The organism is Streptomyces sp. NPDC052687, assembly GCF_040678395.1.
Classification (GTDB): Bacteria; Actinomycetota; Actinomycetes; order Streptomycetales; family Streptomycetaceae; genus Streptomyces.
The window spans coordinates 1-47,606 of the sequence record NZ_JBFATR010000050.1; the positions used below are offsets into that span (position 1 = coordinate 1).

At 72.0% G+C, this 47,606-nt stretch carries 42 protein-coding genes; 25 read left to right on the top strand and 17 right to left on the bottom strand.

The genetic code is table 11. The features are described 5' to 3' along the window. Nucleotides 1-158: 158 nt before the first annotated feature. Entirely contained in the window at nucleotides 159-1,103 is a 945-nt protein-coding gene (locus AB0K92_RS28175; RefSeq protein WP_365927405.1) for an RNA polymerase sigma-70 factor, read from the top strand. Between the two features lie 97 nt (nucleotides 1,104-1,200). After that, the gene (locus AB0K92_RS28180; protein ID WP_365927407.1) at nucleotides 1,201-2,403 is read left to right on the top strand and encodes an FAD-dependent oxidoreductase; all 1,203 of its coding nucleotides are present in this window, start codon (nucleotides 1,201-1,203) and stop codon (nucleotides 2,401-2,403) included. A gap of 515 nt (nucleotides 2,404-2,918) precedes the next feature. Here AB0K92_RS28180 and AB0K92_RS28185 read toward each other — a convergent pair. Next, nucleotides 2,919-4,334: a cation:dicarboxylase symporter family transporter gene (locus AB0K92_RS28185; RefSeq protein WP_166002368.1), complete on the bottom strand. Its 1,416-nt coding sequence runs from the start codon at nucleotides 4,332-4,334 to the stop codon at nucleotides 2,919-2,921. A gap of 189 nt (nucleotides 4,335-4,523) precedes the next feature. Between AB0K92_RS28185 and AB0K92_RS28190 the strand changes: the two genes are divergently transcribed. Beyond that, nucleotides 4,524-6,158 (top strand): sensor histidine kinase, encoded by a 1,635-nt coding sequence (locus AB0K92_RS28190; protein ID WP_365927409.1) that lies wholly within the window; start codon nucleotides 4,524-4,526, stop codon nucleotides 6,156-6,158. Next, complete coding sequence (locus AB0K92_RS28195) at nucleotides 6,155-6,850, top strand: response regulator (RefSeq protein WP_365927411.1); 696 nt, start codon at nucleotides 6,155-6,157, stop codon at nucleotides 6,848-6,850. Before AB0K92_RS28190 ends, AB0K92_RS28195 begins: the two co-directional genes overlap by 4 nt. On the opposite strand, the gene AB0K92_RS28200 is transcribed toward AB0K92_RS28195, so the two are convergent. Together AB0K92_RS28200 and AB0K92_RS28205 are read right to left on the bottom strand one after the other, a co-directional pair. After that, complete coding sequence (locus AB0K92_RS28200; protein ID WP_365927413.1) at nucleotides 6,732-8,915, bottom strand: tetratricopeptide repeat protein; 2,184 nt, start codon at nucleotides 8,913-8,915, stop codon at nucleotides 6,732-6,734. The genes AB0K92_RS28195 and AB0K92_RS28200 overlap by 119 nt on opposite strands. Next, on the bottom strand, nucleotides 8,912-9,463 hold the full coding sequence (locus AB0K92_RS28205) for a hypothetical protein (RefSeq protein ID WP_365927415.1): 552 nt from the start codon (nucleotides 9,461-9,463) through the stop codon (nucleotides 8,912-8,914). Before AB0K92_RS28205 ends, AB0K92_RS28200 begins: the two co-directional genes overlap by 4 nt. Before the next feature lie 68 nt (nucleotides 9,464-9,531). On the opposite strand from AB0K92_RS28205, the gene AB0K92_RS28210 reads away from it, so the two are divergent. From AB0K92_RS28210 to AB0K92_RS28220, 3 genes are all read left to right on the top strand, one after another. Then, a complete protein-coding gene (locus AB0K92_RS28210) occupies nucleotides 9,532-10,365 on the top strand; it encodes a 5'-methylthioadenosine/S-adenosylhomocysteine nucleosidase (protein ID WP_365927417.1) in 834 nt (277 codons plus the stop codon). Between the two features lie 115 nt (nucleotides 10,366-10,480). Further along, on the top strand, nucleotides 10,481-12,469 hold the full coding sequence (locus AB0K92_RS28215) for a tetratricopeptide repeat protein (protein ID WP_365927478.1): 1,989 nt from the start codon (nucleotides 10,481-10,483) through the stop codon (nucleotides 12,467-12,469). 97 nt (nucleotides 12,470-12,566) lie between these two features. Continuing rightward, nucleotides 12,567-13,274: an XRE family transcriptional regulator gene (locus AB0K92_RS28220; protein ID WP_365927419.1), complete on the top strand. Its 708-nt coding sequence runs from the start codon at nucleotides 12,567-12,569 to the stop codon at nucleotides 13,272-13,274. Nucleotides 13,275-13,303: 29 nt separating this feature from the next. On the opposite strand, the gene AB0K92_RS28225 is transcribed toward AB0K92_RS28220, so the two are convergent. Next, nucleotides 13,304-14,329, bottom strand: coding sequence for an ATP-dependent 6-phosphofructokinase (locus tag AB0K92_RS28225; RefSeq protein WP_166002361.1), 1,026 nt, complete (start codon nucleotides 14,327-14,329; stop codon nucleotides 13,304-13,306). 203 nt (nucleotides 14,330-14,532) lie between these two features. Between AB0K92_RS28225 and pta the strand changes: the two genes are divergently transcribed. The 3 genes from pta to pyk all read left to right on the top strand — a co-directional run bounded on the left by pta (nucleotide 14,533) and on the right by pyk (nucleotide 19,344). Further along, a complete protein-coding gene (gene pta / locus AB0K92_RS28230) occupies nucleotides 14,533-16,623 on the top strand; it encodes a phosphate acetyltransferase (RefSeq protein ID WP_365927421.1) in 2,091 nt (696 codons plus the stop codon). Beyond that, nucleotides 16,620-17,840 (top strand): acetate kinase, encoded by a 1,221-nt coding sequence (locus AB0K92_RS28235; protein ID WP_365927423.1) that lies wholly within the window; start codon nucleotides 16,620-16,622, stop codon nucleotides 17,838-17,840. Before pta ends, AB0K92_RS28235 begins: the two co-directional genes overlap by 4 nt. A 73-nt stretch (nucleotides 17,841-17,913) precedes the next feature. Further along, nucleotides 17,914-19,344, top strand: coding sequence for a pyruvate kinase (gene pyk / locus AB0K92_RS28240; protein WP_365927425.1), 1,431 nt, complete (start codon nucleotides 17,914-17,916; stop codon nucleotides 19,342-19,344). Nucleotides 19,345-19,511: 167 nt separating this feature from the next. On the opposite strand, the gene AB0K92_RS28245 is transcribed toward pyk, so the two are convergent. The 4 genes from AB0K92_RS28245 to AB0K92_RS28260 form a co-directional block, all read right to left on the bottom strand. Further along, a complete protein-coding gene (locus AB0K92_RS28245) occupies nucleotides 19,512-20,894 on the bottom strand; it encodes a hypothetical protein (RefSeq protein ID WP_365927427.1) in 1,383 nt (460 codons plus the stop codon). Next, a complete protein-coding gene (locus tag AB0K92_RS28250) occupies nucleotides 20,884-21,450 on the bottom strand; it encodes a DUF6114 domain-containing protein (protein ID WP_365927429.1) in 567 nt (188 codons plus the stop codon). The genes AB0K92_RS28245 and AB0K92_RS28250 overlap by 11 nt, the downstream gene beginning before the upstream one ends. A gap of 111 nt (nucleotides 21,451-21,561) precedes the next feature. Further along, nucleotides 21,562-22,197: a DUF6230 family protein gene (locus AB0K92_RS28255; RefSeq protein WP_166002355.1), complete on the bottom strand. Its 636-nt coding sequence runs from the start codon at nucleotides 22,195-22,197 to the stop codon at nucleotides 21,562-21,564. Between the two features lie 623 nt (nucleotides 22,198-22,820). After that, on the bottom strand, nucleotides 22,821-23,792 hold the full coding sequence (locus tag AB0K92_RS28260) for a tetratricopeptide repeat protein (protein WP_365927433.1): 972 nt from the start codon (nucleotides 23,790-23,792) through the stop codon (nucleotides 22,821-22,823). Between the two features lie 240 nt (nucleotides 23,793-24,032). Between AB0K92_RS28260 and AB0K92_RS28265 the strand changes: the two genes are divergently transcribed. Then, complete coding sequence (locus AB0K92_RS28265) at nucleotides 24,033-24,644, top strand: TetR/AcrR family transcriptional regulator (RefSeq protein ID WP_365927435.1); 612 nt, start codon at nucleotides 24,033-24,035, stop codon at nucleotides 24,642-24,644. 111 nt (nucleotides 24,645-24,755) lie between these two features. On the opposite strand, the gene AB0K92_RS28270 is transcribed toward AB0K92_RS28265, so the two are convergent. From AB0K92_RS28270 to AB0K92_RS28280, 3 genes are all read right to left on the bottom strand, one after another. Beyond that, on the bottom strand, nucleotides 24,756-26,456 hold the full coding sequence (locus tag AB0K92_RS28270) for a methylmalonyl-CoA mutase family protein (RefSeq protein WP_365927437.1): 1,701 nt from the start codon (nucleotides 26,454-26,456) through the stop codon (nucleotides 24,756-24,758). Nucleotides 26,457-26,529: 73 nt separating this feature from the next. Beyond that, entirely contained in the window at nucleotides 26,530-26,868 is a 339-nt protein-coding gene (locus AB0K92_RS28275; protein ID WP_365927439.1) for a DUF3817 domain-containing protein, read from the bottom strand. 43 nt (nucleotides 26,869-26,911) lie between these two features. Continuing rightward, complete coding sequence (locus AB0K92_RS28280; protein ID WP_166002350.1) at nucleotides 26,912-27,421, bottom strand: MarR family transcriptional regulator; 510 nt, start codon at nucleotides 27,419-27,421, stop codon at nucleotides 26,912-26,914. Nucleotides 27,422-27,587: 166 nt separating this feature from the next. On the opposite strand from AB0K92_RS28280, the gene AB0K92_RS28285 reads away from it, so the two are divergent. Genes AB0K92_RS28285 through AB0K92_RS28295 form a run of 3 tightly spaced genes read left to right on the top strand, consistent with a single transcriptional unit; the run spans nucleotide 27,588 to nucleotide 29,664 of the window. Then, nucleotides 27,588-28,340, top strand: a complete 753-nt coding sequence (locus AB0K92_RS28285) for a hypothetical protein (protein ID WP_365927441.1) — start codon at nucleotides 27,588-27,590, stop codon at nucleotides 28,338-28,340. Beyond that, nucleotides 28,337-29,017, top strand: coding sequence for a DUF4166 domain-containing protein (locus tag AB0K92_RS28290; protein ID WP_365927443.1), 681 nt, complete (start codon nucleotides 28,337-28,339; stop codon nucleotides 29,015-29,017). The genes AB0K92_RS28285 and AB0K92_RS28290 overlap by 4 nt, the downstream gene beginning before the upstream one ends. Continuing rightward, nucleotides 29,014-29,664, top strand: coding sequence for a TetR/AcrR family transcriptional regulator (locus AB0K92_RS28295; protein ID WP_365927445.1), 651 nt, complete (start codon nucleotides 29,014-29,016; stop codon nucleotides 29,662-29,664). Before AB0K92_RS28290 ends, AB0K92_RS28295 begins: the two co-directional genes overlap by 4 nt. Before the next feature lie 81 nt (nucleotides 29,665-29,745). On the opposite strand, the gene AB0K92_RS28300 is transcribed toward AB0K92_RS28295, so the two are convergent. Both AB0K92_RS28300 and AB0K92_RS28305 read right to left on the bottom strand, forming a co-directional pair. Next, entirely contained in the window at nucleotides 29,746-30,042 is a 297-nt protein-coding gene (locus AB0K92_RS28300; protein ID WP_365927447.1) for an MTH1187 family thiamine-binding protein, read from the bottom strand. Next, complete coding sequence (locus tag AB0K92_RS28305; RefSeq protein WP_365927449.1) at nucleotides 30,039-30,383, bottom strand: DUF3817 domain-containing protein; 345 nt, start codon at nucleotides 30,381-30,383, stop codon at nucleotides 30,039-30,041. The genes AB0K92_RS28300 and AB0K92_RS28305 overlap by 4 nt, the downstream gene beginning before the upstream one ends. Before the next feature lie 241 nt (nucleotides 30,384-30,624). On the opposite strand from AB0K92_RS28305, the gene AB0K92_RS28310 reads away from it, so the two are divergent. From AB0K92_RS28310 to AB0K92_RS28325, 4 genes are all read left to right on the top strand, one after another. Beyond that, nucleotides 30,625-31,257 (top strand): AIM24 family protein, encoded by a 633-nt coding sequence (locus AB0K92_RS28310; protein ID WP_365927451.1) that lies wholly within the window; start codon nucleotides 30,625-30,627, stop codon nucleotides 31,255-31,257. Between the two features lies 1 nt (nucleotide 31,258). Beyond that, entirely contained in the window at nucleotides 31,259-31,909 is a 651-nt protein-coding gene (locus tag AB0K92_RS28315; protein WP_365927453.1) for an AIM24 family protein, read from the top strand. Then, nucleotides 31,906-32,706 (top strand): AIM24 family protein, encoded by an 801-nt coding sequence (locus AB0K92_RS28320; RefSeq protein ID WP_365927455.1) that lies wholly within the window; start codon nucleotides 31,906-31,908, stop codon nucleotides 32,704-32,706. The genes AB0K92_RS28315 and AB0K92_RS28320 overlap by 4 nt, the downstream gene beginning before the upstream one ends. 92 nt (nucleotides 32,707-32,798) lie before the next feature. After that, the gene (locus AB0K92_RS28325; protein WP_166002341.1) at nucleotides 32,799-33,275 is read left to right on the top strand and encodes a MarR family transcriptional regulator; all 477 of its coding nucleotides are present in this window, start codon (nucleotides 32,799-32,801) and stop codon (nucleotides 33,273-33,275) included. 18 nt (nucleotides 33,276-33,293) lie between these two features. Here the strand turns inward: AB0K92_RS28325 and AB0K92_RS28330 are convergent, their stop codons facing one another. Together AB0K92_RS28330 and AB0K92_RS28335 are read right to left on the bottom strand one after the other, a co-directional pair. Continuing rightward, a complete protein-coding gene (locus AB0K92_RS28330) occupies nucleotides 33,294-34,703 on the bottom strand; it encodes an ATP-binding protein (RefSeq protein ID WP_365927458.1) in 1,410 nt (469 codons plus the stop codon). Further along, entirely contained in the window at nucleotides 34,700-35,365 is a 666-nt protein-coding gene (locus AB0K92_RS28335; RefSeq protein WP_365927460.1) for a response regulator transcription factor, read from the bottom strand. Before AB0K92_RS28335 ends, AB0K92_RS28330 begins: the two co-directional genes overlap by 4 nt. A gap of 118 nt (nucleotides 35,366-35,483) precedes the next feature. Here AB0K92_RS28335 and AB0K92_RS28340 point away from each other — a divergent pair, with 118 nt between their 5' ends. Then, a complete protein-coding gene (locus AB0K92_RS28340) occupies nucleotides 35,484-36,083 on the top strand; it encodes a PepSY domain-containing protein (RefSeq protein ID WP_365927462.1) in 600 nt (199 codons plus the stop codon). 198 nt (nucleotides 36,084-36,281) lie between these two features. On the opposite strand, the gene meaB is transcribed toward AB0K92_RS28340, so the two are convergent. Continuing rightward, nucleotides 36,282-37,238, bottom strand: a complete 957-nt coding sequence (gene meaB / locus AB0K92_RS28345; RefSeq protein WP_365927464.1) for a methylmalonyl Co-A mutase-associated GTPase MeaB — start codon at nucleotides 37,236-37,238, stop codon at nucleotides 36,282-36,284. A gap of 41 nt (nucleotides 37,239-37,279) precedes the next feature. Further along, the gene (locus tag AB0K92_RS28350) at nucleotides 37,280-38,494 is read right to left on the bottom strand and encodes an acetyl-CoA C-acetyltransferase (protein ID WP_365758154.1); all 1,215 of its coding nucleotides are present in this window, start codon (nucleotides 38,492-38,494) and stop codon (nucleotides 37,280-37,282) included. Nucleotides 38,495-38,640: 146 nt separating this feature from the next. Here AB0K92_RS28350 and mce point away from each other — a divergent pair, with 146 nt between their 5' ends. The 6 genes from mce to AB0K92_RS28380 all read left to right on the top strand — a co-directional run. Beyond that, nucleotides 38,641-39,081, top strand: a complete 441-nt coding sequence (gene mce / locus AB0K92_RS28355; RefSeq protein WP_365927466.1) for a methylmalonyl-CoA epimerase — start codon at nucleotides 38,641-38,643, stop codon at nucleotides 39,079-39,081. Between the two features lie 211 nt (nucleotides 39,082-39,292). Then, nucleotides 39,293-43,339: a polarized growth protein Scy gene (gene scy / locus AB0K92_RS28360; RefSeq protein ID WP_365927468.1), complete on the top strand. Its 4,047-nt coding sequence runs from the start codon at nucleotides 39,293-39,295 to the stop codon at nucleotides 43,337-43,339. A gap of 219 nt (nucleotides 43,340-43,558) precedes the next feature. Then, entirely contained in the window at nucleotides 43,559-44,497 is a 939-nt protein-coding gene (locus AB0K92_RS28365; RefSeq protein WP_365927470.1) for a cellulose-binding protein, read from the top strand. Nucleotides 44,498-44,643: 146 nt separating this feature from the next. After that, nucleotides 44,644-45,603, top strand: coding sequence for an ABC transporter ATP-binding protein (locus AB0K92_RS28370; protein ID WP_365927472.1), 960 nt, complete (start codon nucleotides 44,644-44,646; stop codon nucleotides 45,601-45,603). Between the two features lie 5 nt (nucleotides 45,604-45,608). Beyond that, nucleotides 45,609-46,379 (top strand): ABC transporter permease, encoded by a 771-nt coding sequence (locus AB0K92_RS28375; protein ID WP_365927474.1) that lies wholly within the window; start codon nucleotides 45,609-45,611, stop codon nucleotides 46,377-46,379. Between the two features lie 113 nt (nucleotides 46,380-46,492). Further along, the coding region (locus AB0K92_RS28380; RefSeq protein WP_365927476.1) for an ABC transporter ATP-binding protein at nucleotides 46,493-47,606 on the top strand (1,114 nt) is incomplete at its 3' end.

A 47,606-nucleotide genomic window follows, 5' to 3' on the forward strand; every position in this document is an offset into this window, starting at 1 on the left:
AGGCCGGACGCGGGGCCGCAGGCCGGACGCGGGGCCGCAGGCCGGACGCGGGGCCGCAGGCCGGACGCGGGGCCGCAGGCCGGACGCGGGGCCGCAGGCCGGACGCGGGGCCGCGTGACTCGCCTGCCGCTGACCCCCTCGGCGGCTAGGATCGCGGCATGGCCCTGCTCACCAGTGACGTCGATCGCTTCGAGGCCGCGAGGCCCCGGCTGGAGGCCATCGCCTACCGGCTGCTCGGCTCGGCGAGCGAAGCGGAGGACGCGGTGCAGGAAACGTTCCTGCGCTGGCAGGCCGCAGACGTCCGGCAGATCGAGGTGCCCGAGGCCTGGCTGACGAAGGTCCTCACCAACCTCTGCCTCAACCTCCTCACGTCCGCCCGGGCCCGCCGGGAGACGTACGTGGGCCAGTGGCTCCCCGAGCCGCTGCTCGCCGGGGACCCGATGCTCGGCCCGGCCGACACCGCCGAGCAGCGCGAGTCGGTGTCGTACGCCGTCCTCGTCCTGCTGGAGCGCCTGTCCCCGAGCGAGCGCGCCGTCTACGTGCTGCGCGAGGCCTTCGACTACCCGCACCGGGAGATCGCCGAGATCCTGGACATCACCGAGGCGGCCAGCCAGCAGATCTTCCACCGGGCCAAGAAGCACGTGGCGGCCGGCAAGGCGCGCGCCCGGATCGACGAGGCCGCCGCCCGCGCGATCGTCGCGGAGTTCCTGGCCGCCGCGACCAGCGGCCGTACCGAACCCCTGGTCCGCCTGCTCACCCAGGACGCCGTCTCCGTCGGCGACGGCGGCGGCAAGGTCCCCGCCCGCACGAAGGCGTTCGAGGGCGCGCTCGCGGTCGCCAGGTTCCTGCGCGGCCTGTTCAAGCCCAGCGACGCCAAGCGGGCGCTCGTCGGCGGCGCGCTCGAGATCTACGCCACCATCGCTAACGGCGAGCCCGCGTTCGTGGCGGTCGTGGACGGCCGGGTCGTCGGGATCACCTGTCTGGAGGTCACCGAGGAGGGCATCGCCGCGGTCCGCAGCCAGGTCAACCCGGACAAGCTCGTCCGCGCGAGCGAGCGGTGGGCCGCCGGGCGCCTCGGCGGCACCCCGCTCCACACCCTCTGACATCATGTGACGTGCTTCACATCCTGATCCCGTCAGGAATCGCGGGGCTGCCCGGTTCAAGGGGCACCACGCAGTTCCCGCAGACAGGAGCAGGCACATGCAGCACCGCATCGTCGTCCTCGGAGCCGGCTACACCGGAGCCATCGCCGCCGGCCGCCTCGCCAGGCGGCTGCACCGCGCGGACGTCGCCATCACCCTCGTCAACCCCGAGCCCGACTTCGTCGAGCGCGTCCGGCTGCACCAGCTCGCGGCCGGCCAGCCCCTGCGGTACCGGCCGCTGCACGAGATGTTCGCCGGCACGGGCGTCGCGCTGAAGCTCGCGAAGGTCACCGCCGTGGACGCGGACCGCAAGACGGTGTCGGTCACCGCCGTCGACGGCTCCGGGCACGAGGAAGTGGAGTACGACACGCTGGTCTACGCCCTCGGCAGCGGCTGGAACGACGGAGGCGTCCCCGGTGTCGCCGCCCACGCCCACGACATCGCGAGCCGCCCCGGCGCCCTGCGCCTCCGGGACCGCCTGGCCGCCCTGGAGGCCGGCCGGCCCGTGGTGGTGGTCGGCGGCGGCCTGACCGGTCTGGAGGCCGCGACCGAGATCGCCGAGGCCCGCCCGGACCTCGACGTCTCCCTGGCCGTCCGCGGCACCCTCGGCGACTGGCTCTCGAAGAAGGGCCGCGCCCACCTGCGGACGGTGGTGGACCGGCTCGGCATCACGGTCCACGAGGAAACCGAGGTCGCCGCCGTGGCGGCGGACAGCGTGACGACGGCCGACGGCCGGACCCTCCCCGCCGAGGTGACCGTGTGGACCACCGGCTTCGCCGTCCACCCGATCGCCCGGGCCACCACCCTGGAGGTCACCGACCGGGGCCAGATCGTGGTCGACGGCACGATGCGTTCGGTCACGCACCCGGACGTGTACGCCGTGGGTGACGCGGCGATGGCCATCGGCCCGAGCGACAAGCCGCTGCGGATGTCCTGCGCCTCGGGCGTCCCGATGGCCTGGCAGGCCGCGGACGCCATCGCCGCGCGTCTCGCCGGGACCAAGGTCCCGCACCTCTCGATCCGCTACTACCAGCAGTGCGTCTCCCTGGGCCGCAAGGACGGCCTGATCCAGTTCGTCACCGCCGACGACCGCGCGAAGGACGGCGCCATGACGGGCCGCGTGGCCGCCCTCTACAAGGAACTGATCTGCAAGGGCGCGGCCTGGGGCGTCGCCAACCCCACCACGGGCCTGCCGAGCCGGCGCCGCCACGTCACCCGGCAGGAGGCCGGGAGCCACGGTCGGGCGGAGGCGGCGGCGTGACGGAGACTCCGGCCGGAGGACCGGCCGGAGGAGGCCACCCGGCCCGAGGGGCCTGACAGGGGAAAAGGGGGCGGCTGACCTCACCCGCCCCCGGCCGGACCGCCGGCGCCGGCCGACGTACCCACGACGTCGGCCGACGCCGGCGGTCCGGCCCCCGGACGCCCCGGGCACCTGCCCCGACGTCCGGCCCTCACCGGCCTACGGCGTCCCTTACCGGGTGGCTCACGGGCCTCGCCCACCGACCGACAGCCGTACGGTCACTGATTGACGGCGCCAGGCCTCCACCCCGCAGGCTTCCGGCTACCGGCTACCAGCCGACGGGCGCCCCAGCCCCCGGCTCACGGGCCTCCGCCCACCGACCCACAGCCGCACCGGTCACCGCCCGACGGCGCCCGGACCACCGACCCACAGCAGTACCGGTCACCGCCCGACGGCGCCCGGACCACCGGCCCGCAGGCGCCCCGGCCGCGATCGGCCAGCCTCACCACCGCCGGGCGCCGGCCGGCCTGGGTGGTCTACGCCTTCGCCAGTTCCACCCGCTGTTCCCGTTCCGGCAGCTCCGTGCCGGCCTCGGTGTCCGCCGGGGCGGAGCCGTGGTCGTCGAGGAGGGTCTTCTCGTCGAACGGGGCCCGGCCCGCGAGGACCTCGGCGACCCGCTCCTTGTCGATCTCCTTGGTCCAGGTGCCGATCAGGACGGTGGCGACCGCGTTGCCCGCGAAGTTCGTCAGGGCGCGCGCCTCGCTCATGAAGCGGTCGATGCCGACGATGAGTCCGATGCCGTCGACCAGGGCCGGCTTGTGCGACTGGAGGCCGCCCGCGAGGGTGGCGAGCCCGGCGCCGGTCACACCCGCCGCGCCCTTGGAGGCGACCAGCAGGAACAGCAGCAGCGGGATCTGCTCGCCGACCGACATCGGCGTACCCATGGCGTCGGCGATGAACAGGGACGCCATGGTCATGTAGATCATGGTGCCGTCGAGGTTGAAGGAGTAGCCGGTCGGGACGGTGATGCCGACGACCGGCTTGCTGACGCCCAGGTGCTCCATCTTGGCGATGAGCCGCGGCAGCGCGGACTCCGAGGAGGACGTGGACAGGATCAGCAGGAACTCACGGCCCAGGTACTTGAAGAACGTGAGGATGTTCAGCCCGGACACGATCCGCAGCAGCGCGCCGAGGACGAGGAAGACGAACAGGAAACAGGTGACGTAGAAGCCGAGCATCAGCACGGCGAGGCTCTTGAGCGCGTCCAGGCCCGCGGACCCGGTGACGGCGGCGATGGCACCGAAGGCGCCGATGGGCGCGGCCCACATCACCATGGCGAGGATGCGGAAGACCAGCCGCTGGATGTGTTCGACCCCGCGCAGGATCGGCTGGCCGGCGGAGCCCATGGCCTGGAGGGCGAACCCGGCGAGCAGCGCGATGAGCAGGGTCTGGAGCACCTCGCCCTGGGTGAAGGCGGAGACGATCGTGGTGGGGATGATGCCGAGCAGGAACTCGGTGGTGTCCTTGGCCTCCCCGTCGACCTGGGCGTGCCCGGCGTCCTTCACCGCGTCGGTGACGGCGAGCCCGGTGCCCGGCTCCAGGATGTTGCCGACGACGAGACCGATGGCGAGGGCGACCAGCGACATCGCGAGGAAGTAGACCAGGGCGATGCCGCCCACGGCACCTACCTTCGCGGCCTTCCGCACCGAACCGATACCGAGCACGATCGTGCAGAAGATGATCGGCGAGATCATCATCTTGATCAGGTTCACGAAGCCGGTACCGATGGGCTTCAGCTCCACCGCGAAGTCCGGAGCGGCCAGACCCACGGCGATGCCGAGGGCCACCGCGATGATCACCGCGATGTAGAGATAGTGGGTGCGGTCCCGCTTGTCCCGCTTGCCCGAAGGAGCGGGGGCTGCGGCAGGTGCCGTTTCGGGTGTGCTGGTCACGGCTGCCCTCCTTGACGACGTCGTCGGCATCACCGGCGTGCGGCTCACGTCCGGGGGAAGATGCGGGGATTCTCCGGGGGAAGAACCGGCGAATCTCCGGGGAATGCACGTGACTATCTCCCGGCCTGTGAGGGCGGTCACCCTTCCGTTCATTTAGTTCACACTTCGGCGGAGAGGCAGACTGAGCCCATGCGCATCCCGTCCGTCCCCCGCCCCCGCAGCCTGGCCGGCCAGCTCTTCGCCATGCAGGCCGTGCTCATCGCGGTGGTCGTCGCCGGGTACGCGCTCTTCACCTACGTCAGCGACCGCCGCCAGGCCGAGGAGGCGGCCGGCCGCCAGGCCACGGCGGTGGCCCGCTCGGTCGCCGACTCCCCCTCCGTACGGGAGGCGATCCGCACCCCCGACCCGACGGCCGCGCTCCAGCCGTACGCGCTGCGGGTCATGCGGGACACCGACGTCGACTTCGTCACGATCATGAATCCGCGGGGCATCCGCTGGACGCATCCCCGGCGGAGCGAGATAGGCCAGCGCTTCCTGGGCCACACCGAGCGCGCCCTGCGGGGCGAGACCTTCACCGAGACGTACACCGGGACCCTCGGCCCGTCCGTCCGTGCGGTCACCCCCGTGGTGGAGGCGGACGGGAGGATCGTCGGCCTGGTCAGCGCGGGCATACGGGTCGAGGCGATCACCGAGCGGGTTCGCGGCCAGCTGACCGCGCTGCTGGGCGTGGCGGCGGGCGCCCTGGCCCTGGGCGCGATCGGCACGTATGTGATCAACGCCCGGCTGCGCCGCCACACCCACGGCATGAACGCGACCGAGCTGAGCCGCATGCACGACTACCACCAGGCCGCGCTGCACGCCGTACGCGAGGGACTGCTGATGCTCGACGGGCAGTACCGGGTGGCGCTGATCAACGACGGCGGCCGGGAACTGCTCGGCGTGTCCGGCGAGGTGATCGGCCGCTCGGTGGCGGAGCTGGGCCTGCCCGCGCCGCTGACGGGCGCGCTGCTGGGCTCCGGGCCGCGCGTCGACGAGGTGCACCTGACCACCGACCGGGTCCTGGTGGTGAACACCTCGCCGGTGTCGGGCGGGGAACGCCGCGGCACGGTCGTCACCCTGCGCGACGTGACGGAACTCCAGTCCCTGATGGGCGAACTCGACTCGGAGCGCGGCTTCACCCAGGCCCTGCGCTCCCAGGCGCACGAGGCCGCCAACCGCCTGCACACGGTCGTCTCGCTGATCGAGCTGGGCCGCGAGCAGGAGGCGGTCGCCTTCGCCACCGCCGAACTGGAACTGGCCCAGGCACTGACGGACCAGGTGGTGGCGGCGGTCGGCGAACCGGTCCTGGCGGCCCTGCTGCTGGGCAAGACGGCCCAGGCCAACGAGCGGGGCGTGGAACTGGAGGTGTCGGCGGACAGCCGTCTCGACGACGGGGTGCTGCCGGAGGACTTGCCCTCCCGCGACCTGGTCACCATCCTCGGCAACCTCATCGACAACGCGGTCGACGCGGCCCAGGGCAGTGTGCGGGCACGGGTCACGGTCGCGGCGTACACGGAGGACGGCGAACTGGTGCTGCGGGTGTCGGACACCGGCGCGGGCGTGGACCCGTCGCAGGCGGACCTGGTCTTCCAGCGCGGCTTCTCCACCAAGCCGGCGCCGGCCGGCCCCGGCGGCCTGGCCCGCGGCCTGGGCCTGGCCCTGGTCCGGCAGGCGGTACACCGCCACGGCGGCGCCCTGTCGGTGGCCGCGGCCGAGGGCGGGGGCGCCCGGTTCGAGGCACGGCTGCCCCTGCGCACGGCCCCGGTCGCCGGAGGTACGTCATGACGACGCCGCCCGCCGAACCGATCCGCGTCCTCATCGTCGAGGACGACCCCGTCGCCGCCGACGCGCACGTGATGTACGTCGGCCGGGTCCCGGGCTTCGTCGCCGTCGGCACGGCGCACACGGGCGCGGAGGCGCGCCGCGCGCTGGACCGCACCCCGGTGGACCTGCTGCTGCTGGACCTGCACCTCCCGGACGTCCACGGCCTGCAACTGGCCCGCTCCCTGCGGGCGGCCGGCCACCACGCGGACGTCATCGCGGTCACGTCGGCGCGCGACCTGACGGTCGTCCGGGAGGGAGTGTCGCTCGGCGTCGTGCAGTACGTCCTGAAGCCCTTCACCTTCGCGACCCTCCGGGACCGGCTGGTCCGCTACGCCGAGTTCCGCGGCGCGGCGGGCGAGGCGAGCGGCCAGGACGAGGTGGACCGCGCCCTGGCCACCCTGCGCGCCCCCGGCCCCGCGGCCCTCCCGAAGGGCCTCAGCGCACCGACCCTGGAACGGGTGACGGCCGCCCTGCGGGAGGCGGAGGAAGGACTCACCGCGGCGGGCGTGGCCGAGGCGGTGGGCATCTCCCGCATCACGGCCCGCCGCTATCTGGAGCATCTGGTGGACGCGGGGAGGGCGGGGCGGAGTCCGCTGTACGGGCAGGTGGGGCGGCCGGAGCTGGTGTACCGGTGGGTGCGGGGTCCTCGGTGAGGGCGTCGGCCCAGGCGCGGGCCCGGGCGGCTTCCTCCGCGGCGTCGGCCCGGGCATAGGCGTCGGCGGCCCGGAGAAAGCAGGTGCGGGCTTCGGCGCGACGGTGGACGATCACGTGGGTGGCGGCCAGGTTGCGGAGGGACGTGCCCGCCCTGTACCAGTCCTCGAACTCCCGGTAGATCTCCAGGGCCTTGCCGTACGCCTCGATCGCCTCGTCCGGCCGGCCCGCCGCCAACAGGGCGACACCGAGGTTGTTCCACACGCCCGCCTCGCGGGGCCGGTTCCCGATGGCCCGGCACAGGTCGCGCGCGCGGGTGTGAGCGTCGATCGCCTCCTCGGCCCGGCCCGCCTTCCACAGGTCGGTGCCGAGGTTGCTCCACGCCCTGGCCTCGCCGTGGCGGTCCCCGGCGGCCCGGCACAGGTCCCGGGCCCGGGTGTCGGCGTCGATCGCCTCCTCCACCCGGCCCGCCTGCCGCAAGGCGGTGCCGAGGTTGCTCCACACACCCGCCTCGCCGTGGCGGTCCCCGGCGGCCCGGCACAGGTCCCGGGCCCGGGAGTGGGCGTCGATCGCCTCCTCCGCCCGGCCCGCCTGCCGCAGGGCGAGGCCGAGGTTGTTCAACGCCGCGGCCTCGCGGCGGCGGTTCCCGGCGCGGTGAGCCGCCTCCTGGGCGGCACGGGAGACGGTGATCCAGTCGTCGAAGTACCGCCGCCAGTCCAGATATGCCCCCAGGCACAGGGCCAGCCCCACCGCCGTGCCGGCGAGCCGCTCCTCCCGCGCCCACGACGCCGCCGCCACCAGCCCCGCCCGTTCGCCGTCCACCCACGTCAGCGCCTGCTCACGGTGCGCGAACCGCTGCGGCTCCGGTTCGCCCTGCAGCCACCGCACCCGCTCGTTCGCCGCGTCCACCCACCGGTGGTAGCACTCCAGCACCCGCTGCCGCGCGGCCACGCCCTCCTCCGGGGCCACCACACCCGCCCCGAACACCCGCACCAGGTCGTGCAACCGCCACCACCCGCGCCCGCTCGCCCGCTCGACGAGATGGGCCCGCGCCAGGGCCTTCAGCTCCCGGGCCGGCGGCGCGTCCGTACCGGCCAGCGCGGCGGCGACCTCGTCGCTGATCTCCGGGCCGGGCGCGATGGCGAGCAGCCGCAGCACACGCGCCTGCTCGGGCGGCAGCCGCCGGTAGGAGAGATCGAACGCCGCACGCACACTCCGCTCGCCGTCATCGAGATACGACAACCGATCACGCGACTCGGCGAGCTCCCCGACGAGTTCCCCCACCGGCATCTCGCGGTCCTCCGCCAGCAGCGCGGCCGCGATCTGCAAGGCCAGCGGCAGATGGCCGCAGAGCCCGGCGAGCCGCCCGGCGGCCTCCGGGTCGTCGCGCACCCGGCGGTCCCGCGGATCCGCGATCCGCAGCGCGAGGTCCAGGACCTCGTACGCCGCCTCGGGGGTGAGCTGGTCCAACGGCACGAGCCGCGCCCCCAGTTGCGGCAGCCGGTCCCGGGACGTCACGAGCACCCGGTGCCGTGCGCTCCCCGGCACCAAGGGCCGGACCTGATCCGGCGACGACGCGTTGTCGGCGAGGAGCAACACCGCACCGCGCTCACGCGCGCGCCGGGCCAGCACCGACCGGTACAGCACCGCCTGTTCGTCCACCGTCGCCGGGATGTGCTCGGGCTCGACGCCGAGGGCGCGCAGCAGGGCCTGCAGGGCCGGACCGGCGGTCACGGGCGCGTCGTCGTATCCATGCAGGTCGACGAAGAGCACCCCGCCCGGGAACCACCCCCGCTCCCGCGCCGCGTGCGCCGCCTCCACCGCCAGCGCCGTCTTCCCGATCCCGCCCAGCCCGGACACGGCGGTGACGAGCACGGCCTGCTGCGGATCGCCGGGCGCGGCCGGGTCGAGCGCGTCGAGGAGCCGGGCCAGCTCCGCGTCCCGTCCCGTGAAGCCGGCGGCCTTGGCGGGCAGGGAGTCCAGCGCGGTGGGCGCGGGGGCCTGGGCGACCCCGGTGACCGGCCCGTAGAAGGTGCCGCCCCGGAAGTCGACGTGATCAGCGCTCATGCCACGTCGTCACCCCCGCCGAACGGCAGCGCGTACACCACGATGTGCACCGCGAGCCCGACCACGACGCACGCCTCGACCACGGAGATGATCAACAGTCCACGGCTGACATCACCGGCCCAGTACACGGCGAGCGCGCTCAGCGGTACGACACAGAAGGCGAGCAGGTCGACGACGAGTTGCGTGACCTTCCGGGCCACCCGCCGCGCGTCCCCGCGGTGAAAGCTCTCCCACCGGAAGACGGACTCCTCACCGGCGAGCCGCGCGAGCCGGGGCCCCAGGTCACCGCGGACGTACGCCCCGATGGCGGAGATCTTCTGGTCGTTGACGAGATACGTCCACCCCAGCACCACACACACCGGCGGCAGCGCGAGCAGCATCGACGCCTGCCCGGCCTGTGCCGCGGCCGCGATGACGGCGGCGACGACGGCGAGGGTGACGTAGAGCAGGTTGTCCCGGAAACCGATCCGCGCCTTCTGCTCGTCCTTGACGCTCTGGTACTCGGCGAGCAGCAACTGCCCGGCGGTGACGTCACGCTCGTCCGGCACGTCGTCGCCCTTCTCCCCCGCTGTCCAACAGCCCGCCCTTTACGACCACTTGGCAGTACTTTAGGGGTGTGCCGCAGACACATCCCAGGGTTCCCACCGTTGTCGTCCTCACCGCGCTCGCACTGGAGTACGCCGCCGTGCGCGGGCACATCGAGGACCGGGAGGAGTTCGTGCACCGCGACGGCACCCGTATCGAGCAAGGACGCCTCGCGGGCACCGACTGGTACGTCGCGCTCGCCGAACTCGGCGAGGGAGAGAGAACGGCGGCGTCCCTCACGACCCAGCTCATCGAGTGGCTGCGGCCGGAGGCGGTGCTGTTCGTCGGGGTCGCGGGGAGCCTCAAGGACGACATCGCGATCGGGGACGTCGTCGTGGGCACGAAGGTGTACGGCATCCACGGCGGCAAGTGGGCCCCTGGCGGTTTCCTGTCCCGCCCGGAGTCCTGGCCGGGCTCCAACGCTCTGGTGCAGGCGGCGCGTTCGGCGGCGCGGGACATGTCCGCCGTACGGACCCACTTTAAGCCGATCGCCTCCGGGGACGTGGTCCTCGCCGACGCCGAGTCGGAGATCGCGAAGCACTTGCGCGAGCAGTACAACGACGCGGCGGCCATCGAGATGGAGGGCTCCGGCGCGGCCCACGCGGCGCATCTCAGCGGGCAGGTGCACGCCCTGGTGATCCGCGGGATCAGCGACCGCGCGGACGCGCGCAAGGACACGGCGGACGCGGCCGGCTCCCAGGAGCGGGCCGCCGCGCAGGCGGCGTCGGTGGCCGTGGAGGTGCTGCGCAAGCACCACCCGCGCGGCCGGTCCTCCGACTCCCGGGAGGGCCCCCATACCGGCGGAGACCACATCGACTTCCGGGGCGGCACCTTCTACGGCCCGGTCATCGGCAAGCAGCAGTAGCCCCGCCGCCAAGGCCCCGGTCCACGGCCCGGTCCCGGTCGCGACGACCACCCTCCCACCCCGCCCTCCCGGTTTCACGGGCCGCACGGAGGAACTGGACCGCCTGCTGCCCCGCCTGGCCCCCGCCTCAAAGGAGGGCACACCGCTCCTCATCTCGGCCGTCACGGGCATGGGCGGCATCGGCAAGACGGCCCTGGCGGTGGAGGCGGCGCACCGGGCCCGCGCGAAGGGCTGGTTCCCGGGCGGGTTCCTGTTCGTGGACCTGCGCGGCTACGACGACAACCCGGTGACGGCGGACCAGGCGGTCCTGGCCTTGCTGGACGCGATGGGCGTACAGGGCACGGACCTCCCACCCACGACGCCCCGCCAGTACGACGCGTACCGCACCCTGCTGGCCGAGCGGCGCGACCGGACGCTGCTGATCCTGGACAACGCCTCGGACCCGTCACAGTACGTCCCGCTGCTGCCCGGCACGGACCACCACCGCGTGCTGATCACATCACGAGACCGCCCGGACGCCCTCCCGGTACGCATCATCGACCTGGAGATCCTGGATCCGCAGGAGTCCGCGGCACTCGTCACCCGTGCCCTCCAGGACGCGGACGAGAGGGACGACCGCCCTTCCCGCGAATCGGGAGCGCTCCATGAACTCACCGACTTGTGCGGCCACTTGCCCTTGGCCCTCCACATCGCCGCCGCGATGCTGCGCAGGCGGCGGCACCGGGACATCGCCTCACTGGTGACCGAGATCAAGGAGATGGGGGACCCGACCGTCGTCCTGGACGAGGGCAGTCCCGGCACGGACCTGTACGGCCGCTCGCTCGTACTGCGCCCCGTACTGGAGACGTCATACCGCCGACTGCCACCCGACCAGGCCCGGCTGCTGCGGCTGCTGTCCCTCGCGCCCGGAGCCGAGACCGGGACGGAGGCGGTGGCCGCGCTGGCCGGCCTCTCCCCGGACTCGGCGTTGCCCCTGCTGGAGGAGCTGACGGCGACACATCTGGTGACACCGAGGGGAACGTCGGGTGCGGGACTTCGCTGGCGGATGCACGACCTGGTGCGGGCGTTCGGAGCCGGTGCCGTGGACGAGGAGGAAGGGGACGCGGCGCGGGAGCGGGTGTTGAGGTTCTACGTCCGGTGGGCGGATGCGGCCAACAGCCGGCTGCGGTGGCTGCCGGGCATGCCGGAGCCGGAGCGGTTCGCGGACCGGGGGCAGGCGTTGGCGTGGCTGGACGGCGAACGGGCAGGGCTGGTGGCAGCGGCGCTGTGGGCGCGGGAGGACCGGTTCGCGGACACGGCGGTGCGACTGGCCTCATGCCTGGCGCGTTACCTCAGCTGGCGGCGGTACTTCGACGACGGGATCACCGTGAGCAGGGCGGCCCAGGAGGCCGCCCACCGCGCCGGTGACCGGCTGAGTGAAGCGATGGCGTGGACCGACCTCGGCAACGCCCTGCTGGAAGCGGGCCGGGTGGAGGAGGCGATCGAGGCCATGATCCGCGACCGTGAGCTGTGCCATGCCCTCGGTGACCGCCACGGCGAGGCGGTGGCGTGGAACAACTTCGGCAACGCCCTGCTGGTAGCGGGCCGCCCGGATGAGGCGATCGACGCCCACACCCGCGCTCGCGTCCTGTATCAGGACACCGGGGACCAGCACGGCGAAGCCATGGCGTGGAACAACCTCGGCAGCGCCCTTCGGCAGGCGGGCCGACCGGGCGACGCGATCGACGCCCACACCCGCGCTCGTGACCTGTTCCAGGACACCGGGGACCGCCACCTCGCCGGCACGGCGTGGAACAACCTCGGCAACGCCCTGATGGTGAGCGGCCGGGTGGAGGACGCGATCGAGGCGTACGGCAGGTGCCTGGAAATCTGCCGGGAGTTCGAGGACTGGTACGGGGCCGGTCAGGCGCTCCACAACCTGGGTACGGCTCACGTGGACACCCACCGCGCCGCCGCAGCACGCGCCCACTACCTCCAGGCCGCCGAGGCCCTGGCCCGCGCCAACGCCCCCACGGAAGCCGCGGAATCCCGCACCGCCGCCGATGCTCTGTGGGAGCCGCCCAAAGAGATCACCCCCAGCCGTCAAGAGGTGACCGACAAGTAATGGCCACCCCTGGCCAAAACCGTACGTTCCTACGATCTGTGATTGTGGCCGAACCGACCGTAGTCACCGATCACACGCCCCCGTACCTTGATGCATCGTGCGCCGACCCCCAGCTCAGCCGAACCAGCCCGCCCCGCCCTTCAACGCCCTCGCCGCCCGCCGGCTCCGGGCGGCACTGGGCATGGGGCCCGAGCATGTCGCCTACGGCATGCGCGCCTCGTACGGGCTGCCGTACGTGACGCCGGACCTCGTGATCGCCTGGGAGCGCGGGGTGGCGAACCCCAGCAGTCCGGAGCTGACCGCGCTCGCGGGGGTGCTGTGGTGCTCCCCGGGTGAGCTGATAGGCAGCCCGCGGACACTGAAGGAGCACCGCATCGCCCGCGGACTCGCACCGGAGGACGTCGCACGGGCGACCGGGCTGGAGCTGCTGGCGTACCAGCGGATGGAGGAGCACGACGAGTGGCGGGGCAACGACCGGCAGTCCGCCGCCCTCGCCGACCTGCTGGACCTGGACCTGCCCGCGTTCGTCTCGGTCACCGGCCGGGAGGCCAAGCTGGCCGAGCTGCTGCGCAGCGCGGTGAGCACGCGCTGGCAGGCGTACGTCCGCCCGGTGAGCAAGATCGTGCCCCTGGACAGGCAGACCCTGGAGGGCACCCTTCAGGAGTTGCACCAGGACTACCAGGGGCACATGGCCGCCACCCTCAGCTGGGGCGGGGGCGGCCGGGACTCGGACGCGTCGGGGCAGGAGTTCCTGGACCGGATCGTGGAGTACTTCTGGACGACGGCCCAGCGCCATACGGCCTGAACCACCCGGCCACAACGAGAGGCGGCGCTCTAGAAGACCGACTCCGCCTCGTCCATGCGGTCCTTCGGGACCGTCTTCAGCTCCGTGACCGCCTCCGCCAGCGGCACCATCACGATGTCGTTGCCGCGCAGCGCGGTCATCTTGCCGAACTCGCCCTGGTGCGCGGCTTCCACCGCGTGCCAGCCGAAGCGGGTGGCGAGGACCCGGTCGTACGCGGTCGGCGTGCCGCCGCGCTGGACGTGGCCGAGGATGACCGGCTTGGCCTCCTTGCCGAGGCGGCGCTCGAGTTCGTGGGCGAGGGCGGTGCCGATGCCCTGGAAGCGCTCGTGGCCGTACTGGTCGATCGCGCCCTTGCCGTAGTCCATGGTGCCCTCGGCGGGGTGGGCGCCCTCGGCGACGCAGATGACGGCGAACTTCTTGCCGCGCGCGAAGCGTTCCTCGACCATCTTGACCAGGTCGGCGGGGTCGAAGGGACGCTCGGGCAGGCAGATGCCGTGCGCGCCGGCGGCCATGCCGGACTCCAGGGCGATCCAGCCGGCGTGGCGGCCCATGACCTCGACCACCATCACGCGCTGGTGGGACTCGGCGGTGGTCTTGAGGCGGTCCATGGCCTCGGTGGCCACGCCCACGGCCGTGTCGAAGCCGAAGGTGCGGTCGGTGGAGGAGATGTCGTTGTCGATGGTCTTGGGGACGCCGACCACCGGCAGGCCCGCGTCGCTCAGCATCCGGGCCGCCGTGAGCGTGCCCTCGCCGCCGATCGGGATCAGCGCGTCGATCCCGAAGTCCTCGACCATGTCACCGGCGCGGGAGCAGGCCTCGCGCAGCCGGTCCCGCTCCAGCCGCGACGAGCCGAGGATCGTGCCGCCGCGCGCGAGGATGCCGCTGACCGCGTTGAGGTCGAGGCTGCGGTAGCGGCGCTCCAGCAGGCCCGCGTATCCGTCCTCGAAGCCGATGACCTCGTCGCCGTAGTTGTCGACCGCTCGGTGCACGACCGACCGGATCACTGCGTTCAGGCCGGGGCAGTCGCCGCCTGCGGTGAGGACTCCGATACGCATCGTGCTGTGTCTCCTGCTCGCTGTTGATACCGGTGAGCCACTTCCGATTGTTCCACGTCCCGCACCCCGGTGCCGCTCACCGTTCTTGACGGGCGCCTTATCCATCGCCGGAGGTATTGTCAAGAGGGTTCTGCTCACCTCGGTGGGCGATTTTTGTACCCCATCCGAGACGAGACCCACTCGAGAAGGAACGGAGAGCACGCGTGACGCGCAGCGTGTACGTGACCGGTATCGACCGCGGCGACGGCCGCCAGGTCGTCGAGCTGGGGGTCATGGAACTCCTGACCCGGCAGATCGACCGGGTGGGTGTCTTCCGTCCCCTCGTGCACGACGGGCCCGACCGCCTGTTCGACTTGCTGCGCGCCCGCTACCGGCTGTCGCAGGACCCGGCGACCGTCTACGGCATGGACTACCAGGAGGCCTCCGCGCTGCAGGCCGAGCGCGGCACGGACGAGCTGGTCGCCACCCTCGTCGACCGCTTCCACCTGGTCGCCCGCGACTACGACGTCGTGCTGGTCCTCGGCACCGACTACGCCGACACGCAGTTCCCCGACGAGCTGTCCCTGAACGCGCGCCTCGCCAACGAGTTCGGCGCCTCCGTGATCCCGGTCGTGGGCGGCCGCAAGCAGACCGCCGAGGCGGTCGTCGCCGAGACCGTCAACGCCTACCGCGCCTACGACGGCCTGGGCTGCGACGTGCTCGCCATGGTCGGCAACCGGGTGGCCCGCGTGGACCGCGATCACATCGCCGAGCGGCTGGCGGACCGGCTGCCCGTGCCCTGCTACGTCCTGCCCGACGAGCCGGCCCTGTCCGCGCCGACCGTCTCGCAGATCGCCCACGCGCTCGGCGCCAGGGTGCTGCTCGGCGACGACTCGGGGCTCGCCCGCGACGCGCTGAACTTCGTGTTCGGCGGCGCGATGCTGCCGAACTTCCTGGGCGCCCTGACGCCGGGCTGCCTGGTGGTGACCCCCGGCGACCGCGCGGACCTGGTGGTCGGCTCGCTGGCCGCGCACAGCGCCGGCACCCCGCCGATCGCTGGCGTGCTGCTCACCCTGAACGAGGTGCCGAGCGACGACGTGCTCACCCTCGCCGCCCGGCTCGCCCCCGGCACCCCGGTGCTGTCGGTGTCCGGCAACAGCTTCCCCACCGCCGAACAGCTGTTCTCCCTGGAGGGCAAGCTGAACGCGGCCACCCCGCGCAAGGCGGAGACCGCGCTCGGCCTGTTCGAGCGGTACGTCGACACCGCCGGTCTGACCAAGCGGGTCTCCGCGCCGAGCAGTGACCGCGTCACGCCGATGATGTTCGAGCACAAGCTGCTGGAGCAGGCCCGCGCGGACAAGCGCCGGGTGGTCCTCCCGGAGGGCACCGAGGAGCGGGTGCTGCACGCGGCCGAGGTGCTGCTGCGGCGGGGTGTCTGCGACCTCACCCTGCTCGGGCCGGTGGACCAGATCCGCAAGAAGGCCGCCGACCTCGGCATCGACCTCGGCGACTCCCAGCTGATCGACCCGGCCAGGTCCGAGCTGCGGGACTCCTTCGCCGAGCTGTACGCGGGCCTGCGCGCCCACAAGGGCGTGACCGCGGAGCTGGCGTACGACGTCGTCTCGGACGTGAACTACTTCGGCACCCTGATGGTCGAGGAAGGTCTCGCCGACGGCATGGTGTCGGGGTCCGTGCACTCCACCGCCGCGACCATCCGGCCCGCCTTCGAGATCATCAAGACCAAGCCGGACGCGTCGATCGTCTCGTCCGTCTTCTTCATGTGCCTCGCCGACAAGGTGCTGGTCTACGGCGACTGCGCGGTCAACCCGGACCCGGACGCCGAGCAGCTCGCCGACATCGCCATCCAGTCGGCGACGACGGCCGCCCGGTTCGGTGTGGAGCCGCGGATCGCGATGCTGTCGTACTCCACGGGCACGTCCGGCTCCGGCGCCGACGTCGACAAGGTGCGCGAGGCGACCGAGCTGGTGCGCTCGCGCCGGCCGGACCTGAAGATCGAGGGCCCCATCCAGTACGACGCGGCCGTCGAGCCGTCGGTCGCCGCGACCAAGCTGCCCGGATCCGAGGTCGCCGGGCAGGCAACGGTTCTGATCTTCCCGGACCTCAATACAGGCAACAACACCTACAAGGCCGTGCAGCGCTCGGCCGGGGCGATCGCCGTCGGCCCGGTGCTCCAGGGCCTGCGCAAGCCCGTCAACGACCTGTCCCGGGGCGCCCTCGTCCAGGACATCGTCAACACCGTCGCCATCACGGCCATCCAGGCCCAGTCCCCGATCGAGAAGGCAACCCAGCAGTGAGCTCCTCCCGTGTCCTCGTTCTCAACTCCGGCTCCTCGTCGGTGAAGTACCAGCTGCTCGACATGCGCGACAGCAGCCGGCTGGCGGTGGGCCTCGTCGAGCGCATAGGTGAGGAGACCTCGCGCCTGAAGCACACCCCGCTGCACACCGGCGGCGCCGGCCGGGAGTGGACGGGCGCGATCGCCGACCACGACGCCGCCCTCAAGGCCGTCGCCGAGCAGCTCGCGCAGGACGGCCTCGGTCTGGACTCCCCCGAGCTGGCCGCGATAGGCCACCGGGTGGTGCACGGCGGCAAGCACTTCACCGAGCCGACGGTCATCGACGACACCGTCCTCGCCGAGATCGAGCGGCTGATCCCGGTCGCCCCGCTGCACAACCCGGCCAACCTGACCGGTATCCGCACGGCGATGGCACTGCGGCCGGACCTGCCGCAGGTCGCCGTCTTCGACACCGCGTTCCACACGACGATGCCGGAGTCGGCCGCCCGCTACGCGATCGACGTGCAAACCGCCGACGAGCACCGCATCCGCCGCTACGGCTTCCACGGCACCTCGCACGCCTACGTCTCCCGGACGACCGCGAAGCTGCTGGGCAAGGCGCCCGAGGAGGTGAACGTCATCGTGCTGCACCTGGGCAACGGGGCGTCCGCCTCCGCCGTCCGGGGCGGCCGTTGCGTGGACACCTCCATGGGACTGACGCCTTTGGAGGGGCTCGTGATGGGTACCCGCTCCGGCGACCTGGATCCGGCTGTCATCTTCCATTTGATGCGAGTTGGCGGAATGTCCACGGACGAGATCGACACTCTTCTCAACAAGAAGAGCGGCCTGATCGGCCTGTGCGGTGACAACGACATGCGCGAGATCCGCCGTCGGGTGGACGAAGGCGACGAACAGGCGCGGCTCGCCTTCGACATCTACATTCACCGGTTGAAGAAGTACATCGGCGCCTATTACGCCGTGCTCGGCAAGGTGGACGCGGTCGCCTTCACCGCCGGGGTCGGCGAGAACGCGGCAGCGGTGCGGGAGGCGGCCGTGGCGGGCCTGGAGGAGCTGGGCCTGGCGGTCGACGGGGAGCTGAACGCCGTACGCGGCGACCAGCCGCGGCTGATTTCCCCGGCGGGCGCCCGGGTCGCGGTCGCCGTGGTCCCGACCGACGAGGAACTGGAGATCGCCACGCAGACGTACGCGCTGGTTAATGGCTCATCGAATCTCACCTGAGCGGCATCCCGCCCTTTTGTATTTTCCGCCAGCCGGAATATTCCGCAGCGAAACAAACCGATAGGATCGCCCCATGCGCCGTTCGAAAATCGTCTGTACTCTCGGCCCCGCGGTCGACTCCCATGAGCAGCTGGTCGCGCTGATCGAAGCCGGCATGAATGTGGCCCGCTTCAACTTCAGCCACGGCACCCACGCCGAGCACCAGGGGCGGTACGACCGACTCCGGGCCGCGGCCAAGGAGACCGGCCGGGCCATCGGTGTCCTCGCCGACCTCCAGGGCCCGAAGATCCGGCTCGCGACCTTCGCCGAGGGCCCGGTCGAGCTGGTGCGTGGTGACGAGTTCACCATCACCACCGAGGACGTCCCGGGCGACAAGACGATCTGCGGCACGACCTACAAGGGCCTGCCCGGTGACGTGTCCAAGGGCGACCCGATCCTGATCAACGACGGCAACGTCGAGCTGAAGGTCACCGAGGTCGACGGCTCCCGGGTGAAGACGATCGTCATCGAGGGCGGCGTCATCTCCGATCACAAGGGCATCAACCTGCCCGGCGCGGCCGTCAACGTGCCCGCGCTGTCCGAGAAGGACGTCGAGGACCTGCGGTTCGCGCTGCGCATGGGCTGCGACCTGGTCGCCCTGTCCTTCGTCCGGGACGCCAAGGACGTCGCCGACGTCCACCGGGTCATGGACGAGGAGGGCCGCCGCGTCCCCGTCATCGCCAAGGTGGAGAAGCCGCAGGCGGTGGACAACATGGAGGACGTCGTCATGGCGTTCGACGGTGTGATGGTCGCGCGCGGCGACCTGGCCGTCGAGTACCCCCTCGAAAAGGTCCCGATGGTGCAGAAGCGGCTCATCGAGCTGTGCCGCCGCAACGCCAAGCCGGTGATCGTGGCGACCCAGATGATGGAGTCGATGATCACCAACTCCCGTCCGACCCGCGCCGAGGCCTCCGACGTGGCCAACGCGATCCTGGACGGCGCCGACGCGGTCATGCTGTCCGCCGAGTCGAGCGTGGGCGCGTACCCGATCGAGACGGTCAAGACGATGTCGAAGATCGTCCAGGCGGCCGAGGAGGAGCTGCTCTCCAAGGGCCTGCAGCCGCTGGTGCCGGGCAAGAAGCCGCGCACGCAGGGTGGTTCGGTGGCCCGCGCCGCCTGCGAGATCGCCGACTTCCTCGGCGGCAAGGGCCTGGTGGCGTTCACCAAGTCCGGTGACACCGCCCGCCGGCTGTGCCGCTACCGCGCGTCCCAGCCGATCCTGGCCTTCACCACCGACGAGTCCACCCGCAACCAGCTGGCGCTCAGCTGGGGCGTGGACTCCTACGTCGTGCCGTTCGTGAACAGCACCGACGAGATGGTCGACCTGGTCGACCAGGAGGTCCTGAAGCTCAACCGCTTCAACCCGGGCGACATCATGGTCATCACCGCCGGCTCCCCGCCCGGCGTCCCCGGCACCACCAACATGGTCCGGGTGCACCACCTGGGCGAGGGCGACCGCGCCTGACGCCAGGCGGTCCTGACGCCACGTCGTCCCGGACACACGTCGTCCTGGACTCACGCCGTCCTTCTCGCGTACGACACCGAGGGCGCCCCCTGCGACAGGGGGCGCCCTCGGGTGCTGTGCGGCTCCCGGACGGGTCGGCGGGGCGGTCAGCGGTCGACGGTCGACGGTCAGTCGGTGACGTACTGACGCAGCCCGGGGACGTGCAGGGTGCCGCCGAACTGGCCGGCCTGCTGCACCTTCACCTTCGTGAAGTAGATGAGCGGGATGTTCAGCGGCGGCGGGTGCTCCGGGTCGAACGTCACCGGGATCAGCCCCAGCAGATTGCCGGAGATGCGCTCGGTGTACATGATCGTCTCGCCGTCGCGGATGGTGGACGTCGAGCCCTTGGCCGCCTGCACGTGGTAGGTCTTGCCGCTCAGGTCGTCCTTCACCGTCTGGTGCAGGTCGCCGATGTCGGTGCCGTCGGATATGACGTACTTCAGCACCTTCTTGACCGTGCCGTTGGCCGTGCGGACCTCGACGATGCCCTTGTAGTCGGCGCCCTTCAGCGTCAGCGAGCTGGCGTCCAGGAACCACGGGTCGTCGGGCAGCGGCACGGCGTTGTCGACGCCGCCCTGCGCGTCGGTGGCGACCGGGCAGTCGTCGGCGTCCGTGCTCGGGCTCGCCGACGGCGACGGGGTGGCCGTCGCCTCGCCGGCGGACTCGGTGGCCTCCGGTACGGCCCCGGGCGCCTCGGACGCCGTGTCCCCGGCACCGTCGGCGGTGTCCTGCCCGCCGTCGGTGTCCTGGTCGGCGCCGTCCCCGGCCGGGTCCTCGGCGCCGCTGCCGGAGTCCCCTCCCTGGCCCGCGCCCGTGCTCGGCTCCGGGCTCGCCGGGGCGGACGGGGACGGGGCGGGGCTCGCGGACTCCTCGGCGCCGCCGCCGGTGACACCGTCGACCACGCCGTCCACGACCCCGGTGACGGTGTCGCCGATGGTCTCCAGCACGCCCTTCTGCGTCTCGGTGGGCGAGGGCGTGGGGGCGTTCTGCGGCTCCTTGGTGGCCGGCGCCCCGGCGGAGGCGGAGGCGGTCGGCGCGGGGCCCGGCTCGTCGGCGGAACCTGAATCCGCCGAATCGCCGTCACCCGGACCGGAGTTGCCCGAGCCCGAGCCCGAGTCGCCGGAGCCGGAGCCGGACGTCGCCGACGGGCTCGGCTCGGCGCCGCCGGCCGACGGGCTCTCGCTCGCGCCGGCCGAGGCGGACGGCGACGGCGTGGGCGTGGGCGTGGCGGTCTCGCCCTTCCCGGCGTCCTCGAGGGCCGCCACGCACTCCTTGTACTCGTCGGCCGTCAGGCTGCGCGACGCCGGCTGCTGGTCCTCGGCGAGGGCGAGCTTCGGTGTGAACCCCATCCCCATCAGGACCGCGGTGGGCATCGCCGCGAGGGCTATCGCCTTGCCGGCCGGCATGTGGAACCTGGTGAACAACGGCTTCTTGGGTGCCGCGTGGCGCGGCCCGGTTCTCACACGGGACGTGTCCACCTCAGTCCCGTGGGTCCCCTCGTCAGCCGGCACTGTGCCTCCCGTTCGCCTCGTTGCCGGGGCTCGATCCCGACAGGTCGTCGGTTGCACCCACCGTGCCCGTGTCCGTGACCGGGGCCTGCGTGGCCGTGCCCATCGGGGCGATGGCCGCTCCCTTGGCGTCCGCCGGCTGCTGCGCGGGCGGCGCGTCCTCGGCCCAGGACACCGCCATCGCGCCGCCGATGAGGGCGAACAGGAAGCCGATGAGGAAGCCGCCGAGGTTGGAGACGGGGATGGACACCAGCGCCAGCAGGATCGCGGCGACGCCCGCGAAGACCCGGACGTGCTTCTGGAACCAGAGGCTGATGCCCAGGACGACGAGCAGCACGCCGATGATCAGGGATCCGGCACCCGCCGTGGTGGCCATCGCGAGCGTGAGATGGCCGAGCCGGAGGTTTGCGTACGGGAAGTAGGCGATGGGGAGTCCGCCGAGCATGACGAACAGGCCGGCCCAGAACGGCCGGGTGCCCCGCCAGGCGCGGAAGTTCCGCCGAAAGACCCGGAGGTAGTGCTCGTCGGTGCCGGGCGCGGCAGGAGTCTCGGCGCTCATGGAAAAACAGCTCCCTGGAACGGCGTTGCCGTGGTGAGTGGTACTGCGAATGCAGAGTCGGAGAGTTGACGGGCGGGGAGGCCACCGGCTCCCCCGCCCGTCAGCGAGTGCTTAGTAGCACTCCTTGACACCCGTCGACAGCGACATCTTCAGGCCGCTGAGCTTGAAGGTTCCGGCGGTGGTCGCCCACGCCGTCTGCTTCACGTCGGTGAGGGTGACCGAATCGGCCTGCTGCGAGAAGCCGTACGGGTTCGACTGCTCCTTGCCGCCCTTCATGCCCGGACCCTTGGAGGCGTCCTTGGCGGCGACACCGATGTCGATGCCCCGGAAGACGGCGTCGCCTTCCAGCTCGGCGACGTCGATGTACAGGTTCTCGGCCTGGACCGGGGTGTCACCCTGGCCGGCCCGCAGAATCAGGCTGACGTTGCCGAGCACCGGGATGTTCGGCGTGACGACCGACTGGCACAGGCTCTTGATGGTCGCGGACTTGAACGCCGAGACGGCGACGGGGTGAACCGTCTTCTTGCCGTCGAGCGTGTAGCCCTCGTCGAGAGCGCCGTACTGCACGAAGCCCGTGCCGTCGAGACGCTCGGTCGTGACCTTGAAAGACTGTCCGGAAACGCTGAACGACGCGGCGAGAGCACCCTGAGCGAGGGCGACGCCTATCGCCGCCGTGGCGGCCACGCTGGGCACCATGACCACGGCGAACCGCTTCCATCTGGTCCCACCACGCACCTGGGACTCCATATTTCCTCCTTCTCGGACGTACATCTCCTGACCCGGACTGGCCCCCAATGGCGGCTCAGCGGGGCAGGGATGGGAGAAGTGCTACGTCCTCGGGAAGGAGAGCGCCCGCACTCGGCGGCGCGTACCGCGCCCGAATCACCGGCGATCACCCCCGAGCGACAACCACTGGTCGCGCCTGACACGCATCACGCACAACCCTGCCGGACAGGCTTCGCCCGCTGGCGAAGACCCCCCTGTCCAAGAGCCGGCGCCGTCGGGCGTCGGCTCTGCTCGGTGGGGACCCAGGAAATCCCGTGACCCGACCGGCTGTCGGGGTCCGGGCAATGGACCGAGCGTGGCCGATCGTGGTGCATTCTCGCCGCCCGCACAAGGGGGTTCGTTACTCGCTAGTAACGGCGGGATAACCGAACAACGACCTGCCGGTCTCGCTTGGCGACGCTGGGTGCACCCGGCGGGGAGGACAAAGAAGGAATGTCGGGATGGAATCCGACAGAAACCCGCCCCCGACTTACTGGCAGTAACAGCGGCCGCGTTTGCCAAGTTTTGGCAAAGCGCGGCCGCATCGGTGCCACGAGGGCAGCCGTGTCCCGTGCGGAACACGGCTGGAAAGGGCCGTAAAAGGGCTAGAACAGAGCCCGTGCCAGCGCCCTGCGGGCCGCGGTCACCCGCGGGTCGTCTGCCCCGACGACCTCGAAGAGCTCCAGCAGTCGCACCCGGGCCGCGTCCCGGTCGTCACCGGCGGTGCGCCCGACGGTCTCGATGAGCCGCCCGAACGCGTCCTCGACATGCCCGCCGACCAGATCGAGGTCGGCCGCGGCGATCTGCGCCTGGACGTCGGCCGGCTTGTCGGCGGCGTCCTTGCGCACCTGCTGCGGGTCCATGCCCTGCACCCGCTGGAGCAACTCGGCCTGCGCGAGGCCGAGCTTGGCCTCCGGGTTGGCCGGGTCGTCGGCGAGCACGTTCTTGTACGCCTGGACGGCCCCGCCCAGGTCGCCCGCGTCCAGCGCCTGCGCGGCCGCGTTCAGCGCGCTCTCGTGCGGGCCGGCCGGCTGCGCGGGCGGCTCGGCGGCGCCCGGCTGCGCCTCCGGGTCGACGGTGAGACCGGTCAGGCCGAAGCGCTGCTCGGCGACGGTGACCAGCTGGTCGAGGACCTGCCGGATCTGCGGCTCGGGAGAGGCCCCCTGGAAGAGCGGCAGCGCCTGTCCCGCGACGACCGCGAAGACGGCCGGGATGCCCTGGATCCCGAACTGCTGCATCAGCATCTGGTTGGCGTCGACGTCGATCTTGGCGAGGACGAAACGCCCGTTGTACTCGACGGCCAGCCGCTCCAGCACCGGGCTCAGCTGCTTGCAGGGCTGGCACCACTCGGCCCAGAAGTCGATGACGACCGGGACTTCGGTGGAGCGCTGGAGGACGTCGCGTTCGAAGGTGGCCTCGTCGACGTCGATGACGAGATCGGCCGGGGAGACGGCCCCGCCCCCGCCCTGGCGGGCCGCTTGGGCGCGCGCCTGCTCCGCCTTCGCCTTGGCCTCCTGGGCCGCCTTGACCGCGGCGAGGTCGACGACGCCGCTCATGGACATGTTCCGTGGCTGCATGCGTCTATCCTCCCCCGTTCCCGCGCGTGTGTGAAAAGCGGTGTCAAAAGCCGGCGCCGGGTCCCCACCCCACGCCATGTGGTCATCGCTCAGGTGTGCCGTGACCGATCACTCGGACGCACACGCTTTCGCTACGAGTCGTAGCGTAATGCCAGGCGGGCGCCGAGGGACACCCCGCACCGGTGATCTGGCTCACTGCGCGCATGAAGCGCTGGTGAACGGCCGGATATGGTCGACGCCATGCAGAGCCGCACCCCCGCCGGCCGCGCCGGACGTCCGCGCAGCGCCGCCGCCGACGCCGCCATCCTGGCCGCGACCCGGGCGGCCCTGGTGGAACTCGGCTGGTCGAAACTCACCCTGGGAGACGTCGCGACACGCGCCGGGGTTGCGAAGACGACGCTGTATCGCCGCTGGGCGGGCAAGAACGAGCTGGTCGTCGACGCGGTGGCGGAACTGTTCGACGAGCTGCGCCTGCCCGACCGGGGCACGCTCGCCGCCGACATCGAGGGCGTGGTCCTCCAGTTCGCCGCGATCCTGGCGCGGCCGGAGGCGAAGAGCGGCCTGATGGCGGTACTGGCCGAATCCACGCGTGACGCCGCGCTGCGGGAACGGATCCGCACCTCGATCGTGGAGCGCCAGAAGCGGCTGGTCCTGGAGGGCCGCGCCCGCGCGCAGCGCCGCGGCGAGCTGCCACCCGAGACGGACCCCGAGGAGGCGGCCCGCACCGCCGACCTGATCTTCGACGTGGTGGCGGGCGCGGTGGTGCACCGCGAACTGGTCAGCGCGGAGCCGGTGGACGAAGCCTGGGTCCGCAGCTTCACCCGGCTGCTGCTCCAGGGGCTGTCGGCCTGAGGCCCGTCGGCCTGGCTGACCTCTCGCGGGTGTCCCGCGGAGGACGCGCCAGGGGACGGGCGCGGCGGCGCCCGCCCCCTGGTCCGCCGGGTCCCGAAGGCCCGGTCCGGCTCAGAACCCGGCGGGCTCGGTGTACACGCCCCACTCGTCCCTGAGGACCCCGCAGATCTCCCCGAGCGTCGCCTCGGCGCGCACCGCCTCCAGCATCGGCTCGATCATGTTGGAGCCGTCGCGGGCGGCGGCGAGCATGCCGTCGAGCGCGGCGCGCACCCGGGTCTCGTCGCGTTCGGCACGGCGTGCGCCGAGGACGCGCACCTGCTCGCGCTCCACCTCGTGGCTGACCCGCAGGATCTCCAGGTCGCCGGTGACCGAGCCGGTGTGGGCGTTGACGCCCACGACCTTTTTGTCGCCCTTCTCCAGGGCCTGCTGGTAGCGGAAGGCGGATTCGGCGATCTCGCCGGTGAACCAGCCGTCCTCGATGCCGCGCAGGATGCCGGAGGTCATGGGCCCGATCGGGTGCTTGCCGTCGGGGTGGGCCCGCAGACCGCGCTCCTTGATCTGCTCGAAGATCTTCTCGGCGTCGGCCTCGATGCGGTCGGTGAGCTGCTCGACGTACCAGGAGCCGCCCAGCGGGTCGGCGACGTTGGCGACGCCGGTCTCCTCCATCAGCACCTGCTGGGTGCGCAGCGCGATCTCCGCGGCCTGCTCGCTCGGCAGGGCGAGGGTCTCGTCGAGGGCGTTGGTGTGCAGCGAGTTGGTCCCGCCGAGCACCGCGGCCAGGGCCTCGACGGCCGTACGGACCACGTTGTTGTACGGCTGCTGCGCGGTCAGCGAGACGCCGGCGGTCTGGGTGTGGAAGCGCAGCCACTGCGCCTTCTCGCTCTTCGCGCCGTAGACGTCGCGCATCCAGCGCGCCCAGATGCGGCGCGCGGCGCGGAACTTGGCGATCTCCTCGAAGAAGTCGACGTGCGCGTCGAAGAAGAAGGACAGTCCGGGCGCGAAGACGTCGACGTCGAGCCCGCGCGAGAGCCCCAGCTCCACGTACCCGAATCCGTCGGCCAGGGTGTACGCCAGCTCCTGCGCGGCCGTCGCGCCCGCCTCACGGATGTGGTAGCCGGAGACGGAGAGCGGCTTGTAGGCGGGGATCTTGGCGCTCGTGTACTCCATCAGGTCGCCGATGAGGCGCAGATGGGGCTCGGGCTGGAAGAGCCACTCCTTCTGGGCGATGTACTCCTTGAAGATGTCCGTCTGGAGCGTGCCGTTGAGGCGGGAGATGTCCACGCCCTGCCGCTCGGCGGCCACCAGGTACATGCAGAAGACGGGCACGGCGGGCCCGCTGATGGTCATCGAGGTGGTGACGTCCCCGAGCGGGATGTCCCGGAACAGCACGTCCATGTCGGCGGCCGAGTCGATGGCCACCCCGCAGTGCCCGACCTCGCCGAGCGAGCGCGGGTCGTCGGAGTCGCGGCCCATCAGCGTCGGCATGTCGAAGGCCACGGACAGCCCGCCGCCGCCGGCGGCGAGGATCATCTTGTAGCGCTCGTTGGTCTGCTCGGCATTCCCGAACCCGGCGAACTGCCGGATGGTCCACGTCCGCCCCCGGTACCCGGTCGGATACAGGCCGCGCGTGAAGGGGAACTCCCCGGGCCAGCCGATCCGCTCGAAGCCCTGGTAGACGTCCCCCGGCCGGGGACCGTACACCGGCTCCACGGGGTCTCCGGAGAGCGTGGTGAAATCCGCGTCGCGCTTGCGCGCGGCGTCGTACCGGGCCTGCCAGCGTCGGCGACCCTCCTCGATGGCGTCAGCGTCCATACCCTCGAATTTACTAGGACGTCCTAGTAAATGTCGATGGCTGACAGCCGTACGCGTCCGTACGGCTGTGTGCCTACGCCTTGGCGGCCGCCGGCGATTCCTCGGCGACCTTGGCCTCCAGCTCGCGGCTGATCTTCCGCTCGACGAAGAAGGCGGCGGTGGGAATGGTCCCGGCCAGCAGCACCCACGCCTGCTTGCCGAACGGCCACTTGGCCTTGGAGCCCAGATCGAAGGCGAAGATCAGGTAGACCACGTACAGCCAGCCGTGGGCGATGCTGACGACCTGGGTGAAGTCCGCCGCGCCGTCGCTCTTGAGCGCGTACTTGCCGATCATGCCGAAGGTCAGCAGGACGAGCAGCACACCGGTGACGTAGGCCATGACGCGGTAGCGCGTCAGCACGCTCTTTTTCATGCGTACGAGCGTAACCAGGCGTTCCGGGGGATCTTGGCCGGGGTCAGCCCTCGTCGAAGTCGTGGGCGGCCACCCGCAGCGGGCGCAGCATCGCGAAGATCTCCGCGCACTCCTCGGCGTCGTAGACACCCAGGCCGAAGTCCATGGCCATGAGGTCGCGGGTGGCGGACTCGACGACCTCGCGGCCCTTGTCGGTGATGGAGGCGAGGGTGCCGCGGCCGTCGTTGGGGTTGGGGCGCTTGGCGACGAGGCCGGACTTCACCAGGCGGTCCACGGTGTTCGTCACGGACGTCGGGTGGACCATGAGGCGTTCGCCGATCTTGGACATCGGCAGTTCGCCGGCCTTGGAGAAGGTGAGCAGCACCAGCGCCTCGTACCGCGCGAAGGTCAGCCCGTACGGCTTGACCACCGCGTCGACCTCGGCGAGCAGGATCTGGTGCGCCCGCATGATCGAGGTGATCGCGGCCATGGACGGCACGTTGCCCCAGCGCTGCTTCCACAGTTCGTCGGCGCGGGCGATGGGGTCGAAAGGAAGGCTGAGGGGCTTCGGCACGTCATCAGAGCCTACCGGCCGGTCATATGCCGGTCAGCTCTGTCTCGCCTTTCGGTCGCCGGCCGGTCTGCGGACATCTCTTTGAGCACTCGCTCAAGACAGTGCTACCGTCCTGCCCTGGCGTTTGAGCGAACGCTCAACACGCACACGGACTGGGGGAACCGGGATGGGGCTCTACATAGAGGCACGGATCAGAACCGACCTCGACGACCTGTGGGCCCGCACCCAGGAGCCCTCCCAGCACCAGCGCTGGGACCTGCGCTTCACCGAGATCGACCACCTCCCGCGCGCGGAGGGCGAACCGCAGCGCTTCCGGTACGCCACGCGCGTGCTGCCGTTCCTGACGATCGCCGGCACCGGCGTCTCGGCCGGCGAGCGGGAGCGCCCCGACGGCACCCGCACCTCCGCGCTGCGCTTCGCCTCCCCTCACCCGCTCTCGCTGCTCGCCGAGGGCAGCGGTTACTGGCGGTACGTGCCGGACGGTGACGGCATCCGCTTCCTCACCGGCTACGACTACCGGACCCGCTGGGGCGCGTTCGGCGCGCTCGCCGACCGCTGTGTCCTGCGCCCCCTCATGGGCTGGGCCACGGCCTGGTCCTTCGACCGGCTCCGCCTCTGGCTGGAGCGGGGCGTCACCCCCGAGCGGGCGCTGTGGAACTGGCTGGCGGAACTGACCGTCCGCGCGGTGGTCGTCACCGTCGCCGTGACCGGCCTCGGCCTCGGCTCGGCGGCGCGCCTGCTGGGCCCGTTCGCGGCGTCGACCGCCTACCTGTGCCCGCTCCTGCTGGCGGTCGCGATCTGCCTCGCCCTGTTCAAGGAGCCCCTGTCCTGCACCCCGGCCGCCCGCCGCTGCCTGCGCACCCCGCCCACCCGCGCGCGTGCGCCCCGCCTGCTGAGCACCCTGGAGACCCCGCGATGACCTCGATCTTCCGTACGGTCATGGGCGCCGACTTCGACCGTCTGCACCCGCGGCTGCAGCGCCGCTTCTCCGTCGGCCTCACCAGCGGCGAGGCCTGCACCGGCCGGGGCGTCATGAGCCGGATCTGGCACGGCGGGGCGTTCGTCAGACCGTTCCTGGCCCTCGGCGCCACCCGCAACATCCTCGTCCCGCGCACCGGCCGGAACGTGCCCTTCACCATCGAGAACGTGCCGTACACCGACACCTTCGGCCGGGAGACGGTCAGCTTCGTGCGCACGTTCCGGCTGCCCGGCCGCCCCCGCCGCTTCGACGCCCAGATGGTGCTCGGCCCCAAGGGCGACCGCGTCCTCGACTACCTGGGCACCCACCAGCACCTCGCCAGCGAACTGCACCCGAGCGCCGAACCCGACGGCTCCCTGCTGATCCGCTCCGGCGAGCACCGCTTCCGCGAGGGCCCGGTGGACGTCCGCGTGCCCGCCCTGGTCGGCGCGACGGCCGAGGTCCGCGAGTCCTACGACGACGCGGCCGGCGTGTTCCGCGTCCGGGTCCGCGTGGTCAACGACCGCTTCGGCCCGCTCTTCGGCTACGAGGGCGCCTTCACGGTGACGTACAGCGACATCCGCGCCTGCGGTGTACGCCCCGGGCTGCGCCCCGTCCGCGAGGAGTCCCGCGCGTGAGCCCCGACACCGCCAAGGCGCAGGAGACGAAGACCAAGCTGCTGGAGGGCGCTCTGCGCACCCTCACCGAGCAGGGCATCGCCAAGACGTCGGCGCGCACGGTGGCGGCGGCCGCGGGGGTGAACCAGGCGCTCGTCTTCTACCACTTCGGCTCGGTCGACGAACTGCTCGCGGCGGCCTGCCGCTACGGAGCCGAGCAGGCCGTCGCCCGCTACCGCGACCGGCTCGCCCAGGTCACGTCCCTGTCGGGGCTGCTGGCGCTGGGCCGCGCGATCCACGAGGAGGAGCGGGCCGGCGGCCATGTCGCGCTCCTCGGCCAGCTCCTCGCCGGCGCGCAGACCCACGCCGCCCTGGGCCCCGCCACGGCGGGCGGCCTCCAGCTGTGGATCGACGAGATAGAGCGGGTCCTGACCCGGGTGCTGGCCGGGACGCCGTTCGGCGAGTTCGCCGACCCGGCGGGCCTGGCCCGCGCGGTGGCGGCGTCGTTCGTCGGGATCGAGCTGTACGAAGGGGTGGACGCGGCGGGCGCGGCGTCGGCACTGGACGCGCTGGAGCAGCTCGGCGTGCTGGTGGCGGCGCTGGAGGAACTGGGTCCGGTCGCGCAGCGGGCCGTACGGCACCATCTGCGCCGCACGGCCCGCCGCTGAGGCGGTTTTCTCCCCGCCTCTTGTTGCTCTTCCTCGCTCTTCCTCGCTCTTCCTGGCGCGTCGCCTCGCGTCTTCGTGCCGCTACTCGCCGGACAGGTGCCGCTCGACGGTCGCCACCTTCGAGGTGAGGCCGTCGGTGACGCCGGGCCGGATGTCCGCCTTGAGCACCAGGGACACGCGGGGCGCGCGTGCCTCCACGGCGGCCACGGCCCGCCTGACGACGTCCATGACCTCGTCCCACTCGCCCTCGACCGAGGTGAACATCGCGTCGGTGCGGTTCGGGAGACCGGACTCGCGGACCACGCGCACGGCGTCGGCGACGTACTCCCCCACGTCCTCGCCGACGCCGAGCGGAGTCACGGAGAAGGCGACGATCATGCGTTTACGACCCCTTCCTTGCGGGCGCGCGAGGCGATCACCGCGTCCTCGGCCTCACGCCGCAGCCTGCGCTCGGCGAAGAAGCCGCCGGCCGGCAGGACCGAGAGGACGAAGTAGAGGGCGGCGGTCCCGAAGGACCACTTGGCGCGGTTCCAGGCGTCCGCCCAGAAGATCACGTACAGGATGAACAGCACGCCGTGCACCGCACCCATGACGGGCACCGCGTTGAAGTCCGTCGTCCGCTTCAGCACGGAGCAGACGAGCAGGATCAGGAACGAGATGGCCTCGGGAGCCGAAACCAGGCGGAGGCGGCGCAGGGCACTGGCGGTCTTGATGTCCACGGGTCACCTTCGGTGGGAGAGTCGTCACGGGACGCGGTCGCTTTGTGAACGGATGCACAAACGCCGTTCCATTGTGGCAAACGGTCACCCGGGGGCTTGCCCCAGGGTCGGGCGAACGGCGGCCCCGAGGTGCGCCCGGGCGTCGGCTCCGGGTTCCCCTCCGGGTCCCGCTCCGGGTCCGCTCCGGGTCCGCGCCCCTGTCGGCGGGCCGCCCCCGGCGGCTACCTTCGCAGGTGTGGCGATGTTCCGACTTCAGGGCGGCAGGGTGCTCGCCGTCGACATGACCGGGGACGCCGTGCGCGCGAAGAACGGGTCGATGGTCGCGTACGACGGACAGATGGCGTTCAAGAAGCTCAGCGGGGGCGGTGAGGGGATACGGGGCATGGTGACCCGGCGGATCACCGGCGAGCAGATGACCGTGATGGAGGTGAAGGGGCACGGGACGTGCTGGTTCGCGGACCGGGCGTCCGAGATCAGCCTGGTGACGCTCCAGGGCGACAAGCTGTTCGTGGAGTCGAGCAACCTGCTCGCGACCGACGGCGGGCTGCGCACCGGCACCAGCTTCACCGGACTGCGCGGCGCCTCCCAGGGCAACGGCCTGTTCACCACCACCGTCGAGGGGCACGGGCAGGCGGCGATCACCTCGGACGGGCCCGCGGTGGTGCTGCGGGTCAGCCCGCAGTATCCGCTCTCGGTCGACCCGGGGGCGTACGTGGCGCACCAGGGGAACCTGCGGCAGTCCTTCCAGTCCGGTGTGACGTTCCGCACGTTCCTCGGCGAGGGCGGCGGCGAGGCCTTCCAGATCCGCTTCGAGGGGGACGGGCTGGTCTACGTCCAGCCCAGCGAGCGCAACACGATCGCGGGGGACGTGTGAGATGACCTTCCGGGAGATCAATCCGAAGATGGTCGAGGCGACCGTCGTGCCGGGACAGCGGCTGTTCAGTCAGCGCGGTGCGATGCTCGCGTACCGGGGCGAGGTGACCTTCACCCCTAACCTGGCGGGCGGCCGGGGCGGCGTCATGTCGATGATCGGCCGCCGGCTGGCCGACGAGGACACCCCGCTGATGACCGTGGAGGGCAGCGGCACGGTCCTCTTCGGGCACGGCGGCCACCACGTCCAGGTGATCCGCCTCGCCGGCGACACCCTGTACGTCGAGGCGGACCGGCTGCTGGCGTTCGAGGGCACGCTCCGGCAGGGGACGATGTTCCTGGGCTCGCAGGGCGGCGTCATGGGCATGGTGCGCGGGCAGGTCACCGGGCAGGGGCTGTTCACCACCACCCTGGAGGGCCACGGGGCCGTCGCCGTGATGGCGCACGGCGGTGTCCTGGAGATCCCGGTCACCCCGCAGCGCCCGGTGCACGTCGACCCGCAGGCGTACGTCGCCCACCACGGCGAACTGCGCAACAAGCTGTCGACCGCGCTGGGCTGGCGGGACATGGTGGGCCGCGGGTCCGGCGAGGCGTTCCAGCTGGAGCTGAGCGGCAACGGCGCGGTCTACGTCCAGGCCTCGGAGGAGAAGCTGTGAGCACGTACGCGACGCCCGGCGGCGGCCCGGCGGTCTTCGACCCCGCCACCCTCCCCGCCGACGACAACGTGAACCCGTACACCTTCTGTGTGGAGCTGTCGGGGAGCCGGTGGTTCCTGCAGAAGGGCAAGATGATCGCCTACTACGGCTCGATCGACTTCAACGGCATCGGGCACGGCCGGCTGGAGCGGCTGGTGCGCACGTCGTTCCACTCGCCGCTGCACGCCTCCGACTGGGTGGTGGCGGAGGGCTCGGGCAAGATGCTGCTCGCCGACCGGGCCTTCGATGTGAACGCGTACGACCTCGAGGACGGCAATTTGACCGTTCGGGCAGGGAATCTGCTCGCTTTTCAGCCAACTCTCTCCCTCAAGCAGTCGATCGTGCCGGGCTTTCTGACGCTCCTCGGAACCGGGAAGTTCGTGGCCGCATCTAACGGGCCGGTGGTGTTCATGGAACCCCCGATCCGGGTGGACCCGCAGGCGCTCGTCGGCTGGGCCGACTGCCCGTCACCGTGCCATCACTACGACCACGGGTACCTGACGGGCGTTCTGGGCGGTCTACGTGCGATGACGGGCCTCGGCGGGGCTTCCGGAGAGGAGCATCAGTTCGAGTTCGTGGGAGCGGGCACCGTCCTGCTCCAGTCCACCGAGACCCTGGTTCCCGAGCAGGACGCGGGGGCGGTTCCGCAGCGGGCGGGAGTGCCCGGCGCGGGAATGTCCGGAGGACAGGGGGCATCGGCCGGGACACCGCGCCTTCCCGGACAGCTGGGAGACCTCCAGCGTCGCTTCGGGCTGTGAGCGGTAGTCTGCGGAGTGTGACATCGAACGCGTGCGCGCTGTCACACCACCCAGACTAGTTCACCTTTCAACTTCTTAGGTAGACTTCATTCATGGAGACCGAGACGGCCACGCGCTGGCTGACCGATGCGGAGCAGTGTGCCTGGCGCACCCACCTGGAGGTCAACAGACTGTTGACATACCAGCTCGAAAAGGATCTGCAGCCGTTCGGCCTGACGATGAACGACTACGAGATCCTGGTGAATCTCTCGGAGTCGGACGATCTGCGCATGCGCATGAGCGATCTGGCCTCCGCCACCCTGCAGTCCAAGAGCCGCCTCTCGCACCAGATCACGCGCATGGAGAACGCCGGCCTGGTGCGCCGGGAGAACTGCGAGTCCGACCGCCGGGGACTGTTCGCCGTCCTCACCGACCACGGCATGGAGACGATGCGCAAGGTCGCCCCGCACCACGTGGCGTCCGTGCGCAGGCACTTCATCGACCTCCTCTCCCCCGAGGCCCTGACCGAGCTGGACAAGGCGTTCCGGCCCATCGCCGAGCACCTGCGCGGCCAGCGCGGACGCCCCTGACCACGCAGTGCCAGAGGCCTAGGCCAGTGGCAGGCGGAGCTCGAACAGGGCTCCGCCGCCCGGCGCCGCACCGGCCGTGAGGGTCCCGCCGTGCCGGACGGCCACATCGCGGGCGATCGCCAGGCCCAGCCCGGCGCCGCCCTCGTCGCGGCTGCGGGCGTCGTCCAGCCGGACGAACCGCTCGAAGATCCGCTCCCGGTCGGCCTCGGGCACCCCGTCGCCGTCGTCGGCGACCCGCACCACGACCGCCCGGTCCCCGTCCCGGCGGACGGTCACGGTGACCGCCGAGCGCGCGTGCCGCTCGGCGTTGTCCAGCAGATTGGCCAGCACCCGGCCCAGCTGGCCGCGTGATCCGGCCACTTCCGCCCCGGCCGGCCCGGCCTCGACGGTCACCATCGGCCGCCCCGCCGCCTCCTCGCGGGCCAGCGCCGGCAGGTCCACCCGGGCGTCGGCGGGCCGCTCCCCGGCGTCCAGCCGCGCCAGCAGCAGCAGGTCGGCGGCGAGCCGCTGCAGCCGTACGGTGTCCTCGACCGCCCCGTCGAGGTCCAGCAGCGTGGGATGGGCGGCGGCCACCTCCAGCTGGGTGCGCAGCGAGGCGATCGGGCTGCGCAGCTCGTGGGAGGCGTCGGCGACGAACCGGCGCTGACGCTCCACGGACGTCTCCAGCGCGGCCAGGGTCTCGTTGGTGGTGCGGGCCAGACGGGCGATCTCGTCATGGGTGCCGGGCTCCGGCACCCGCCGGGTCAGGTCCGCCGAGGCGGTGATCTCCGCCATCTCGCGGCGGATGTCCTCGACCGGGCGCAGGGCGCGCCGGGTGACCAGCCAGGTCACCGAGGCCACGACGGCCAGCAGCAGGGGGAACCCGGCCAGCATCACCCCGGAGGCGGTGCGCACCGCGTCCTGCTGGGCCGCGAGGGAGGCACCGGCGTAGACGCGGACGGTCTCGTCGCGCGCGTCGGTGACCTCCGCCCCGGCGAAGCGGTACGCCTGGCGCTCGCCGTCCACGGTGGCGGTGCCCCGCCCGTGCCAGTCGATCTCCGCGAGTTCGCCGGGCTCGGCGGCCTCGGCGGCCTCGTCATCGTGCTCCGGCTCGGGTGCGGGGCTGTGCAGCGGGGTGACGCCGGACGTGCCGGTGCCGCTGACGGCCTCCAGGCCCTCGCTGACGGCGAGGACCCTGCCGTCCTCGTCGACGACCTGCACGGGGTTGTCGTCGCCGTCCGGCAGGTCGAGGTCGGCGTACGGGGTGCGGGCGGCGATCCGGGAGGCGATCTGGCGGGCGACGGCGTCGGCCTCGGCGTCCGCCCGGCTCTCCAGGTTGCCGCGCAGCGACAGCAGGACGGCCGCGCCGGCGGCGAGCAGCGCGACCGCGACGACGAGGGTCGCGGCCAGCGCGGCGCGCGCCCGCACGGAACCGAACAGGCGTGTCATCGCGGGGTCTCCAGGCGGTAGCCGGCGCCCCGGACGGTGCGGATCAGCGGGGCGCCCAGCTTGCGGCGCAGGGCGCTGACGTACACCTCGACGATGTTCGGATCGCCTTCGTAGGCGAAGTCCCACACGTGCTCCAGGATCTCCGCCTTGGAGACCACCTCGCCGGCGCGCAGCGCGAGCTGCTCCAGCACCGCGAACTCCTTGGCCGTGAGGGGGACCTCCGCGCCGTCCTTGTCCACCCGCCGGGCGCCGGTGTCCAGCCGCAGCGCGCCGAGCGTGATCACCGGGGTGCCGCTCCCCGTGTTCCGGCGGCGCAGCAGCGCCTTGATCCGGGCCACCAGGACGACGTACGAGAACGGTTTCGTCAGGTAGTCGTCGGCGCCGGTGTCCAGGCCCTCCGCCTCGTCGTACTCGCCGTCCTTGGCGGTCAGCATCAGGATCGGCACGTCGTTCCCGGCCGCGCGCAGGGCGGAGCAGACGCGGTAGCCGTTCATGCCCGGCAGCATGATGTCGAGGAGGACCAGGTCGTACGGCGACTCGCTCGCCCGGTGCAGGCCCTCCAGGCCGTCGTGGACGACGTCCACGGCGTAGCCCTCGGCGGTGAGGCCCTTGGCCAGGGACAGGGCGAGGCGTCTCTCGTCCTCGACGATCAGCAGGCGCATGCGTACAGGGTGGCAAACCGAAGCTGAAACGATCTTCAGGTCGCTTCAGCGTGGCTTCAGGTTCGGCTCGGCAGGGTGGATCACGTCGCAACCGAGCGAGTCGACCTGGAGGGTCCTCATGAAGCGCAACATCGTCATCGCCGCCGTCACCGCGACCGCCCTGCTCGGCGGAGGAGCGGCGGTCGCCTTCGCGAACGGTGACGACGGGGCGAAGGGTGCCGTCGCGGACGGCTCCGCCGACCGGGCGGCCGCGAGCGAGGTGACCGCCGTGGAGGCCATCGACGCCGCGCTGAAGGAGCGGGCGGGCACCGTGGTCTCCGTGGACCTGGACGAGGACGGGGACGACGGCGGGGACGACGGCGGGAACGGCAAGCGGGACGTCGCCGCCTGGGAGGTCGACGTCCTGGGCTCCGGCAGCACCTCGTACACCGTCCGGGTGGACCCGGCGAACGGCAGGATCCTCGGCACGGAGACCGACCAGGACGAGGACGACGTCGCAAAGGCGCGTGCGCTGCTCAAGGGTGCCGACGTGGACGCCCGTGAGGCGGCGCGGGCCGCTGCCGCGAAGGGGGTCGTGACGTCCGTGGACCTCGACGACGAGGGGCGCTCCGCGGGGTGGGGCGTGGAGACCGCCGGGGAGTCCGGGCAGGACTGGCGCGTCGACCTGAAGACGGGGAAGGTCACGGCGGAGCGGGACGACGACTCCGACGAGGACTGAGTGGGTAGGTCCTGCCGGGCTGGGCTTCGTCGCCGGGTGGGGGTTCGTGGGGGCTGGTCGCGCAGTTCCCCGCGCCCCTTTGGGCGCTGACGCGCCCGCGCGGCGGAGCCGCGTTCGAGGGGCGCGGGGAACTGCGCGAGCAACCCTCCACTGACCGCGCCCGGCGACGCGGCGCAACCACCCTGGACCTCAGCCGCCCTAGGCCTCCGTCAGCCCCGCGACCAGCTCGTCCGCCGCGCGGTACGGGTCCAGGTCGCCCGCGACGATTCGCTCCGCGAGGGCGGACAGCCTCCGGTCGCCGTGGAGGTCGCCGATGCGTTCGCGCAGGGCGGTGACCGCGATGGTCTCCACCTCGCGGGCGGCGCGGGCGAGGCGGCGTTCGGCGAGGACGCCGCGCTCCTCCATCCAGGCCCGGTGCTTCTCCAGGGCCTCCACCACCTCGTCGACGCCCTCGGCGCGCGCGGCGACCGTCTTCACGATCGGGGGCCGCCAGTCGCCGGGGCCGCGGGACTCGCCGAGGCCCAGCATGTGGTTCAGCTCGCGGGCGGTGGCGTCGGCGCCGTCACGGTCGGCCTTGTTGACGACGTAGACGTCGCCGATCTCCAGGATTCCGGCCTTCGCCGCCTGGATGCCGTCGCCCATGCCGGGGGCCAGGAGGACGACGGAGGTGTCCGCCTGCGAGGCGATCTCGACCTCCGACTGGCCGACGCCGACCGTCTCCACCAGGATCACGTCGCAGCCCGCGGCGTCCAGGACGCGGATCGCCTGGGGCGCGGCCCAGGCGAGGCCGCCGAGGTGGCCGCGGGTCGCCATGGAGCGGATGTAGACGCCGGGGTCGGAGGCGTGCTCCGACATGCGGACGCGGTCGCCGAGCAGGGCGCCGCCCGAGAACGGGGACGACGGGTCGACAGCCAGGACGCCGACCCGCTTGCCCTGCTTTCGGTACGCCGTGACCAGCGCGGACGTGGACGTGGACTTGCCGACGCCGGGCGAACCGGTCAGGCCGACGACGTAGGCGTTGCCGGTGAGCGGGGCGAGCGCCGCCATGACCTCCCTGAGCTGCGGGGACGCCCCCTCCACCAGGGAGATCAGCCGGGCCACGGCCCGTGGCCGGCCTTCCCTGGCCTGGGCGACCAGCGAGGAGACGTCCTGCATCACAGCTCCGTTCACTAGAGATCGGCTATCGAAAGGGCCGCTCAGGCCTTCGGCACCCGCACGATCAGCGCGTCGCCCTGGCCGCCGCCGCCGCACAGCGCGGCCGCGCCGACACCGCCCCCGCGCCGCTTCAGCTCCAGCGCGAGGTGCAGCACGAGCCGGGCGCCGGACATGCCGATCGGGTGCCCCAGGGCGATGGCACCCCCGTTGACGTTCACCTTTTCGGTGGACACGCCGAGGTCCTTCATTGACTGCACGGCGACCGCGGCGAAGGCCTCGTTGATCTCGATCAGATCGAGGTCGGAGACCTCCAGGCCCTCCTTCTTCAGGGCGTGTGCGATCGCGTTCGACGGCTGCGACTGCAAAGAGTTGTCCGGGCCGGCGACGTTGCCGTGGGCGCCGATCTCGGCGATCCAGTCCAGGCCCAGCTCCTGCGCCTTGGCCTTGCTCATCACCACGACCGCGGCGGCGCCGTCGGAGATCTGCGAGGAGGAGCCGGCGGTGATCGTGCCGTCCTTGGAGAACGCCGGGCGCAGCTTGGCCAGGGACTCCACGGTGGTGTCGCCGCGGATGCCCTCGTCCTTGCTGAAGAGAACGGGGTCGCCCTTGCGCTGCGGGATCTCGACCGGGGTGATCTCGGCCTCGAAGATGCCGTTCTTCTGCGCGGCGGCGGCCCGCTGGTGGGACAGGGCGGCGATCTCGTCCTGCGCCTCGCGGCTGATGCCGAGGCGGGCGTTGTGCTTCTCCGTGGACTCGCCCATGGCGATGTTCTCGAAGGCGTCGGTCAGACCGTCGTACGCCATCGCGTCGAGCATCTGCACCGCGCCGTACTTGAAGCCCTCGCGGGACTTCGGCAGCAGGTGGGGGGCGTTGGTCATGGACTCCTGGCCGCCGGCGACCACGATGTCGAACTCGCCGGCGCGGATCAGCTGGTCGGCCAGCGCGATGGCGTCGAGGCCGGAGAGGCAGACCTTGTTGATGGTCAGCGCGGGGACGTTCATCGGGATGCCCGCCTTGACGGCCGCCTGGCGGGCCGGGATCTGGCCCGCGCCGGCCTGGAGCACCTGGCCCATGATCACGTACTGCACCTGGTCGCCGCCGATCCCCGCACGGTCGAGGGCGGCCTTGATCGCGAAGCCGCCGAGGTCGGCTCCGGAGAAGGACTTCAGCGAGCCGAGCAGCCGCCCCATCGGGGTACGCGCACCCGCGACGATGACGGACGTCGTGCCGTTTGTCCCAGAAGTTCCAGAAGACATGAGCTGCGATCCCCTTACCGGCTGCACAGCCGAGGAGTGAACGAGGGTTTACTCGAATGTACTGAGCGGTATCCCGCCCGTCATCGGGCTGTCGGTGTGATCGCGCGCACGTTGCGTAACCACCTCCGGAGCGCTGCACTGAGTCCATGCTGACGCGAATCGACCACATCGGGATCGCCTGTTTCGACCTCGACAAGACCGTCGAGTTCTACCGTGCCACGTATGGCTTCGAGGTGTTCCACACCGAGGTCAACGAAGAGCAGGGCGTGCGGGAGGCCATGCTCAAGATCAACGATACGTCCGACGGCGGGGCGTCGTACCTCCAGCTCCTGGAACCGACCCGCGAGGACTCCACCGTCGCCAAATGGCTGGCCAAGAACGGCGAGGGCGTCCACCACATCGCCTTCGGCACCGCGGACGTCGACGGCGACGCCGCCGCCGTCAAGGACAAGGGCGTGCGGGTGCTCTACGACGAGCCCCGGCGCGGCTCCATGGGGTCGCGGATCACCTTCCTGCACCCCAAGGACTGCCATGGCGTCCTGACAGAACTGGTCACTTCGGCGCCTGTTGAGTCACCTGAGCACTGACCCTCGTACATAGGGGCCGGTAGGGTTGGGGGCGGTCGCCCCGCTTCCACCGGGGCGACCCGTGCCGGGGTCCGGGTTTCGGGGGACGAGCGTCGGGGCAGCAGCCCGTGTTCCGTCGTTGATCTGACACCATTCCCCGGGGGCCCCGTTCGGCGGATGGACGGAGCTCGTTTGGAGAGACTTGCGACCAGGGGACGGATGGGACCGCGCAGTGCGGGGCTACGAGAGCCAGGAGCGAGAGCCGGCGGCTGACGTCGACCACCTCTCTCGGTTCGAGGCCGAGATGAAGCGGCTGAGGACCGAGCGGGAAAAGGCCATCCAGCACGCCGAGGACCTCGGCTACCAGGTCGAGGTGTTGCGGGCCAAGCTGCACGAGGCGCGCCGCACCCTCATGACCCGGCCCGCCTACGACAGCGCCGACATCGGCTACCAGGCCGAACAGTTGCTGCGCAACGCGCAGATGCAGGCTGACCAGATCCGCGCCGACGCCGAGCGCGAGCTGAGCCAGGCCAGAGCGCAGACCCAGCGCATCCTTCAGGAGCACGCCGAGCAGGCCGCCCGGCTCCAGGCCGAGCTGCACCAGGAGGCCGTGACCCGGCGCCAGCAGCTCGACCAGGAGCTGGCCGAGCGCCGGCAGACCGTCGAGTCGCACGTCAACGAGAACGTGGCGTGGGCGGAGCAGTTGCGTGCCCGCACCGAGCAGCAGGCGCGCCGGCTGCTGGAGGAGTCCCGCGCGGAGGCCGAGCAGGCGATGGCCGCCGCCCGCGCGGAGGCCGAACGGCTCACCGCCGAGGCCCGCCGGCGCCTGCAGGCCGAGGCCGAGGCGGCCCGCGCGGAGGCCGAACAGCTGCTGCGCCGCGCCCGCGCGGACGCCGAGCGGCTGCTCAACGCCGCCTCCACGCAGGCGCAGGAGGCCACCGACCACGCCGAGCAGCTGCGCACCTCCACCGCCAGCGAGTCGGAGGCCGCCCGCCGGCAGGCCGCCGAGCTGAGCCGCGCCGCCGAGCAGCGGATGGCCCAGGCCGAGGAGGCGCTGCGCAAGGCGCAGTCCGAGGCGGAGAAGCTGGTCACCGAGGCGAAGGAGGCCGCCGCCAAGACCCTGGCGAGCGCCGAGGCCGCCAACGAGACCCGCACCCGCACCGCCAAGGAGCAGGTCGCCCGGCTGGTCAGCGAGGCCACCAAGGAGGCCGAGTCCACCAAGGCGGAGGCCGAGCAGCTGGTCGCGGACGCCCGCGCGGAGGCCGAGAAGATCGTCGCGGAGGCCGCCGAGAAGGCCCGCACGATCGCCGCCGAGGAGACCGCCACCCAGCTGTCGAAGGCGGCGAAGACCGCCGAGGACGTGCTGACCAAGGCGTCCGAGGACGCCAAGAAGACCACCAGGGCCGCCGCCGAGGAGGCCGAGCGGATCCGCCGGGAGGCCGAGGCCGAGGCGGACCGGCTGCGCGCCGAGGCGCACGACATCGCCGAGCAGCTCAAGGGCGCGGCGAAGGACGACACCGAGGAGTACCGCGCCAAGACCGTCGAGTTGCAGGAGGAGGCCCGCCGGCTGCGCGGCGAGGCCGAGCAGCTGCGCGCCGACGCGGTCGAGGAGGGCGAGAAGATCCGCGCCGAGGCCCGCAAGGAGGCCGTGGCGCAGATCGAGGAGGCGGCGAAGTCCGCCGAGGAACTGCTGGCCAAGGCGAAGGCCGACGCGGACGAGCTGCGCCGTACCGCCACCGCGGACAGCGAGAAGGTCCGCACCGAGGCCATCGAGCGGGCGACGACGCTGCGCCGGCAGGCCGAGGAGACCCTGGAGCGCACCCGCGCGGAGGCCGAGCGCCACCGCGAGGAGGCCGCCGAGCAGGCCGAGACCGTCAGGGCCGAGGCCGAGCGGGCCGCGCGCGAGCTGCGCGAGGAGACCGAGCGGGCGGTCGCGGCCCGGCAGGCGGAGGCCGCCGAGGAGCTGGCCCGCCTGCACGCGGAGGCCGAGCAGCGGCTGGCCGCGGCCGAGCGGGCGCTGACGGAGGCCCGTGAGGAGGCCGCCCGGCTGCGCCGGGAGGCCACCGAGGAGACCGACCGGCTGCGCGCCGAGTCCGCCGAGCGGATCCGCACGCTCCAGCAGCAGGCCGAGACGGAGGCCGAGCGGCTGCGTGACGAGGCCGCCGCCGACGCGTCGGCGTCCCGCGCGGAGGGCGAGGCCGTCGCCGTACGGCTGCGGTCGGAGGCCGCCGCGGAGGCGGAGCGGCTGAAGCAGGAGGCGCAGGAGAGCGCCGACCGGATGCGCGCCGAGGCGCAGGCCGCCGCCGAGCGGCTGGCCGCGGAGGCGTCGGAGACGCTGGCCGCCGCGCAGGAGGAGGCCGCCCGGCGCCGCCGCGAGGCCGAGGAGACGCTGGGCGCGGCCCGGCAGGAGGCCGACCAGGAGCGCGAACGGGCCCGCGCGCAGAGCGAGGAGCTGCTGGCGAGCGCGCGCAAGCGCGTGGAGGAGGCGCAGGCCGAGGCGGTCCGGCTGGTCGAGGAGGCCGACCGGCGCGCCACCGAGATGGTGGCCGCGGCCGAGCTGCACGCCCAGCAGGTGCGCGACTCGGTCGCCGGGCTGCACGAGCAGGCGCAGGAGGAGATCCAGGGCCTGCGCAGCGCCGCCGAGCACGCGGCGGAGCGCACCCGCCGGGAGGCCGAGGAGGAGGCGGACCGGGTCCGCACCGACGCGTACGCCGAGCGGGAGCGGGCGAGCGAGGACGCGACCCGGCTGCGCCGCGAGGCCACCGAGGAGGTGGAGGCCGCCAAGGCGCTCGCGGAGCGCACCATGGCGGAGGCGCTGGCCGAGTCGGAGCGGGTGCGGTCGGACGCGTCCGAGTACGCCCAGCGGCTGCGCACGGAGGCGTCGGACAACCTCGCCGAGGCCGACCAGGCGGCGGCCCGCACCCGCGCGGACGCCCGCGAGGACGCCAACCGGATCCGCTCGGACGCGGCGACGCAGGCGGACACCCTCATCACCGAGGCGCGGGCCGAGGCCGAGCGCCTGACCACGGAGACGGCCGCCGAGGCCGAGCGGGTGCGCACCGAGGCACTGGCGGAGGCCGAGCGCGTCACCACGAAGGCGGCCGCGGAGGCCGAGCGCGTCACCACCGAGGCGGTCACCGAGGCCGAGCGGCTGCGCACGGAGACCACGGCCGAGGCCGAGCGGGTGCGCACGGAGGCGCTGGCCGAGGCGGACCGCGTCACCACCGAAGCGCTGACGGAGGCCGATCGGGTGCGCACCGAAGCGGTCGCGAACGCCGAGCAGCTGCTCGCGGAGGCCACCGGCGAGGCGGAGCGGCTGCGTGCCGAGGCCGCGGAGACGGTCGGGTCGGCACAGGCGCGCGCGGAGCGCGTCCGGGCGGAGTCGGAGCGGGTCAGGGCCGAGGCGGCCGAGGAGGCCGAGCGGGTCACCACGAGCGCGCGGGAGGAGGCCGAGCGGACCCTGGACGAGGCCCGCAAGGAGGCCAACAAGCGGCGTTCGGAGGCGGCCGAGCAGGTCGACAAGCTCATCTCGGAGACCACCGCGGAGGTCGACAAGCTGCTCGCGGAGGCGCAGGAGCAGGCGCTGAAGACCACCGCGGACGCCGAGTCGCAGGCCGACACCATGGTGGGCGCGGCCCGCAAGGAGGCGGAGCGGATCGTCTCGCAGGCGACGATCGAGGGCAACTCCCTGGTGGAGAAGGCCCGTACGGACGCGGACGAGCTGCTGGTCGGCGCCCGCCGGGACGCGACGGCGATAAGGGAGCGCGCGGAGGAGCTGCGCGACCGCGTCACCACCGAGATCGAGGAGCTGCACGAGCGGGCCCGCCGCGAGGCCGCCGACACCATGAAGTCGACCGGCGACCGCTGCGACGCGCTGATCAAGGCCGCCGAGGAGCAGCTGGCCAAGGCCGAGGCGAAGGCGAAGGAGCTGGTGTCGGAGGCCAACTCCGAGGCCGGCAAGGTGCGGATCGCCGCGGTGAAGAAGGCCGAAGGGCTGCTGAAGGAGGCCGAGCAGAAGAAGGCCAAGCTCATCAAGGAGGCCGAGGAGCTGAAGGCCGAGGCGGTCCGCGAGGCCCAGCGCACGGTCGAGGAGGGCAAGCGCGAGCTGGAGGTCCTGATGCGCCGTCGTGAGGACATCAACGCCGAGATCTCCCGTGTCCAGGACGTGCTGGAGGCGTTGGAGTCTTTTGAGGCGCCGGCGGCCGGCAAGGACGGCGGCGTCAAGGCCGGTGCGACGGTGGGCGCGCCCCGTTCGGGTGGCAAATCGTCGGACGGGTAGCCGAGGAGGGGGGCAGCGGTGTTTGCTGGAGTCTTTGACCCCGTCCCTGACGGGGCCTTTGGCCAAGCCTTTGCCGACGTGTTCGGCAAGCGATCCGAGGGTCAGCCACTCAAAAGGGGTGTCATTCTCCAGATCAAACACGCATCCGCTCGATGACACGCCGCTTCGGCCCCTAGGATTCCACTTATCACCTCACCGGTCTCATTCGACAGGAACCCCATGAGCGACACTTCCCCCTACGGCTTCGAGCTTGTGCGGCGTGGATACGACCGCGCTCAGGTGGACGAACGTATCTCCAAGCTCGTCTCCGACCGTGACAGTGCTCTCGCCCGCATCACCGCTCTGGAAAAGCGCATCGAGGAGCTCCACCTCGAAACGCAGAACGCCCAGGCCCAGGTCAGCGACGCCGAGCCGTCGTACGCCGGTCTCGGCGCGCGCGTGGAGAAGATCCTGCGACTCGCCGAGGAAGAGGCCAAGGACCTGCGCGAGGAGGCCCGTCGCGCGGCCGAGCAGCACCGTGAGCTGGCCGAGTCGGCGGCCCAGCAGGTGCGCAACGACGCCGAGGCGTTCGCCGCCGAGCGCAAGGCGAAGGCCGAGGACGAGGGCGTCCGGATCGTCGAGAAGGCCAAGTCCGACGCCGCCCAGCTGCGCGCGGAGGCGCAGAAGGACGCGCAGTCCAAGCGCGAGGAGGCCGACGCGCTGTTCGAGGAGACCCGCGCCAAGGCCGCCCAGGCCGCCGCGGACTTCGAGACGAACCTGGCCAAGCGCCGCGAGCAGTCCGAGCGCGACCTGGCGTCCCGTCAGGCCAAGGCCGAGAAGCGCCTCGCCGAGATCGAGCACCGCGCCGAGCAGCTGCGCCTGGAGGCCGAGAAGCTGCGTACCGACGCCGAGCGCCGCGCCCGCCAGACGGTGGAGACCGCCCAGCGCCAGGCCGAGGACATCGTGGCCGACGCCAACGCCAAGGCCGACCGGATCCGTTCGGAATCCGAGCGCGAGCTGGCCGCCCTCACCAACCGCCGCGACTCCATCAACGCCCAGCTCACCAACGTGCGCGAGATGCTCGCCACGCTCACGGGCGCCGCGGTGGCCGCGGCCGGCACGCCGTCCACGGACGACGAGCCGATCTCCCGCGGGGTCCCGGCCCAGCAGACCCGGTAACCGGCGGCCCCGGTAACCGGCGGCCCCGGTTACCGGCGGCCCCGGTATCCGGCGGTCCGCCAACCGGCGGTCCCGCCAACCGCACAGCGCCGAGCCCCCTGCCACTTCCGGTGGCAGGGGGCTTTGTCCCGTTCTAGCGTGGCCGCATGATCGAGCTCGAGGGGCTGACCAAGCGGTACGGCGAGAAGGTGGCGGTCAACAACCTGACGTTCGCCGTGCGACCCGGCATCGTCACGGGCTTCCTCGGCCCGAACGGCGCGGGCAAGTCCACCACCATGCGGATGATGCTGGGCCTGGACCGGCCGACCGCCGGGGACGTGCGCATCGACGGCAAGCACTACGACCGGCTCAGGGACCCGCTGACGTACATCGGCGCGCTCCTCGACGCCAAGGCGGTGCACGGCGGACGCAGCGCCTACCACCATCTGCTGTGCCTCGCCCAGAGCAACGGCATCCCGGAACAGCGGGTGCACGAGGTGCTGGACACGGTCGGACTCACGGCGGTGGCCCGCAAGAAGGCCAAGGGGTTCTCGCTGGGCATGGGGCAGCGGCTCGGCATCGCCGCCGCGCTGCTCGGCGACCCGCGCATCCTGATGTTCGACGAGCCGGTCAACGGGCTCGACCCCGAGGGCATCCACTGGATCCGCACGCTGATGAAGTCGCTGGCCGCGCAGGGGCGGACGGTGTTCGTGTCGAGTCATCTGATGAGCGAGATGGCGCTGACCGCGGACCACTTGGTGGTGATCGGGCAGGGCCGGCTGCTCGCCGACACCTCCATGGCGGACTTCATCGCGAAGAACTCCCGCAGTTACGTCCGGATCCGCACCCCGCAGCCGGAGCGGCTGCTGGACGTGCTGCACGGGGCCGGGATCACGGCCGTGGCGAGCGGCGGGGCGTTCGAGGCGGACGGCGAGAAGCCGGAGCGGATCGGCGAGCTGGCCGCGCAGCACCAGGTGGTGCTGCACGAGCTGAGCCCGCAACAGGCCTCCCTGGAGGAGGCGTTCATGCGGCTGACCGCGGAGTCGGTCGAGTACCACGCGCACTCGGACACCTCACCCGCGCCGCGGCAGCGGCAGCAGTGGGGCGACGGCTGGAAGAAGGGCTGAGGAGCATGGCGGCCACCCAGGTCATCCGGTCGGAGTGGACGAAGATCCGCTCGGTGGCGTCCACGGTGTGGACCCTCTCCCTCGCCGTGCTGGTCACCATCGCGCTGGGGATGCTCATCGCCGCGCTGTCGAAGAACGAGTTCGACTCCATGAACGCCCGGGACCGGCTGTCGTTCGATCCGACGTTCATCAGCTTCGCGGGGATGAGTCTCGGTCAGCTCGCGATGATCGTGTTCGGGGTGCTCGTGGTCTCCAACGAGTACAGCACCGGCATGATCCGCACCTCGCTGGCCGCCGTACCGCAGCGCGGCGTGTTCCTGTCCGGCAAGCTGGCGGTCGCGACCGCGCTCGCGCTGGTGGTCGGGACGGCCACCAGCTTCGCCGCGTTCTTCCTCGGGCAGGCGATGCTCGGCGATCTCGGGGCGCGCCTCGGCGATCCGGGGGTACTGCGGGCGGTGATCGGCGGCGGGCTCTACATGACGCTGATCGCGATGTTCTCCATGGGCGTCGCCGCGATGCTGCGCTCCCCGATGCTGTCGCTGGGCATCCTGATGCCGTTCTTCTTCCTGATCTCGAACATCCTCGGCACCGTCGGCGCCACGAAGAGGATCGGCCGGTTCCTGCCGGACCAGGCCGGCAGCAAGATCATGCAGGTGGTGCCGCCGGCCGGCGACGACACCCCGTACGGCCCGTGGGGCGGGCTCGGGATCATGGCGCTGTGGGTGGTCGCGGCACTGGCCGGCGGTTACCTGCTGCTCAAGCGGCGGGACGCGTAGGAGCGGTCGTTTCTTTACTCGCTCTTGGGTGGAACCGTCAGCGCCCCGATATCCTCCTAACCCTTACGGGGGCGTGTGCCCCGCTGTCCTGAACCTTTCGATGGGTGCGGAGCATGATCGAGGCAGTCGGCCTGACCAAGCGCTACGGCGACAAGACCGCTGTGTACAACCTTTCCTTCCAGGTGCGGCCCGGCGCCGTCACCGGCTTCCTGGGCCCCAACGGCTCCGGCAAGTCGACGACGATGCGCATGATCCTCGGCCTGGACAACCCCACCTCGGGGCAGGTGACGATCGGCGGCTACCCGTACCGCAAGCTGCCGAACGCGCCCCGCCAGGTCGGCGCGCTGCTCGACGCGAAGGCCGTGCACGGCGGCCGGACGGCCCGCAACCACCTGCTGTCCCTGGCCCAGCTCTCCGGCATCCCGGCCCGCCGGGTGGACGAGGTGCTGGGCGTGGTGGGCCTCCAGGACGTGGCCCGGCGCCGCTCGAAGGACTTCTCGCTGGGCATGGGCCAGCGGCTCGGCATCGCCGCGGCGCTGCTGGGCGACCCGCAGGTGCTGCTGTTCGACGAGCCGGTCAACGGGCTCGACCCCGAGGGCATCCTCTGGGTGCGCAACCTGATGAAGTCGCTCGCGGCGGAGGGCCGTACCGTCTTCGTCTCCTCGCACCTGATGAGCGAGATGGCGCTGACCGCCGACCACCTCATCGTGATCGGGCGCGGGCAGCTGCTCGCCGACATGAGCGTGCGGGACTTCATCGCGGCGAACTCCGCCGGGTTCGCCCGGGTGCGCACCCCGGACACCGAGCCGCAGGCGCGCGAGAAGCTGGCGTCCGCGCTGACCGAGGCGGGCGGCCAGGTGCTGCCCGAGCAGGACGGGGCGCTGCGGGTGACCGGGCTGCCGCTGCCGCGCATCAGCGACATCGCGCACGAGACGGACGTACGGCTGTGGGAGCTGTCGCCGCACCAGGCCTCCCTGGAGGAGGCGTACATGCGGATGACGCAGGCGGCCGTCGACTACCGCTCCACCACCGACCAGAAGGCGGGCCTGCAGCAGCCGCTGCCGCCGGGCGCGCAGCCGCCGGTGCCGGTGCCCGGCCAGGGCCAGCCGGGCTGGTACGCCCCGCCGCCGCCCCAGCAGGGCGGGCAGCCGTTCGCGATGCCGCAGGCGCCGGGCCCCTACGGCGCCCCCGGCCCGTACGGCGGCCCGCAGGCCCCGGCCGCGCCCG

What these genes read in the sequence shown, in the direction of transcription:
- AB0K92_RS28175 (WP_365927405.1), top strand. Translation starts at nt 159, where the DNA reads ATGGCCCTGCTCACCAGTGACGTCGATCGCTTCGAGGCCGCGAGGCCC.
- AB0K92_RS28180 (WP_365927407.1), top strand. Translation starts at nt 1,201, where the DNA reads ATGCAGCACCGCATCGTCGTCCTCGGAGCCGGCTACACCGGAGCCATC.
- AB0K92_RS28190 (WP_365927409.1), top strand. Translation starts at nt 4,524, where the DNA reads ATGCGCATCCCGTCCGTCCCCCGCCCCCGCAGCCTGGCCGGCCAGCTC.
- AB0K92_RS28195 (WP_365927411.1), top strand. Translation starts at nt 6,155, where the DNA reads ATGACGACGCCGCCCGCCGAACCGATCCGCGTCCTCATCGTCGAGGAC.
- AB0K92_RS28200 (WP_365927413.1), bottom strand. Translation starts at nt 8,915, where the DNA reads ATGAGCGCTGATCACGTCGACTTCCGGGGCGGCACCTTCTACGGGCCG.
- AB0K92_RS28225 (WP_166002361.1), bottom strand. Translation starts at nt 14,329, where the DNA reads ATGCGTATCGGAGTCCTCACCGCAGGCGGCGACTGCCCCGGCCTGAAC.
- pyk (WP_365927425.1), top strand. Translation starts at nt 17,914, where the DNA reads ATGCGCCGTTCGAAAATCGTCTGTACTCTCGGCCCCGCGGTCGACTCC.
- AB0K92_RS28250 (WP_365927429.1), bottom strand. Translation starts at nt 21,450, where the DNA reads ATGAGCGCCGAGACTCCTGCCGCGCCCGGCACCGACGAGCACTACCTC.
- AB0K92_RS28255 (WP_166002355.1), bottom strand. Translation starts at nt 22,197, where the DNA reads ATGGAGTCCCAGGTGCGTGGTGGGACCAGATGGAAGCGGTTCGCCGTG.
- AB0K92_RS28260 (WP_365927433.1), bottom strand. Translation starts at nt 23,792, where the DNA reads ATGCAGCCACGGAACATGTCCATGAGCGGCGTCGTCGACCTCGCCGCG.
- AB0K92_RS28265 (WP_365927435.1), top strand. Translation starts at nt 24,033, where the DNA reads ATGCAGAGCCGCACCCCCGCCGGCCGCGCCGGACGTCCGCGCAGCGCC.
- AB0K92_RS28270 (WP_365927437.1), bottom strand. Translation starts at nt 26,456, where the DNA reads ATGGACGCTGACGCCATCGAGGAGGGTCGCCGACGCTGGCAGGCCCGG.
- AB0K92_RS28275 (WP_365927439.1), bottom strand. Translation starts at nt 26,868, where the DNA reads ATGAAAAAGAGCGTGCTGACGCGCTACCGCGTCATGGCCTACGTCACC.
- AB0K92_RS28285 (WP_365927441.1), top strand. Translation starts at nt 27,588, where the DNA reads ATGGGGCTCTACATAGAGGCACGGATCAGAACCGACCTCGACGACCTG.
- AB0K92_RS28290 (WP_365927443.1), top strand. Translation starts at nt 28,337, where the DNA reads ATGACCTCGATCTTCCGTACGGTCATGGGCGCCGACTTCGACCGTCTG.
- AB0K92_RS28300 (WP_365927447.1), bottom strand. Translation starts at nt 30,042, where the DNA reads ATGATCGTCGCCTTCTCCGTGACTCCGCTCGGCGTCGGCGAGGACGTG.
- AB0K92_RS28310 (WP_365927451.1), top strand. Translation starts at nt 30,625, where the DNA reads ATGTTCCGACTTCAGGGCGGCAGGGTGCTCGCCGTCGACATGACCGGG.
- AB0K92_RS28315 (WP_365927453.1), top strand. Translation starts at nt 31,259, where the DNA reads ATGACCTTCCGGGAGATCAATCCGAAGATGGTCGAGGCGACCGTCGTG.
- AB0K92_RS28325 (WP_166002341.1), top strand. Translation starts at nt 32,799, where the DNA reads ATGGAGACCGAGACGGCCACGCGCTGGCTGACCGATGCGGAGCAGTGT.
- AB0K92_RS28330 (WP_365927458.1), bottom strand. Translation starts at nt 34,703, where the DNA reads ATGACACGCCTGTTCGGTTCCGTGCGGGCGCGCGCCGCGCTGGCCGCG.
- AB0K92_RS28335 (WP_365927460.1), bottom strand. Translation starts at nt 35,365, where the DNA reads ATGCGCCTGCTGATCGTCGAGGACGAGAGACGCCTCGCCCTGTCCCTG.
- AB0K92_RS28340 (WP_365927462.1), top strand. Translation starts at nt 35,484, where the DNA reads ATGAAGCGCAACATCGTCATCGCCGCCGTCACCGCGACCGCCCTGCTC.
- meaB (WP_365927464.1), bottom strand. Translation starts at nt 37,238, where the DNA reads ATGCAGGACGTCTCCTCGCTGGTCGCCCAGGCCAGGGAAGGCCGGCCA.
- AB0K92_RS28350 (WP_365758154.1), bottom strand. Translation starts at nt 38,494, where the DNA reads ATGTCTTCTGGAACTTCTGGGACAAACGGCACGACGTCCGTCATCGTC.
- mce (WP_365927466.1), top strand. Translation starts at nt 38,641, where the DNA reads ATGCTGACGCGAATCGACCACATCGGGATCGCCTGTTTCGACCTCGAC.
- AB0K92_RS28365 (WP_365927470.1), top strand. Translation starts at nt 43,559, where the DNA reads ATGAGCGACACTTCCCCCTACGGCTTCGAGCTTGTGCGGCGTGGATAC.
- AB0K92_RS28370 (WP_365927472.1), top strand. Translation starts at nt 44,644, where the DNA reads ATGATCGAGCTCGAGGGGCTGACCAAGCGGTACGGCGAGAAGGTGGCG.
- AB0K92_RS28375 (WP_365927474.1), top strand. Translation starts at nt 45,609, where the DNA reads ATGGCGGCCACCCAGGTCATCCGGTCGGAGTGGACGAAGATCCGCTCG.